Source organism: Streptomyces sp. NPDC057253, from assembly GCF_042669125.1.
GTDB lineage: Bacteria > Actinomycetota > Actinomycetes > Streptomycetales > Streptomycetaceae > Streptomyces.
Window position 1 is genome coordinate 57,506 of sequence record NZ_JBHUXV010000028.1, and the last position, 40,497, is coordinate 98,002.

Genomic DNA, 40,497 nt, shown 5'->3' on the forward strand with positions numbered 1-40,497 from the left:
CGACGCAGCCTGATACGCGGCATCACCGCGGCGACCGCCGTCGCCTCCTTGGCCACCGGGCTCGCCGCCTGCGGTGGCAACAGCGACGCGGCCACCACCACCGACAGCGCCAGATCCGGTGAGGTCGTCATCGGCCGGGTCTCCAACGGCGCCGCCAAGGAGACCACCGTCAAGGTCTCCGAGGTCAAGTCCATCAGCGCCGAACTGCCCGCCGCCCTCAAGAAGAGCGGCAAGCTGGAGATCGGCATCGGTGCCCTGCCCGCCGGGTTCCCGCCGCTGGCGTACGTCGGCGACGACCAGAAGACCCTGACCGGCTCCGAGCCCGACCTCGGCCGCCTGGTCGCCGCGGTGTTCGGGCTCAAGCCCGAGGTGAAGAACTCCACGTGGGAGAACCTCTTCGTCGGCATCGACAGCGGCAAGGTCGAAGTGGCCTTCTCCAACGTCACCGACACCGAGGAGCGCAAGAAGAAGTACGAGTTCGCCTCCTACCGGCAGGACAACCTCGCCTTCATCGTGCCGAAGAAGAGCACCTGGAACTTCGACGGCAACTACGAGAACCTCGCCGGCAAGACGATCGCCGTGGGCTCCGGCACCAACCAGGAGAAGATCCTCCTGGAGTGGAAGCACAAGCTGGCCAAGGAGGGCAAGAAGCTCACCGTCAAGTACTTCCAGGACAGCCCGAGCACCTATCTCGCCCTCAACAGCGGCAAGATCGACGCCTCCTTCGGCCCCAACCCCGGCTTCGCCTACCACAACCGTCAGGTGGCCAACACGCCCAACGCCACCCGCACCGCGGGCACTTACTCGGGCGCGGGCGCGAGCCTGCAGGGCCTGATCGCGGCCACGGCGAAGAAGGACAGCGGCCTCGCCAAGCCGCTGGCCGACGCGATCAACTACCTGATCAAGAACGGCCAGTACGCCGAGTGGCTCAAGGCGTACAACCTCAACAACGAGGCCGTCGCCAAGTCCGAGGTCAACCCGCCCGGGCTGCCGCTCGACAACTCCTGACCACCGCGCACCGGGGACTCCGCCGCCGCCCCGCGACGGAGTCCCCGCCGGCCGGACCCACCGAGCCGCACCCCGGAGACCGCAACGCCATGTCCGTCACCACCCTCGACACCAACTCCGCGCACATCCTGGACAACCCCGCCTGGGCCGCGCTCACCGGCCCGCACGCCCACTTCGCCGAACGCGTCGGCCACGCCGCCCGCTATCAGCAGGACGTGGCTCCCTTCCACGCCGTCTCCGACGGGGACGACCCGCGCGCCTGGGCCGACCTCGCCGCTCTCGTCGGCCCCAACGGCACCGCCGCGGTGGGGGGAGTCACCGAGGCTCCGGACGGGTGGGAGATCGTCGGCGAGGGAGAGGGCGTCCAACTCGTGGACACCGCGCTGCGGGCCGAACCCGCCCCCGAGGCGGTACGGCTCGGACCCGACGACGTGCCCGAGATCCTGGACCTGATCGCCCGCACCAAGCCCGGCCCCTTCCTCGAGCGGACGATAGACCTCGGTACCTATCTGGGCATCCGGGACCGGGGACGCCTGATCGCCCTCGCCGGTGAGCGGCTGCGCCCGCCCGGCTGGACCGAGATCAGCGCGGTCTGCACCGACCCGGCGTATCGCGGCCGGGGTCTGGCCACCCGGCTGGTCCGCGCGGTCGCCGCCGGGATCCGGGAGCGCGGTGACACGCCGTTCCTGCACGCGGCGGCGGACAACACCAACGCCATCCGGCTCTACGAGTCGATCGGCTTCACCCTGCGCCGCCGTACGACCTTCTCCCTTGTACGGCGGACCGAAGCCGCCGTCCTGGAAGAAACGGCATAGCCGTGCCGTTGTCCTTGTCGAAGGCGATGACTTGGGGGTGGGTCGAGTGACACGTGTACTGCGCTCCGCCCACCTCTACTCCCGGCCGCACATCGATCTCCAGCGCGTGTCCGCCGCGCTGTGTTGTTCCTGACCCGTCTGCTGCCCCCCGCCGCCGCGCCCCCACCCTTGCGGGCCGGCCTTCTCGTACGGATCTCCAGGAAGGCACCTGCTCGTGTCCCCTTCTTCTTTGCATCTTGCTGTCGCCTTGGACGGCACCGGCTGGCACCCGGCTTCCTGGCGTGAGCCGGTGGCCCGGCCCGGTGAGCTGTTCACCGCCGGTTACTGGGCCGATCTGGTCGCCGAGGCCGAGCGCGGCCTGCTGGACTTCGTGACCATCGAGGACGGCCTGGGCCCGCAGTCCTCGCACCTGTTCGCTGCGGACGAGCGCACCGACCAGGTCCGCGGCCGCCTCGACGCGGTGCTGATCGCCTCGCGGATCGCGCCGCTGACCCGGCATATCGGCCTGGTGCCGACCGCGGTGGTCACCCACACCGAGCCGTTCCACCTGTCCAAGGCGATCGCCACCCTGGACTATGTCAGCACCGGGCGTGCGGGGGTGCGGGTGCAGGTCAGTGCCCGGCCCGGTGAGGCGGCGCACTTCGGCCGGCGCAGCATCCCGCGGATCGAGGCCTACGACAGCCCCCCGGCCCAGGAGCTGATCACCGACTTGTTCGAGGAGGCGGCGGACTGGGTGGAGGTGGTGCGCCGGCTGTGGGACAGCTGGGAAGACGACGCCGAGATCCGGGATGCGGCCAGCGGGCGGTTCATCGACCGGGACAAGCTGCACTACATCGACTTCGAGGGCCAACATTTCAGTGTCAAGGGCCCCTCCATCACGCCGCGTCCGCCGCAGGGACAGCCGCTGGTCACTGCCCTCGGCCACCAGAGCGTGCCCTATCGGCTGATCGCCCGGCAGGCCGACGTCGGCTACATCACCCCGCACGATGCCAGCCAGGCGCGGGCGATCGTGGCCGAGATCCGCGCAGAACAGTCGGTTGCCGGACGTGAGAGCGAACTCCTGCATGTCTTCGGCGACTTGGTGGTCTTCCTCGACGAGGACCCGGCCGAGGCGGCTGCCCGCCGGGACCGTCTGGACGCGCTGGCGGGGGAGCCGTACACCAGTGACGCCCGGATCTTCACCGGCACCGTGGCCCAACTCGCCGACCTCCTCGCCGAGTTCCAGGCGGCAGGGCTCACCGGCTTCCGGCTGCGGCCCGCCGTTTTGGGCCATGACCTGCCGGCGATCACGCGCGGGCTGGTGCCCGAGCTCCAGCGCCGGGGCCTCTTCCGTACCGCCTACGAGGCGGACACCCTGCGCGGCCTGCTGGGTCTGGCCCGCCCCGCCAACCGCTACGCCGCGTCCGTCTGAGCCGGAGGGATCCCGCCACCATGTCCAAGCCCTTGAAGCAGATTCACCTAGCCGCGCATTTCCCGGGCGTCAACAACACCACCGTGTGGAGCGACCCGGAGGCCGGCAGTCACATCGAGTTCGACTCCTTCGCGCACTTCGCGCGCACCGCCGAACGCGCCAAGTTCGACTTCCTCTTCCTCGCCGAGGGACTCAGGCTCCGCGAACAGGGCGGAAAAATATACGACTTGGACGTGGTGGGCCGCCCGGACACGTTCACGATCCTGGCCGCGCTGGCCGCCGTCACCGAGCACCTCGGGCTGACCGGCACCATCAACTCCACCTTCAACGAGCCCTACGAGGTGGCCCGCCAGTTCGCCAGCCTGGATCACCTGTCCGGGGGCCGCTCGGCGTGGAACGTGGTCACCTCCTGGGACGCCTTCACCGGCGAGAACTTCCGCCGCGGCGGCTTCCTCCCGCAAAGCGAGCGCTACTCCCGGGCCCGGGAGTTCCTGGCCACCACCCAGGAACTCTTCGACTCCTGGACGGGGCAGGAGATCCTTGCCGACCAGGCTGCGGGGGTGTTCCTGCGGGACGCGAAGGCGGGCTCCTTCGTCCACACCGGGCAGCATTTCGACATCCACGGCCAGTTCAACGTGCCGCGCTCCCCGCAGGGCCGCCCGGTCATCTTCCAGGCCGGTGACTCCGAGGAGGGCCGCGAGTTCGCCGCCTCCTCCGCCGACGCCATCTTCAGCCGCTACGCCACCCTGACCGAGGGCCAGGCCTTCTACACCGACGTCAAGGGCCGTCTCGCCAAGTACGGGCGCCGCCCGCAGGAGTTGCTGATTCTGCCCGCAGCGTCCTTCGCGCTGGCCGACACCGACGCCGAGGCCGAGGAACTGGCCCGGACCGTGCGCCGCCAGCAGGTCAGCGGCGCCACCGCGCTCAAGCACCTGGAGTTCGTGTGGAACCGGGACCTCTCGTCGTACGACCCGGAAGGGCCGCTGCCCGACATCGATCCGGACGTCAGCGACAACCACATCTCCAAGGGCCGGGCCCAGGTGCGGATGTACCGGGACCCGCTGGCCACCGCCCGCGAGTGGCGTGAGCTGGCCGAGGCCAACAAGTGGTCCATCCGCGACCTGGTCATCAACACCGGCAACCGGCAGAACTTCATCGGCTCACCCGCCACCATCGCCCGCACCATCAACGACTACGTCCAGGCCGACGCCAGCGACGGCTTCATCCTGGTCCCCCACATCACCCCCACCGGCCTGGACGCCTTCGCCGACAAGGTCGTCCCCCTCCTCCAGGAACAGGGCGTCTTCCGCACCGACTACGACGGCCCCACCCTGCGCCACCACCTCGGCCTCGCCCACCCCGACGACACCCGCACCGCACACCGGGCGGCCTCATGAAGTTCCTCGCGATCACCCTCATCGTCCATCGTCCGGACCCCGTCACCGGGGTGCAGAAGTCGACCCACGACCGCTTCCGTGAGGTGCTCGACAACGCGTTGCTCGCGGAGGAACTGGGCTTCGACGGCTTCGGTGTGGGGGAGCGGCACGAGCGGCCGTTCATCTCCTCCTCACCGACCGTCGTCCTCAGCCATGTGGCCGCCCTCACGAAGAGGATCCGCCTGTTCACGGCCGTCACGACGCTGAGCCTGCTGGACCCGGTCCGCGCCTACGAGGACTACGCCACCCTCGACCACCTGTCCGAGGGGCGCCTGGACCTGATCATCGGCAAGGGCAACGGCGCCGCGCAGCGCGACCTGTTCCAGGTCACGCCCGAGGACCAGTGGGACCGCAACGCCGAGAGCTATGAGGTCTTCCGCAAGATCTGGCGGCAGGACAAGGTCAGTGCCGACACCCGCTTCCGTCCTCCGCTGACGGACGCCGAGGTGTGGCCGCGGCCGTACCAGCACCCGGTCCGCGTGTGGCACGGCAGCGCCACCAGCAAGGAGTCGGTCGACCTGGCCGCCCGCTACGGCGACCCGCTGTTCTCGGCGAACGTCACCAACCCCATTGAGCCGTATGCCGAGTTGATCCGGTACTACCGTGAGCGCTGGGCACACTACGGCCACGATCCGGCGAAGATCGCCGTCGGTGCGGGCACGGCGGGCATCTACGTGGCGCCCACCTCTCAGGAGGCGCTGGCGGCGTACCGCCCGATCTTCGAGTCCAATCTGGCGTTCTTCAAGAAGGCCGGTCTCCCGATCGTCTTCGAGACCCTGGAGGACTTCGTCGAACGCAGCTCGGCTCTCATCGGCAGCCCGCAGCAGGTCATCGACAAGGTGCACCGCTACCACGAACAGTTCGGCCACACGGTGGTCCACCTGCACGCGGACGCGAGCGGGCTGACCGAGTCCCGGCACCGGGCCTCCCTCGAGCTGTTCCAGGCCAAGGTCGCCCCCGTGCTGCGCCGTGACATCCCGGACCCGCCGTTCGTGTGGGGACCCGTGGCGGCGGCGCCACCGCTCACCCAGGAGTCCGTCCATGTCTGACATTGCTCTCGGCGTTCTCGACCTGGTCCCGATTCCCTCCGGCTCGACGGCGGCCGATGCCCTGCGCAACTCCATCGACCTCGCACAGCGGGCCGAGCGCTTCGGATACGCCCGCTACTGGTTCGCCGAGCACCACCTCAATCCGGGCGTGGCCGGCACGTCACCGGCCGTCGTCCTGGCCCTGACCGCATCCGCCACCTCCACCATCCGGCTCGGTTCCGGGGCAGTACAGCTCGGGCACCGCACGGCGCTGTCCACGGTGGAGGAGTTCGGACTGCTCGACGCGCTGCACCCGGGCCGCTTCGACCTGGGCCTGGGCCGCTCGGGCGGCCGCCCACCGGGACAGCCGGTCGCGCCGCTGCCGACGGCGACCCCGGTCGTCGACGGCCGCACCCCGAACGGCCTGTTGATCCCGCCCCGCTTCTCCTTCGAGCATCTGCTCGGCTCGCCCCGTATCGCGTTGCAGCGCAGGCTGCTTCTGCTGCCGGGCGCCGAGTCCCAGGACTACGCCGAGCAGATCGACGACATCCTCGCCCTGCTCGCCGGCACCTACCGCTCCCCGGAGGGCGTCGAGGCGCACGTCGTGCCGGGGGAGGGCGCTGACCTGGAGGTGTGGATCCTGGGCAGCAGCGGTGGTGAGAGCGCCGCTGTCGCGGGCCGAAACGGTCTGCGGTTCGCGGCGAACTACCACGTCAGCCCGGCCACGGTCCTGGAGGCGGTGGAAGGTTACCGGTCCTTCTTCCAGCCTTCCGAGTTCCTCGACAAGCCGTACGTCAGCGTCTCGGCGGATGTCGTGGTCGCCGAGAACGACGCCACTGCCCGCGAACTCGCCTCCGGCTACGGCCCGTGGGTCCGCAGCATCCGCACCGCCGAGGGCGCCATCGAGTACCCGACGCCGCAGGAAGCGCGCGCCCACTCATGGACCGACGAGGACCGGGCCCTCGTCCAGGACCGCCTCGACACCCAGTTCGTCGGTTCACCGGGCCGGGTGGCCGACCAGTTGGAGCAACTCCAAGAGGCCACGGGCGCGGACGAGTTGCTCATCACCACGATCACCCACGACCACACCGACCGGGTCCGTTCGTACGAACTGCTCGCGGAGGAATGGCGCCGACGGGGGCACTCCTTCCCGTCGAGTTGACGCTCGGGACGACCCCACAGATCGCCTGCAAGAACGACGAACCGAAAGGTCCCTCCCATGGCCACTGTCCTGTCCGTCTCCGGAAGCCCCTCCGCCACCTCCCGCACCGCTCGGCTGCTGCGCCACCTGGACGAGCGGCTCATCGCACAGGGGCACGAGGTGGTGCCGCTGGACGTGCGCACCCTGCCTGCCGAGGCGTTGCTAGGGGCCGACTTCGGTCACCCGGAGATCGTCCGGGCCACCGCCCTCTTCGAACACGCGGACGGAGTGGTGATCGGTACTCCCGTCTACAAGGCCGCCTACTCCGGACTCCTGAAGTCCCTGCTGGATCTGCTGCCGCAGTACGCCCTGGCAGGCAAGACGGTCCTCCCGCTGGCCACCGGCGGAACCACCGCCCACGTCCTCGCCATCGACTACGCCCTGCGCCCGGTGCTGGCCTCCATGGGCCCTGCGCACATCACGCCGGGCTGGTTCACGCTCGACAAGGACATCACGGTGGGTGAGGACGGCACGCTGACCGTCGCGCCGGGATCGGCCGAGGCCCTGGCACAGGTCACGGACCAGTTCTCGGCCGCGCTGGGCGGACGTACGACGCTGCTGGCTGCCGCGGGATGACGCCGAGGCCCTTGCAGGTCGCCGGGTGGTGTGGCCGATCTAGGCCTTGATCGATGCGGCCGACCTGGCGGCCTGCTCGATCTTCGCGCAGGCCGCCGCACGGGCTTCCTCGTCGATCCGCTGCTCGTGTTCGGGGCGCATCCCGGTCCGGCCGTCGAGGCCCTCGCGCACGATGTCGGCGTGTCCGGCGTGCCGGTTGGTCTCGCCGATGACATGCACCATGACGGCGAACAGGTTCGTGTGGGGATGCGGCTCCGGCCACCACGGCACGTGGCCGGGGGCGTCGAGAGGAAGGTCGTCGATCGTGGCGTCCGAGTGTTCCCACGTGCGCCGGTAGAACGCGATGATCTGATCGCGGGTCTCGTCCGCGGTCGCCCACAGATCGCTGCCGCTGGAGTGGTCCTGCCACCGGGGCAGCGGTTCCGGGGAAGGGCGGTCGAAGACCTCGCCGAAGTACCGGGCCTCGATGTGGGCCATGTGTTTGACCAGGCCGAGGAGGTTGGTCCCGGTAGCCGTCACAGGTCTGCGGGCGTCGTACTCGGACAAGCCGTCGAGTTTCCAGAGCAATGCCTCGCGATCCCGCCGCAGTCGCCCGTGCAGGTTGTCCTTCGCGAACTCATCGATCATGCGGCATGTACCTTCCATGGGGTGTTCGTGGACTGTCATCAAGACGTCGGGGCGGGGACCGGCGAGGTGGGCGGGTGCCAGGTGAGGATCCAGCCGGCGGCCAGCGCTGTCGCAACGCCGGCCAGGGCGATGGCGCCGCCCGTTCCGATGCCTGCGGCCACCGAGCCGAAGCAGGCCGGCCCCACGCCCTGAAGTGTCATGCTGCCGGAGCCGAGCAGACCGAAGGCCTGGCCCTGGCCGTCCTGCGGCAGGGCGTCCAGGAACGGCCGTTGCAGGCCGAGGCCGAAGGCGAATCCGAAGCCGCAGAGCAGCAGCAGGAGGGACGAGACACCCACTCCGGGCTCGGCCGCGAAGCCGACCAGCGGCAGTCCCATCAGCGCGATCAACGGGACCACCAGTCGCTCCCGGGCAGGCGGCCGCAGCAGTCGGCCCACCAGCAGATCACCGACGAGCATGCCGACCGGCAGACAGCCCATCAGCACCGCGTACCAGGCGGGCGCGAAGCGGTGTCCTCCCGCGTAGGCGACGATCAGACTCTCCGCTCCCGTCACGCACGCGGGCGGTAGCCACTGGGCCAGCATCAGTCGTCGTACCGTGTGTCCGCGCAGCAGCAGGCCGGCCCCGTGCAGGCTGGCTCGGACGGGTCCGCCACGGCCCCGAGAGCCGGGTGTGCCGCCGAACTCGCCCGGCCGCGGTCGGGGCAGCCCGACGCGCACTGCGAGCGCGCAGCCGAGGTAGAGGGCGGCGCTGACCGCGAGCGCCCGGCGCGGGCCGAGTACCGCGACGGCCGCACCTCCCAGCGCCAGACCGAGCAACTGCGCGCCGGAGGCAGCGATGTTGTTCAGCGAACGCCCCAGTACGTAGGCGTCGCCCTCCAGGGACAGTGCGACCAGCCGACTCGACGCGCCGTGGAACACCGGTGTGGTGAGGGCGACCAGCGCCACGACACCGAGGCTTGCCGCGACCGGCATCCGCACCAGGGCGAGCAGCAGGGCGGCGGCGCCCGTCAAGACGTATCCGCCGGTGATGAGCGCGCGGGGAGGGAGCCGGTCGGCGAGTGAGCCCAGCAGCAGCGAGCCGAACAGTTGCGGGGTGAAGCCGATGCCGAAGGCCAGTGCGCTCAGCAGCGCGGAGCCTGTGGCGGAGAAGACCAGCACCGAAAAGGTGGTGATCCGCAGTGCGTCCGCAGTGATCGCGACGGTGCGGGTTGCGAAGAGCAGCCGGAATCGCGGCTCGGCCAGCACCTCCCGGTAGGTGGCACGGCGGTTGCCCTGTGCGGGCTCGGCGGTCGGGGTCATGACGCGCAGCCTCGCGGTGTGGCCATGCCTGTCACCAATGATTCGTCGCTGGACGAATCGAAGCAGATGTCCCGCGCTAGCATGGCTGGGTGCTGCGCTTCGAAGTCTCCGTCGAGGACCTGCTGCGCAGCCGCTTCGCACTGTCGCCCGCGATGGACCTCTGCTTCCTGCTGCGCTCGCTCGCCGGCCAGAACAGGCCCCTGCCGCGAGCCTGGACCACCCGACTCCTGCCGGCCTTCGAACGGCTTCGCCGTGAGACCGAACTGGACGCCGTCCTCGCCCTGCACACCCCGCAGTCCGGACCGGACTTCGTCGCGCCGCCCCCGCGCGGCCTCAACCAGACCTGGGCGGACGACCTGGCCATGATCCGGGCCGCCCCGCTGGAAGCCGCCCGCCGTGAAATCGCCACTCACGCGACCGGCCCGTCCGCCCGTGATCCCCGCGTCCGCGCGGTCCTTGACTCCACGGACGCCGTCTCCAGGATCGCCGAGGCGATGGACCGGGCCTGGCACGAACTGCTCGCCACGGACTGGCCGCACCTGCGCGCGATCTGTGAGCGCGATGTCGTGCACCGGGTGGGTGTGATCGGCGAACACGGATGGGTCGCGACCATCGAGAGCCTGCATTCGAGCATCGCCTGGCAGGCCGGCGGTATCGAGATCGGTCACTTCTCCGACGTCGGAACAGTGCCCCTCGCCGGCGACGGGCTCCTGCTGATCCCTTCGGTCTTCGTCGCGAACATCGCCGCGCACCTGGAAGACCCCTGGCCCCGGACCCTGATCTACCGTGCCCGCGGCACCGCCGCCCTGTGGGGCGAACAGGAGTCAGTCTCCCGACCGGACGCGCTGACCGCCCTGGTCGGCCGGTCCCGAGCCCGGTTGCTGTTGGCGCTGGACGCCCCGGCCAGTACCAGTCACCTCGCCCGAAGTCTCGCCATGGCACCAGGTGCGGTAGGGGACCATCTCGCCATCCTGCGAGACGCGGGGCTGCTCGTCCGCGCCCGGTCCGGACGGTCGGTGCTCTACCGGCGCACTCCGCTCGGCGAGGCGCTGGTCGCCGGTTCGGGCTGAGGGCTCACCGCAGTCAGGTGTCAGGTTGCTTGTTCGGGGCTCGGGCTGTTGTCCGCGGAAGACTCTGTCGAGTCGGGAGCGGTGTAGAACACCGATGAGCCCTGCTTGTTGCGCTGGGCGTGGTTCTTGGCCACGAGTCCTTCGAGCGTGGTGCGTACGACGGTTGTCTTGATGTCGCGGTCGGGGTGCTGTTTGGCCAGCGCCTCGGCGACCTCGGCGGCGGAGCGGGGTTCGGCCTGACCGTTCAGGAAGGTGCGGGCCAGGGAGACCAGGGAGGGCTGCCGCGGTTCGGCGGACTTCGCGGGTGCCTTCTCTCGCTTGCCCGCTGTCCTGCGCGGCGCCGCGGCGGGCTTCTTGGCTCGCGCCTTCTTGGCCTTGGCGGGTGCCGCGGATTCCTTTTCGTCGGCGTCGGTGGCAGTCGGCGCGGGTTCGGCAGCCGGCGATGCGGGGGTGGGGGCTGCACCGAGTGTTTCCTGAAGGCTCAGCAGCACCGCACGGTCCGCTTCGATTTCCGCCAACTGGCTTTGCAGGGCGGCGATTTCGGCGCCGAGACGCTCCTGCTCCTTGAGGTTCTGTTCCAGGTCGTCAGCCACCCGTGCCAGGTACTGGGAGGTCACCCCGTTTTTTGCGGTCACAGTGTCAGACATGATCGTCATGCTCCTTCACGGTCTCCTACGCATCAAGACTGCATCCCACGCCAGGAATCAGGTTGCCCCCATTCGACTGCCGACAACATGCGTCACTGTGCAGTGATACTACGGATGCGAAGGGGAGTGTGTCTCACCGGAAGGAGCACTGACTGACCTGAGGTGACCGGGCAGCTCACTTCCCGCCCGTACGCAGCCGCTGCGCTGCCGTGTCACCGCGCCGGCCCACCGGAACGACACCGGTCGCGGCGCCGAGGCCGTACGCGGGCATGTCGACGTACACCGATTCATAGGAACCGGCCGGAACGATGAACGTCTCGTGCCAGATGCCGACATGACCCTTGGCGGCACGTGCACGTCGGTTGAACGCCGTCCACGCGGGTCGGTGTTCCTTGTCCTGCTGGTGGGCGTAGGCCAGGAGCCGTTCCTTGTCGGACCAGTACTGGACGACATAGAAGTCGCGCAGGCTGCCGTAGAGCACCTTGTACCCGAGCAGGCCGCTGGATTTCTCCTTCGACAGTTCACGCAGCATGCGCGGCATCGACATGAACGCCGGCAGCCAACTGGAGAACGCTCGCAGCCGGTTGATCCGCAGCCCGATGTGGAAGACGACGATGTCGCCTTCGGCGGCGGCGGTGTTGCGCCCCGGAACCACTTTCTCGGACATGACTCGCCCTCCGGTCGTCGTAGAGATGGTTCACGTCATGAACGGGCAACTGATCGGGTCTTCGCGCGGACCGCCCAGAAATGGGACACCATGCCGATGCCCCAGCCCACGATCGACCACAAGGGCCAGAAGAATTGGTCGGGGGTGAGAATCGCCCACAGCACCACCTGAACGACGTTGGCGAGGACGTACCAGAAGAAGTGGATGCGCAGGCCCCGCCGCATGGCCTTTTCGCTCTTGTGCACTTTCCCTCCCGTGACTCATCGGGTCACCGCACGTGCGCTGTCCGGCGGTGCTACCGCGCGGGTGCCTGCTCCTGCGCGGCGGTCTCGATGAGCGCCACCGTCGCTCCCGGCCGGGAGACGAACACCATGTGGGAAGCACCCTCGACCACCTGCGTCTTCGCCCCCGAGCGCAGCGCCATGAACTCCTGCGTCGCCGGCGGGATGATCCTGTCGGCGCCGCTGATCAGGTTGTAGGTGGGGATCGTGTGCCAGGCCTGCGGACCGGTGGCCGGCTCGCCCAGCGCGGCGCCGGTGGCAGGGCGCTGTGTGATCGAGTAGAGCGTGGCCTCCTCCAACGACACGTCGGCCGCGAAGTGGGGATGGAAGACCTTCGGTTCGATGTAGAGATCCACCTGTCCGTCGGGCAGCGGGACCGGCTTCAGGGATTCGCCCACGGTGCTGCCCGGGAACCGTTCGACCAGCGCCTGTGCGCTCTCACCCGTCTCCGGGACGAACGCCGCCAGGTACACCAGGGCCTTGACGTTGGCGTTCCCTTCGGCGGCGGCGGAGATGACCGCTCCGCCGTACGAGTGCCCGACCAGCACGATCGGTCCCTCGATGCTGTCGAGCAGCGCCTTGACGTGACCCGCGTCAAAGGCGAGCCCCCGAAGGGGATTCGGCGCGGCGATCACTGGATAGCCGTCGGCGACAAGCCGCTTGGCGACGGCGTTGAAGCCGCTGCTGTCGGCAAAAGCCCCGTGGACGAGCACGATCGTCGGATTCCCGTTCACCATGAACCACCCTCTCTTTCGGACGACGGACGACGGACGACGGACGAAGGACGACGGCCGACGAGGACCGCAGCGGTGCTCGGGCTCTCCAGCACCTCCGGCCGACGACCACTTCCGCGCACCGCGACAGCAGGCAACGTCCGCTCACGCGACCTCGGCCGCCGGACATGTGCGGGCCCGTCGGAACACAGCACACAACGACACGGCTCCACACCCTCACGTTCGACGCCAAGCTAGGGCCTCGCACTGGACGGAGAGGGAATGGGGCGAGGACCCGGTCCCCGGCGGACTTCAGAGTTCATTCAGTCGACGTCAAGGGCATTCGGCCACCGTGGGCCCCGGCGGTCGGATGACTGGGGGGTGGGGATGATGTCGGACGAGGATGCCGATGTCGTGGTGATCGGGTCGGGCATGGGTGGTCTCGCGGCGGCGCGGGCGATCGCGCAGTTCGGCGGGAAGCGTGTTCTCGTCCTCGAACAGCACTACACGCTCGGCGGGATGACACACGAGTTCTCCCGCGCCGGGCGCTACCGGTTCGGCACCGGGCTGCATTACATGAGCGCGAACTCCGGCCCGTTCCTCGGATTCATGACGGACGGACGGGCCCAGCTGTCGCCCCTGCCGGACGAGTACGACGCCCTGCACTTCCCGGAATTCGATTTCGCCGTCCCCGCCACCGAGGAAGCGTTCCGCGCACGTCTGAAGGAACGGTTCCCCGGCGAGACCGAGGCCATCGACGACTTCTTCCGGACCATTCGCCGGGCCATGGCCGGACTGACGGCGCGCAATGTCCTCGCATCGTTCCCGGCCGGCGTGCGCAAGGCGACCGTGCCGCTCGTGGAACGGTTCTTCCCCTCGGCCTTCCGATCGGTGCGGGACCAGGTCCTGCGGAGCTTTCGCGATCCGGGTCTGCGAGCCGTCGTGGCCGCACGCTGGGGGCTGTACGGCACCCCGCCCGCGTCGAGCGCGTTCGGCTATCACGCGGCGGTCCCGCTGACCTTCTTCATGGACGGCACCGCACACCCCGTGGGCGGCCCGCAGGAGCTCAACCGGGTCGTCCTTGAGATCCTGCGGCGGTACGGCGTCGTGCTGCGTCCCCGACAGCGGGTCCACGAGGTGGTCGTCGAGGGCGGCAGAGCGACCGGGGTGGATGTCGAGGACACCGCCACCGGCCGCCGTTACCGGGTGCGGGCGGACACGGTGGTCTCGGCGGCCGGAGTGCGCAACACGTACGCCCTGATCGGGCGCAGCCATGAACTGGCGGAGCTGCCCGCGGAGCGGTCGGCGGTCATGCTGTTCCTGGGCCTGGACCGGTCGCCGGCCGTGTTCGGGCTGCGCGGCGAGAACCACTGGTTCATGCCCAATCTCCAGGAGCACGACAGCGGGCCGCGCCCTCCTGGGGAGGGCACGTTGTACGTGTCGTTCGCGTCGCTCAACAACCCGGCCGCCCGCCATCACACCGTGGAGCTGCTGGAACTGGTCGATCCCCAGCTGGTCGGCCAGTGGCGCGGGACACCCGAGAGCGAGCGGCCGGACAGCTATCGGAAGTTCAAGGACGAGTTGACCGAACGGCTGCTGGCCCGCCTGGAGGAGCGCTGGCCCGGCTTCCGGGAGACGGTCGCCTTCGCCGAACTGGCGACGCCGCTGTCGTTCGAGACGTATCAGCACAGCGTGCTGGGTTCCTTCTACGGCCTCGCGGCGACTCCGCAACGGCTGCGCTCGGCGCGGGCGGGATGCCGTACTCCAGTCAAGGGCCTGTTCGTCGCCGGGCAGGACGCCTGGGGTTCCGGGGTGGTGGGGGCCCTGGCAGGCGGGCTGATGGCGGCGAACGCGGTCCTGAGGCCGCGGCAGCTCGGAGCGATGTGGGGGGCCATCCGCTCCGGCGCACCGGCCCAGGACCCGGCCGTGCCCTGGGAGGGCTATCTGCGCGTGGCCGGCATCGAGGTGCTGACCCCGACGGTCCGCAGGATCCGCCTCGCGCCTCTAGACGGGGACACGATGCCGTTCTCCTTCACAGCCGGGCAGTACCTGAAAGTCGAGCTGCCCGTCGCCGTCGAGCCGATCGAACGGTCGTACTCGATCTGCAGCAGTCCCGGGGAGAGCGGCTTCGTCGAGATCGCCGTCAAGCACGAGCCGGACGGGCTGGGCTCGGGGTTCCTCCATGAGGAACTGGAGGCCGGACTGGCGTTGCGGGTGAGCGGCCCGCACGGCGCGTTCACCTGGCAGCCGGACTCCTCGCACGGCACCGCGGAGACTCTTCTGCTCATCGCCGGAGGGGTCGGGATCACCCCGCTGATGAGCGTGCTGCTGGCCGCCGCCGACGCCGGCCACACCGGGCGGATCGTCCTGCTGGCGAGCTACCGGACCGCGGACGAGGTGGTGTTCGGGCCGGAGCTGGCGGCGCTGCGCTCCCGGCTGCCCGGGCTGGAGATGTCGGTCTTCGAAACCGACCGGCACGGGCGGATCGGCCCCGACGCGTTGCTGCCCCACGCCGCCGCGACGACCCGCGTGCACCTGTGCGGGCCGGCGGCCATGATGCAGGACCTGATCGGGAGCCTGACGGATCTGGGGGTCCCGCGGGAGGCCATCCACACCGAGGCGTTCGTGTCGGGCCGCAGCAGCGAGACACGGCGGGAGAAGGCGCACGCCATCGCCGTCGCCGCGGCGGCTGCCGGTGTCACCGAGTTCATGATCGGCAGGGAGGGCGGCGCCCCGGCGTTCCCCTGCAGCCCCGGGCAGTCCGTTCTCGACGCCGCCAACGCCGTCGGTGTCGCGCTGCCCCAGTCGTGCGGCGAAGGCGCCTGCGGCACCTGCCGGGTGCGGGTGCTCTCCGGCGCCCACGAGAGCGACGACCGGGGGATGTTCTCCGCGGACGAGCTGGCGAGGGGCTGGCGACTGGCCTGCCAGACGCTGCCGACCGAGGACCTGGTGATCGGGCAGTAGGCCGGACGGTCGGCAGGGCGGACGGCGGCGGTCACTCACGGGCGTGGTCCCGGACGCGGACCAGGCGGCACCTCACAACTCGCCTGCCCGAAAGACCTGTTCCGGCCACCGCGCCCCTCCTGCCGGCACTGAGAATGGACAAGGGAATGACTACCTCCGGCGCATCCCTGCGTCTGCAGGTTCTCGGTCCGCTGCGCGTCTGGCGAGACGGCGTGGAACTGGACGTCGGGCCGCCGCAGCAGGCGCATCTGCTGGCGGTTCTTCTCGCCCGCGCGGGCGAACCGGTCACCATCAGCGAGTTGATCGACCTGATCTGGGCCGAGGACGCCCCGGCCTCGGCGGTCAACATTCTCCAGAAGTACGTCGGCGCGCTCCGACGGCTGCTGGAGCCGGAGTTGCCCGCGCGTGAGCCCGGCGCGTTCCTGAAGCGTCGCGGCAGCGCGTACCTGTTCGTGGCCGCCTCCGGGACACTGGACGTCGCCAGGTTCCGTGACCTGGTCGTCGCGGCCGCAGGCAGCGTCGCGGAGCGGCGGCTCGGTGCGGCACTCGACGCGTACCTGGAGGCGACGGGCCTCTGGCAGGGCGCGGCCGGCGACGGGGTCGCCCACGGTCCCACCGGCATGGCGATCTTCGCGGGGCTGGACGACGAGTTCCGTCGCGCATGTGTCGCGGCAGCCGAGTTGGCGACCACCCTCGGCCGGCCCGAGCGGGTCCTGCCGTCCCTGCACATGGCCGCCCGCATGGCGCCCTTGCACGAGACGGTGCAGGCGAGTCTCATCGCCGTGCTTGCTGCCGCCGGCCAGCCGGCCGAAGCTCTGGCGCTGTTCCGCGCCGTCCGCGCACGGCTGGCCGAGGAACTCGGCATCGGCCCCGGCCCGGCTCTGGTGGCCGCTCACCTGTCCGTCCTGGAACGGGAACCGGCCGAGGACGGGCCGGTCGAACGGCAGTTGACACCCGCTCCCGACCGACTGGTGGGCCGGGTCGAGGAGTTGGCGGTGTTGCGGCAGGCCGTGGAGTCGGCTCTCGGCGGTGGTACGGGTCTGGTGGTGGTCGAGGGCGAACCGGGCGTGGGCAAGACGCGACTGCTGGAGGAGGCGGGTGCCGAGGCGGACCGGCGTGGCGCCCTGGTGGTCTGGGGCCGGTGTCTGGAAGGGGACGGCACGCCCTCGATGTGGCCGTGGACGCAGGTCGTCAGCGGGCTCCTGGACCCTGTGCCGGCCGCTGAGCGCGAGGACTGGCAGCTGGGCGAGCTCGACCGCCTGGTGACACCGCAGGGCAGCGGCACCGCACCCTCGGACCTGCCCGACAGCAGCGTCCAGTTCCGCTTCTTCGAGCAGGCCGTCGCTGTCGTCCGTCAGATGGCGGCGCGGCGACCCGTGGTCCTCGTCCTCGACGACCTCCAGTGGGCCGACACCGCCTCCCTCGATCTGCTCGGCCATCTGATGGCCAGGCTGCCGGGCGGCACCGCCGTGATCGCGGCGCTCCGCGACCGCGCGCCCGCGCCGAGCACGGAACTGGGCCGGATACTGGCCGCGGCGAGTCGGCTGACCGGTCACCGCAGGATCCCGCTCGCCGCGTTCGCCTTTGCCGAGGTGGCCGAACTCGTGCGCCGGGAGACCGGGCAGGACCCGGGGCCGGCCGTCACCCGCCTCATCCACACCCGCACCGCCGGAAACCCCTTCTTCGTCCGCGAGTTGTCCCGGTTCCTCGCCGACGGCGGTGTCCTCACGGAGACCACCGCGGCCCGGATCGGAGTGCCGGCCACGGTCCGGGACGTCGTGCGCGACCGGATGGCCGGACTGGGCAGTGCCGCCAGAGGCCTGGTGCAGATCGCCGCGCTGATCGGCCGGGACGTCGACCTCGCGCTCCTTGCCCGAACCGCGGGTCTTGACCACCAGACGTGTCTGGACCGCCTTGAGTCGTGCGAGGGGTTGGGCCTGCTCGAACCCTCGCCCGGGGACCCCTACTCGTTCGCCTTTCCGCACGACCTGGTCCGGGAATCGGTCGCCGAGACGATATCGCCACCGCGTGCGGCGCGGCTGCACCTCCTGGTCGCCGATGCCCTGGAGCACAGGGCCGCGGACACCGAGCTGGTGGCCGAGCGCCTCGCCCATCACCTGTGGTCCGCCGGACCGCTCGCGGATCCGGCCCGCACCGCGACCGCGCTCGTCGGTGCCGGCCGCTGCGCGGCGGCCAAACTGGCGCTGGAGGCAGCAGCGCGCCAGCTTCACGAGGCCGCACGCGTGGCACGCACCGCGGGCCTGGCCGAGCTGGAACTGACCGCCCTGTCGCTGTTCACCGCGGTGGACGGGATGCGGGCCGGGTACGTGGGCTCGGCGGTCGACCAGCTGGAGCGGGCCGAACTCCTCTCCCGTGGACTCGGCCGGGAGCGGGAGGCCGCCGACTTCCTGTTCTCCCGCTGGGCCGCCTACGCCCAGGGCATACAGCTGAAACCCGCGGGCCGCTTGGCCGAGCAGTTGCTGGAGCAGGGCGAGGCGTCCGACGACCCGGTGGTGCGCGCCTACGGCCGCTACGCCTGGGGCATTCACCAGTGGGGTGTCGGCGCCGTCGGAGAGGCGTTCCGGTATCTGAGCCGAACCGACTGGGCCGTTCTGGACGACCTGGCCCACCAGGAGGAAGACCCGCTCCGGCGCGATCTGCGACGGGTGGCGGCCGGGATGCTCGCCATGATGACCGCCCTGCACGGTGACAGCGACGCGGCACAGGCCCAGCTCGACACCATGGAGGAGGCCGCTGGGGACGACCCTTACGCGATCACGGTCTGGGCGGCCTACTCGGCACGGGTCGCCGCGCTGATCGGCGACCCGGTACGGGCGCTGCGCGCGGCCGCCCGCGGGATCGCCGTGGACCCCGCGCTCTCGTTCGGCTTCCTCGGCGGCTACCAGCGGCTGGCCCGCTGCTGGGCACGCGCCGTGACCGGCGAGGCCCCCGCCGACGCCGCCGCCGAGGCACAGCGACTGATCGAGGTGTCGCTCTGTCACCCGCCCCGATCGGGCCTGGCCACCTGGTACGGGTTCCTCGGCGAGATGTGGCTGGCGGCGGGGAAGCTGGACGAGGCGGACGCGGCGCTCGACCGCGCGGACTCGGCCATCGCCACCTACGGCCAGCGGTACCCCGAAAGCCTGCTGCTGCTGATCCGCGCGCGGGTGCTGCGGGCACGCGGTGAACCGGTCGCCGTCGTGCGGGCCGTCGCCGAGCGGGCGCACGCGCTGTCCGTCGAGCGCGAGGCCCTACTGTTCGCCCGACGCGCAGAGGAGCTGATGGCCGAACTTGCGCACAGCACGCCCCGCTGACACCCGGGCGCACGCCGAGGGCCGACGGCCCACGCGGGGGAGTGGCCGGTCGGGCACCCCGTTTCCCCACGAGGGCACCGCTCAGCGGCCGTTCCCGGCTGATGGCCCCAGGTCGCGGACCGACAGTAAAGTGGCTGCGCCGCAGCCGACGATGGTCGGCCTGTGAGCGGGGGTGGGGGTGGGGATGGGCATGGCGTCCTTCGGGGGACAGCTGCGTCTCCAGATTCTCGGTCCGCTACGGATCTGGCGGGACGGCGTCGAACTGGACGCCGGGCCCCGGCAGCAGGCGTATCTCCTCGCGGTGCTGCTGGCCCGTGCGGGCGAGCCGGTCAGCACGAGTGAGTTGGTCGACCTGATCTGGGACCAGGACGTCCCGGCATCGGCCCTGAACATCCTCCAGAAGTACGTCGGCACCCTGCGGCGGCTGCTGGAACCCGCTCTGCCCGCGCGGGGCACCGGCTCCTACCTCCAGCGCCGAGGCAACGGGTACCTCTTCGCAGCCGGTCCCGGCACGCTGGACGTCCTCACGTTCCGGGACCTCGTCGAGGCCGGCGGTGCGGAGCAACGGCCCGACGTGGCGCTCGACTTCTATGCCCGGGCGCTGGATCTGTGGCACGCCTCCGCCGGCGACGGACTGCTCCATGGGCCGACATCGGTGCCGGTCTTCGCGGCACTGGACGCCGAGTTGTACGTCGCGTGCGTGGCGGCGACCAAGCTGGCGATATCGCTCGGGCAGCCTGAACGCGTGCTCCGGCCGCTGAGGTTGGCCGCCCGGATGGCGCCGCTGCACGAGACCGTGCAGGCGAGTCTCGTCTCCGCGCTGGCCGCCGCGGGGCGGCAGGCGGAAGCACTGGCGGTCTTCCAGGCCGTTCGGGCCCGGCTCGTCGAGGAGTTGGGCCTCGATCCCGGCCCGGAACTGCTGGCCGCGCAGCGCCGCGTGCTGGATCCGGCGCCGGCCGAGAAGACGCCCTCCGAGCGGCCGTCAGCCCTTGGTGGTGCACTGCCGCCGGACGGTCGACTGGTGGGCCGGGTCGAGGAGTTGGCGGTGTTGCGGCAGGCCGTGGAGTCGGCTCTCGGCGGTGGCACTGGTCTGGTGGTGGTCGAGGGCGAACCCGGGGTGGGCAAGACGCGGCTGCTGGAGGAGGCGGGTGCCGAGGCGGACCGGCGTGGCGCCCTGGTGGTCTGGGGCCGGTGTCTGGAGGGGGACGGCACGCCCTCGATGTGGCCGTGGGTGCAGGCGGTCGACGCGCTGCTCGCCGGCCTGCCCGTCGCGGCACGCAAGGAGTGGCAGGCCGGTGAACTCGGCCGCCTCCTGGGCCCGGACGGGAGTGTTCCCGCCGCGCCGGTACTGCCGGACAGCGGTGCCCGGTTCCGCCTCTTCGAGCAGACCGTCGCGCTCGTCCGGCAGGCATCGGCACGGCGACCTGTGGTGCTCGTCGTCGACGACCTCCAGTGGGCCGACGCCGCCTCACTCGAACTCTTCAGCCACCTGGCGGCTCACCTGCCGCAGGGCACCGGCCTGACCGGTGTCCTGCGCGACCGCGCGCCGACACCCGGTTCGCAACTGGAGCGGATGCTCGCCGCGACCAGCCGGCTGCCCCGCCACCGCCGCATCCGGCTGGGCCCGCTCGGCCCGGCCGAGGTGGCCGAACTGGTCCGTCAGGAGACCGGCCAGGATCCCGGCCCCGGAGCGACCCGCACGATCCACGCGCGAACCGCCGGCAACCCCTTCTTCGTCCGGGAACTGTCCCGCTTCCTCGCCGACGGCAGCGACCTCACCGAGGCGGCCACGACACCAGCCGGAGTACCCGCGACCGTCCGCGATGTCGTGCGCGACCGGATGGCGAAGCTGGACGAGTCGGCCGTACGACTGCTGCAGACCGCGGCGTTGATCGGCCGGGACATCGACCTCGCCCTGCTCGCGCGCTGCGCCGACCTGCCGGTGCAGACCTGCCTCGACCGCCTGGAACCCCTCCAGGAACTCGGCCTGCTGGAGCCGTCGTTGCGGGACCCCTATGCCTTCCGCTTCGCTCATGACCTGGTCCGGGAGTCCGTCGTCGGGGCCACCCCGCCACCCCGGGCGACCCGGCTGCATGTGCTCGTCGCGGATGCCCTGGAGCAGCAGACGACGACGGACGACGAGCGCCTCGCCCATCATCTGTGGGCTGCCGGCCCGCTCGCGGACCCGGCCCGGACCGCCGCCGCACTGATCCGCGCGGGCCGTTGCGCGGCGGGAAAGTCGGCGTTCGAGGCGGCAGCGCACCAGCTGGAATCGGCCGCGCACGTGGCGCGGAGAGCAGGACTCGCGGAGCTGGAGCTGTCCGCTCTGTCGCTCTTCATCGCGGTCGACGGGATGCGGGCGGGATACGTCGGTGCGGCTCTCGAACTGCTGGAGCGGGCCGAGCATCTGGCTCGCGCCCTCGGCCGGGAGCGGGAGACCACGGACTTCCTCTTCTCCCGCTGGGCCGCCCACTCCCAGGGCATCCAACTCGACCGCGCCGCACGACTGGCACAGCGACTCCTGGAACAGGGCGAGGCCTCCGCCGACCCGGTCGTGCGCACCTACGGCTGGCACGCCTGGGGCATCCACCAGTGGGACGTCGGCAACATCGGCGAGGCCTTCCGGTATCTGAGTCGAAGCCGCTCCACCATGCTCGACGACCTGGCCGACGTCGGGCAGGACACGCTCCGGCGTGATCTGCGCCTGCTCGGCCCCGCCATGCTCGCGCTGATGACAGCGCTGCACGGCGACACCGACACGGCACGGGCGCTGTTCGACACGATCGAGGCCACCGCCGACGGCGACGCCTATGTGCTCACCGTCTGGGCCGCCTTCGCCTGTACGGCCGCGGCGCTGGCCGGCGACCCGGTACGGGCGCTGCACACGGCCGAGCGGGGCAGCGCCCTGGACCCGGAGTTCTCCTTCGTCTTCCTGGGCAGTTACCAGCGGCTGGCGCAGTGCTGGGCGCATGCCGTGACCGGCGAGGACCCGGCCGGAGCGGCAGCGGAGGCACAACGCCTGATCACCACGGCACTGGCCGACCCACCACGCTCCGGCCTGGCGACCTGGTACGGCCTCCTCGGCGAGATGTGGCTCGCCGCGGGCCGACTCGACGAAGCCACGGCAGCCCTCGACCAGGCCGACTCGGCCCTCGACACCCACGGCCAGCGCTACGCCGAGGGCTTCCTGCTCCTGCTGCGCGCGCGGCTCATGGCGGCCCGCGGTGCGCCGGTCACCGCCGTCCGGGCGGCCGCCGAGCGGGCCCGGGCGCTCTCCGCCGAGCGCGAGGCCCACCTGTTCGCCCACCGCGCCGAGGAGTTGCTGGCCCGGCCGGCCGACGCGTAAGGGCGCGTATCCGCAGGCTGGTCCCACCGGCTTGACGACAACGGAACCGATGGTGAACCGGACCCCGGCGCACGCCAGGAAGTCCGTTCAGTGCGCGTCAAGTGACCCGCCCTACGCTGACCGGCCATCACCACCGAGAACGCCGGAGCGAAGGGCATACACCGATGACGACAACTCGCCGGGGCCTGTTGGCCGGATCCGCCGCGATCGTTGCGGGCGCCGCACTCGACACGCCCACCGCACAGGCACACACAGGGGGCGGCAAGGCCCCGAAGCCGACCGTGGTCCTCGTGCACGGGGCCTTCGCCGACGCCTCCGGCTGGAACGGGGTCGCCGCGCGGCTCACCCGCGACGGCTATCCGGTCATCGCGCCGCCCAACCCCCTGCGGGGCGTGGCCTCCGACTCGGCCTACCTGGCCAGCATCCTTGCCACGCTCAGCGGCCCACTCGTCCTCGTCGCGCACTCCTACGGCGGGATCGTCGTCACGAACGCCGCGACCGGCAACCCGAACGTGAAGGCACTGGTCTACGTGGACGCGTTCGTGCCCGATCAGGGCGAGACGTTGCAGGGCCTGCAGACGAAGTACCCGGGAAGCAGAATCAACGAGGCGGCGCTGGACTTCCGTCCCTACGGCGGGGGTTTCCTCGACGCCTACATCAAGAAGGAGTTCTTCCACGACGTGTTCGCCGCGGACCTGCCCAGGTCGGTCACCGACCTGATGTGGGCCGGCCAGCGGCCGGCCGACACACGCGCCCTCGGAGAGCCGTCCGGCCCTCCGGCCTGGAAGACCGTTCCGTCCTGGTACTTCGTCGGCCGCGACGACGAGGTGCTGCCCCCGGCGGCCCAGCGGTTCATGGCACGCCGGGCCGGGGCCCACATCTTCGAGGCCGACGCCTCGCATGTCGCGATGATCTCGCAGCCCGCGGCGACGGCCGCGCTGATCAAACGCGCGGCACGCTGACCAGCTGGAGCCCGTGGAAAGGACCAGCCGATGCATCGGCATGCGTACGACAGCCAGTGCGTCGCCGAGGAGCGCCGGCACACCCTCGCGACCTCGGCCATCCGCAATCCGAAGCTCACCTTGGCAGCGCTGGCACTGGGTACCTTCGCCATCGGCACCGGCGAGTTCGGCAGCAACGGCATCATCCAGCTGATCGCATCCGACCTGGACGTGTCCGTCCCGGTCGCGACCTACCCCATCACCGCCTACGCCTTCGGGGTGATGCTCGGCTCCCCGGCCATCACCCTGCTCGCGGCCAGGGTCAACCGGCGCACCCTGCTGCTCGGCCTGATCGCACTGTTCCTCATCGGCAACACCCTCTCCGCCCTGGCACCGAACATCACGCTGCTCGTCGCCTTCCGGTTCGTCACCGGCAGCGTGCAAGGGGCGTTCTTCGGTGCCGGGGCCGTCGTCGCCGCGTACACGTACGGGCCGGGCAAGGGCGGCAAGGCGTTCGCCACCGTGATGGGAGGCCTCACCGTGGCCACCATCGCCGGGTCACCGCTCGGCACCTTCGTCGGCCAACACGCCGGCTGGCGCGTCATGTACGCGACCGTGGTCGCCGTCGGCGTGCTCGCCGGAGCGGCCCTGGTCGCCTGGCTGCCGCGCACCGACGACCTGCGCGGCAGCTCCCTCACGGGCGAACTGGGCGCCCTGCGCAGGCGGGGAGTCTGGCTCATGGTCACCGTCGCGGCGCTCGGCATCTCCAGCATCTTCGCCGTCTACACGTTCATCGGCCCGTTCATCACCGACGCGGCCCGGCGCAGCGCTTCCCTCATCCCGGTCGCACTCGCCGTCTTCGGCCTCGGCATGGCGGTCGGCAACCAGGTGGGCGGACGGATCGCCGACGAGTACGAGAACCGCGGTCTTCTCTGGGGCTACGGCGGTGCGCTCGCGTTCCTGGTACTGATCGGCGCGGCGGGCGACAACCTGCTGGTTCTGCTGCCCTGTCTGTTCGCTGTCGGCGCGACCATGATGCTCGCCATCCCCACCATCCAGGTCCGCCTGACCAGCTTCGCACCGGACGCCCCGACCCTGATGGGCACCCTGAACCTGGCCGCCCTGAACCTGGCCAACTGCCTCGGTGCGATCGGCGGCGCGATCGCGCTGGACGCCGGCTGGGGAACCCTATCCACCGTGTGGCCGGGCTTCCTCCTCACCACCGTGGGTCTGCTCCTGTACGTCATGACCGTGGCCCGGGCGAAGCCGGCACCCGTGCCCGCCCGCGCGTGACCATCGCGATGACCTCGAACGCTCACTTCGGCTGAAAGGGCAAGGACTCACCATGAGCTCACTGCAACCGTTCCGGAGGATAGTGACCGGCCATGACGCGGCCGACCGTGCGGTGATCACGCAGGACGCGCCGCCGGCGCGCGTGCTGGAGATCGGTGGCCCCGGCGGCCCGACCTTCTACGAGGTCTGGAACACGCGTGAGACGCCCGCCGTCATCGACCGGCGGTCCGGTGAGCCGGCGGAGGACCGTCTGGTGCTCGGACCGCCCGAGCACGGCACGCGCCTGCGGGTGATCGACTTTCCTCCGGAGGACGACCGCATCCGCAACCTGACGGGGGCCGAGGCGGCCGAGAAGTTCGGCGAGATGGGAGATGCGGACGCGGCGCGGTCCGCTGCCGGCGCCCCGCATCCCCTGATGCACCGCACGCAGACGATCGACTACGGGATCGTCATCGAGGGCGAGCTCACGCTGGTTCTCGACGACAGTGAGACCACCCTCCGTGCCGGCGACATCGTGATTCAGCGCGGCACCAACCACGCGTGGGCAAACCGGTCGGCCGCCGACTGCCGGGTCGCCTTCGTGCTCATCGACGGCAAGTACACCGACGGACTCTGAGGCGGAGCAACGCATGCGTATTCGACCGATCCCACCCGATGAGCTCAGCCCGCAACTCCGCGAGGTGCATGACGGCATCGCCGGACTCGTCACCGAGGAGCAGGGCCGTGTCGTCATCCTCGACGACGACGGCGCGCTCGTCGGCCCGTTCGCGGCGATGCTGCACTTTCCCACCTTCGGGGTCCCGGCCCTGTTCCTGCAGAGGGCGGTCGCGGCCGAGGCCCGCCTGGATCCCGTCGTCCGCGAGGTGGCGATCCTCACCGTCGGCGGCTCATACGGCGCCCGGTACCTGTTGTACGCGCACGAGCAGACGGCGGACGAGGTCGGTCTTCCGGCCGCACAGATCGCGACCTTGGCGGCGGGCGGGCGTCCCACCGGGCTGACCGACGAGCAGGCCGTGGCCCATGACGTCGCCAAGGCCCTGACCTCCGGGCGCATACTGCCGGACTCGACATACGACCGGGCCACGCACCTGCTGGGCGAGGAGGGGGTCGGTGAGCTGGTGTTCCTCATCGGCAGCTACTGCCTCCTCGCGATGGTGCTGAACTGCTTCGATGTACCGGTCCCCGGCCAGGGCTCGGCAACCGGGGGGACGTGAGGGTCCGCGGAGTGGAATACAACGGGGGTGCCTGCGGTTGTAGCCCACGTCTGACATGCGCGAGTCAATATCGCGTGATGCGGACGGAAGGAGAACCTCATGGCACGCAACCGTGCACGTACCGTCGTGACACTGAAGTCGACAGCCGGCACCGGCGCCACCTATGTGACGCGCCGGAACCGCGCGAACGATCCCGACCGGCTCGTCCTGCGCAAGTACGACCCGGTGGCCGGGCGTCACGTCACGTTCCGAGAGGAACGCTGAACCAGCTCCGGCGTGCCGTCGACGCCGCCGGTGGCAGTCCGCTCTACGGAAGGAACCAGAGCCATGAAGGTGCGCAACTCCCTGCGCTCACTCAAGTCCAAGCCGGGTGCCCAGGTGGTGCGCCGCCGGGGCGTGACTTTCGTGATCAACAAGAAGGACCCGCGCTTCAAGGCCCGCCAGGGCTGACCGGGCTCCAGTGACCGGCTCACCTGGGCGGTAGCCCAGAAGAGGTACCGGCACAAGAGCCGTCGCATGGCTCGCCCCCTCGTGCAAAGCGCCCCGCCGGCCGTCGGTGTGTGCCGTCTCGATGGACGACACCAAGGCGCACAACCGGCGGAAGCCGACGAGGGGGACGAGTCATGCTGTTCAAGTCCGAGGGGCAGAAGGTGCTGGAAGGGTGACTTAGATCGGGCCGATGGCGGAAACTAGAGTGCGGGCATGGACTACGGCGAGGTTGAGGCGGAGATACGCCGGCTGGTGAGTGCGGCCTCCGAGAAGGACGTGCGTGCCTTCGGGGAGCAGACGGTGACCCGTCTGGTGCGCGAGGAACGGTTCCAGGACGCCGATGAGGGTGAACTCACCGCGCAGGCCTGGGCGGCGCTCACCACCGCCTGCGCGAACGTGCTGACACTCAGCGCCGCCGAGTTGCGCACCGAGCTCGCGACGATCGACGACGGCATCCTGGCCGACGGCGATCTGGACACCGAAGTCCTCTCCGCCCTCCAGGCGTTGGAGCACTGGCAGGGCTACCTGGAGCACCAAGGGCGCGAGGAGATGTACGAGCTCGCCCTTCGTTCGATCGAGGACGTCGATCACCAGGTCTCCGCCGCTCTCGACGACTTCCTCGCCACACCGGAGATGGCCGCCGAGTACGAGCGCATCCGCCGACTGCTGGGGTCCGCCTCGGAGCAACGACAGCAGGCGTAGGGCACGTGGACGCCGCGCTCGCTCGTCGGCGGCTCCGTTTCCCACGAAGTCAGGCGGGTACTCGGCGGCCTCGGCACGCGCGCCGAGCCGTCACGGGCACAGCCGTGCGACACGGCCCGCGAGCGCCGGGAAGGAGGACCGTGTCAGCAGGACGCATCGGTCCACTCCTGGTGGCCGCCGCGGGCTCGTCCAGTCTGAGGCTGACCGTGTTCGGCGACGACGGGCAGGTCCTGGCTGACGACCACAGCGCCTCCGCCCCGGGCGAGGACGTGTCCGGCCCGCTGCGGCGACTGCTGGCCCGGACGCCCTCGCCCACGGCCGTCGGGCACCGCATCGTCCATGGCGGCCCCGGACTGCGCCGCCACGTCCTGGTCGACGACAAGGTCCGGGCCGCCCTCGAGGACGTGGCCGACCTTGCACCGCTGCATGTCCCGCCGGCCCTCACCGTCCTGGACACCGCCCGGAACCTGCTCCCCGACCTCCCGCACGCAGCGTGCTTCGACACCGTCTTCCACGCCGGCCTGCCCGCCGCCGCCCGCGAGTACGCCGTGCCCGCCACCTGGCGCGAGGAGTACGGGATGCGCCGCTACGGCTTCCACGGCCTGTCCTACGCCTGGGCACTCGCCCGGGCGGCCGAGCTGCTCGGTCAGCGCCCCCAGGAGCTCCACCTGGTGATCACTCACCTCGGCGGCGGCTGCTCCGCCTGCGCGGTGCGCGACGGGGCCGGCGTCGACACCACCATGGGCTTCACACCGCTGGACGGACTGGTGATGTGCCGCCGCAGCGGAAGCGTGGACCCCGGCGCCCTGACCTGGCTGCAGACACGGCACGGTCTGACCGCCGACGCCATCGACGACGTACTGAATCACCGGTCCGGTCTGCTCGGCCTCTCCGGCACCTCCGACGACACCCGCGACCTCGTCCGCAGCCGGGCAGCGGGCGACGACCGTGCCGCACTCGCCCTGGACGTCTTCACTCACCACTGTCGCCGCGGCATCGCGGCGATGGCCGCGTCCCTGGACCGTCTCGACGCCCTGGTCTTCACCGGGGAGATCGGCGAGGACCAGCCCGAGGTTCGCGAAGAGGTCTGCGCCCGGCTCACCGCCCTCGGTCTGACCGGCGGCCTGCGCACACCCGTGGACGCGAGCCGTCCGGCAATCGTCAGCGGGCCGGAGGCGCGCGTACCGGTCGTGGTCGTGCCCACCGGAGAGGCCCAGCAGATCGACCGCGAGACCCGAGCCCTTCTCCGCGGCCGGTGAGAGCGCAGGCACCGCACCGCCGCGGTCAGCGCCCCCGCCCGCCCAGGATGATCTTCCAGACGCGTGTCGCCACCTGGAGATTGAGCCGGGTGTCCACATCGGCCAGGTCGCGGTCGCTGATCTCACGGATGCGCTGGAGCCGGTAGCGCAGGGTGCTGCGATGCACGGTCAGCGCGGTGGCCGTGTCGTCGTAGTTGCCTCCGCAGTCGAAGTAGCGCGAGAGCGTCTCCACCAACTCCGTGTCGTGGTCGGCGTCGTAGTCGATCAGGGGGCCGAGCCACTCGCGCACGAAGCCTTCGAGCTCGCGCACATCGTTTCCGGGTCCCAGGATCCGGTACAGCCCGAGGTCGTCGAAGTAGGTGGTGCCGCTGCGCTGGCGGGAGTTCTGCCGCACCTTCAGGGCGCGCAGCGCCTCCCGGTAGCAACGCGGAACCGCGTCCGGGGAGTCGCAGGGAGTGCTCACTCCGATCGCCCCGTCGGACGTCCCCAGCTCACGGGCCAGCGCCGCGTGCACGAGATCGGAGTCGGGCCTCGTCTCGGTCAGCAGGACCACCCGGTCGCCTCGACGGGTGATCAGCGGATGGGACGCCGTGGTGGCCGTCGCCTGCTCGACGGCACGGGTGAAGGAGTCGTCGGCGCCGTTGCCCGGCCAGTGCACCACGACCACGTAGTGGGTGCGGCGCAGGTCGTGGCCGACGGCTTCGGCCCGGGCGTAGGCGCTCGGCCCGTCCGTGCCCTCCAGCAGGTCGTCGATCAGCTGGCGGTGCAAGCGCAGTTCGACCTCGGAGAGTTCACGCAGGTGCAGGAGCTCCTGGGCGAGCGACCGCTGGGCGTGGTCCAAGGCGAACATCGTGTGCTCGTCGGCCGTCGCACCGGGGTCCTCGAGGGCGAGCACGCCGAGGAGGTCGCCCCGCGGCTGGGCCAGGGCGATCAGCCGTTCCTTGAACCTGACCGGGCCCGCTTCGCGCGCGACCTGCCGCAGCATCTCCTCCTGGTGGGTCGAGGACCGCACCGGATAGGGGTCAGGCCGCCCGGGTCCGGCCCAGGACCTCAGGTTGCCGAACCGGTCCTCGACGAGCGCCGACAGCCCGGTGAGCTCGTACAGCGCCTGGGTGATGGCGTGCTCGCCGCCGCCCCGGGCAGCGACACGGGCGAGGGCCTCGTGCACGGTCCTCTGCAGGCGCAGCGTGGAGCGCATGGTGTTCACGTGCTGCACGGCGGTGTCCCGTTCGGCGCGCAGTCGGCCCAGTTCGTCGGCGTCGTCGCGCAGCGGAGTGCGTGCGGCCGCCAGTGACAGGGCCGCCGAGGTGAGTCCCACGAGGGTCGTGAGGAGGAAGTTCCCTTGCTCATCGGGCCCGGAGTCGGAGGAGACCACGAGGTAGCCCAGCAGACCGTCGCCGCCACGCAGGCCGAACGCCCGGTTCCACGACAGTGCGGGAAGGGACAGGGGGCCGTCGGCCTCGCCCAGCTCCGTCAGCTGCGCGTCGTCGACCGCCGGTGCTCCCACGTCGTGGCCCGGAACACGTGTCAGGCCGTCGCTCGCCGCGAGGTATCCGGCTACGGAACGGTAGGGACCGAGGGCACTGACCTGCCGCAGCGCCAACCGCACGATCTCCCTCTGTTCCGCGCAGGTGAACAGGGCGTGGGACAGCTCGAGCAGCCCGTGGGGGTCCAGGGACGCGAGCGAACGAGGGGCGCGCCCGGGGGCGCCCAAATGGGAGGTCGCTTCCTGGTCGGGAACGTGCGTCCCCAGCCTCTGCGACGGATGGCCGGCCATAGGTCACTCCATTCTCCGTCATCGGAGGCGATCGAGCGAATCGTGAGATCCACGCCTGGGCGAGCCCTGAGTACCCCCCGTGGACCGGGCCATCCCAATGTCCGGATTTTGCCTTGTCCTCACGGACCGACCGACGGAGTCGGTTTCTGACCTGCCGGGTGCAGGCGGAGGGCGCCGCCGAGTTGCCACGCTGGGGTCGTCCGGAACCGTCGGTAGCTGTGACCGTGACAGGAAGGACCGGCCGATGAGCGAGCAGGCCCGCAGGACCATCGCTTCGTACACGACCTACCAGGAGGCGGAACGCGCCGTCGATCATCTGTCCGATCGGGGTTTCCCCGTCGAGAGGGTGGCCATTGTCGGGCAGGACGTGCGTCTGGTCGAGCAGGTGACCGGCCGCATGGGTCTCGGCGGGGCCGCCCTGCACGGCGCGGCGAGCGGTGCCCTGCCCGGCGCACTGATCGGATGGATATTCGGGCTGTTCAACTGGGTGGACCCGGTGGTGTCGGGGCTGCTCCTCGCCCTGTACGGGCTGATTTTCGGAGCAGTCGTCGGCGCCCTGTTCGGCCTGCTGGTGCACGCGGCCCAGGGTGGCCGCCGCGACTTCGCCTCGGTGAGCTTCATGCAGCCCAGCCGGTACGACGTCGTAGCCGATGAGGCGGTCGCCGACGAGGCGGTACGGCTGCTGGCCGAGCTGCCCGGCGTGACCAGTGCCGACACGAGCAGCGGGGCATGGAAGGGCAGCAGCCGCCCGCGGAGCGGTCCCGCCGTCACCTGAGCCGTTACGGAAGACCGGCGCGGCTCCGCGGGAGAACGGGGCCGCCCGTCGCGGAAAGGAGTTCCTCATGGCCAAGGCAGTAGGCATCGACCTGGGCACCACGAACTCGGTGATCGCCGTCTGGGAGGGCGGCGAGCCGACCGTCGTACCCAACAGCGAGGGCAACCGCACGACACCGTCCGTGGTGGCCTTCACCGACACCGGAGAGCGCCTGGTGGGCCAGCTGGCCCGGCGGCAGGCGATCCTCAATCCCAAGGGCACCATCTACTCGGCCAAGCGGTTCATCGGCCGGCACTTCGACGAGATCTCCGAAGAGGCCAAGGCCGTCGCGTACGACGTGGTCGAGGGAGACGGCGGCGCGGCCCGCTTCAAGGTGCGCGACAAGCTCTACGCGCCGGAGGAGATCAGCGCGCAGGTGCTGCGCAAGCTCGCCGACGACGCCTCCAAGCAGCTGGGGGAGCGGGTCACGGAGGCGGTCATCACGGTGCCCGCCTACTTCAACGACGCCCAGCGCACCGCCACCAAGGACGCCGGACGGATCGCCGGCCTGGAGGTGCTGCGGATCATCAACGAGCCGACCGCGGCCGCCCTCGCCTACGGCATGGACAAGAAGGAGCACGAGACGGTCCTCGTGTTCGACCTGGGCGGCGGCACCTTCGACGTCAGCATCCTCGACGTCGGCGACGGCGTGGTGGAGGTACGGTCCACGGCGGGCGACAGCCATCTGGGCGGCGACGACTTCGACCGCCGGCTCGTCGACCAGCTCGCCGACGGCTTCCAGAAGGAGAACGGCATCGACCTGCGCAAGGACCCGCAGGCCCTGCAACGCCTCTTCGAGGCCGCCGAGAAGGCCAAGACCGAGCTCAGCTCGGTGACCCAGACACAGGTCAGCCTGCCGTTCATCACCGCCGACGCCTCCGGGCCCAAGCACCTGACCACGACGATCATGCGGTCCACGTTCGAGCAGATCACCGCCGACCTGGTGGAGCGCTGCCTGACCCCGGTGCGCCAGGCCATGGACGACGCCAAGGTCAGCGACAAGGACATCGACGAGGTCATCCTCGTCGGCGGCTCCACCCGCATCCCCGCCGTCCAGGCCCTGGTGCGCCGCCTGACCGGCGGCAAGGACCCCAACATGAGCGTCAACCCCGACGAGGTCGTGGCGATGGGCGCCGCGATCCAGGCCGGGGTCCTCAAGGGCGAGGTCAAGGACGTCCTGCTGCTCGACGTCACTCCGCTGTCGCTGGGCGTGGAGACGCGCGGCGGCGTGATGACGAAGATCATCGAGCGGAACACCACCATCCCGGTGCGCCGCTCCGAGACCTTCTCCACCGCCGAGGACAACCAGCCCGCGGTCGACGTCGTCGTCCTTCAGGGCGAGCGGGAGCGGGCCGCCGACAACCGGGTCCTGGGGCGCTTCCAGCTCACCGACATCCGCCCCGCGCCGCGCGGAGAGCCGCAGATCGAGGTCATCTTCGACATCGACGCCAACGGCATCCTCAACGTCACCGCACGGGACAAGGACACCGGCAAGGAGCAGGGCATCACCATCAGCGAGAGCTCCAACCTCGACCGCACCGAGGTCGAGCGGATGGTCCAGGAGGCCGAGCGCAACCAGGGCGAGGACAAGGCCCTGCGCGAGGCGGTCGACGCCCGCAACGAACTGGACGCCATCGCCTACCAGGTCGAGAAGCGCCTCGGCGAGCTCGGCGACGCCGCGCCCGCCCACGAGAAGGCGCGCGCCGAGATGCTGGTGTCCGAGGCCCGCGAGGCCGTCAAGAACGAGGTCGGCGCGGACCAGGCCCGGCCCCTGACGTCCGAGCTCCAGCAGGTCCTCGCGGCACTCGCGTCCCACCAGGCGGGAACCGCCGCGGGCGGCCAGGCCGGCACCGGATCACCGGACGGGTCCGGTCCTGGCGGAGCCGCGCCGGGCGGCGCCGGGGGCGACGACGACGTGATCGACGCCGAGTTCGACAAGAGCTGAGGCGCCATGCCCATCCCACACCGGAGCACAGAGCCCGACCCGGCACCGGAGGGCGCCGTACAGCCGCCGCGCGGGGACCTCGAGCAGCCCGGACCGCCGACCGACCAGGCCGAACCGGGGCCCGACGCCGCAACGGGGACCGCCGCCGACCCCGGCGACGCGTACGCGGCCGCGCTGCGCGAGGCCGAGGACGGCTGGCGCCGTGCCCTGGCCGACCTCGACAACCTGCGCAAACGCCATACCAGGGAGCTGACGGGACAGGCCGCGGCCGAACGTGCCCGTACGGCGGCGGCCTTCCTGCCCGTCATCGACAACCTGGAACTCGCCCTGAGCCACGCGGGCGCTAACCCCGGTGCGATCGTCGAGGGCGTCCGGGCCGTGCGGGACCAGGCCGTGAACGTCCTGGAGCGGCTGGGCTACCCGCGCCACGCGGAGACCGGCGTGCCGTTCGACCCGGCCAAGCACGAAGTGGTCGGCGTCGTCCAGGAACCCGACGCCGATCCCAACACCGTGGTCCAGGTCCTGCGACCCGGTTACGGGGACGCCGAGCGGCAGCTGCGGCCCGCCGCCGTGACCGTCGCCAAGCGGGAGTGAGCGGCCATGGCACGCGACTTCTACGAGGTGCTCGGTGTTCCGCGCACCGCCGACCGGGACGAGATCCAGCGGGCCTACCGCTCCCTGGCCCGCAAGTACCACCCCGACGTCAACAAGGACCCCCAGGCGGAGGAGCGGTTCAAGGAGATCAACGAGGCCTTCAGCGTGCTGTCCGATCCCGAGCAGCGAAAGCGCTACGACCGCTTCGGCGAGGACTTCCGGCAGGTCCCGGAGGACTGGGAGGAACGGGTCGGTGCCGGCGCGGGAGCCGGCAGCGGCTTCAGGTGGTCCACCGGGGGCGGTCCCCGGGTCCGGTACGCCACCAGCGGCTTCGGCGGCGAGGGCGTCGACGTCGACGACCTGTTCGGCTCGTTCTTCGGGGGCGCCGGACGGATGCGGGTCCCCGGAGCCGACCAGGAGGCCGAACTCCCGCTCACCGTCGAGGAGGCCTACCGCGGAGGCCGCCGCACCGTCACCCTCGCCGGGCCCGACGGGCAGCGGCGCTACGAGGTGGACGTACCGCCCGGCGTCACCGACGGCCAGCGCATCCGGCTGGCCGGCGAGGGCGGCCGCGGCAGCGGCGACGGTGCCGCGGGGGATCTGTACCTGCGCGTACGGATCCAGCCGCACCCCCAGTTCCGCCTGGAGGGCCGGGACGTGTACGTGCAGCTTCCGGTCACCCCCTGGGAGGCCGCGCTGGGCGCGACGGTTCCGGTATCCACGCCGAGCGGTGACAAGGCGAAGGTGACCGTGCCCGCCGGATCCTCCAGCGGACGGCGCCTGCGGCTGCGCGGCGAGGGCATGCCGGGCCCGCGCGGTGCGAACGGCGACCTGTACGCGGAGCTGCGGATCATGGTGCCGCCCCGGCCGAGCGACCGGGAGCGCGAGCTGCTGGAGGAACTTGCCGCCGTCTCCTCGTTCGACCCCAGGAGGACGTGATGAGCGACCGACCGGCCCAGACCCGCCCGACCCACGCACGTACGACCGAGGCGGGCACGCGGTACGCGATCGTGCCCGTGCCCGGGCTCTCCCTGCACACCGTTGCCCGCCGCTCGGGCCTGCACCCCGACCTGATCCGCCGGTTCGTGGCCCTCGGACTGGTGGACGCCGGCTCCGACGCCTCAGGACGGCTGGTGTTCGACCCCACGGCCCCGGCCGCCCTGGCCCGCGTCCAGCGGCTGCGCACGGGGCTGTGCCTGAACTACGCGTCCCTCGGTCTGGTGCTCGACCTGCTCGACCGCATCAGCCTGCTCGAAGCCGCGCTGCGGCGCGCCGGCATGAGGAGTGATCTACCGCCATGGACATGAACCGCCTGACCCAGAAGTCACAGGAAGCCCTGCAGGAGGCGCAGAGCGCGGCCGGCCGCCTGGGCCACACCGAGGTCGACGGCGAGCATCTGCTGCTCGCCCTCCTTGAGCAGGAGGAGGGCCTGATCCCACGGCTGCTGCAGCAGGCGGGCACCGATCCCGAGCAGCTGCGCGCGGCCGTACGCGAGGATCTCTCGCGTCGGCCCAAAGTGACCGGCCCGGGCGCGGCGCCTGGGCAGGTCTACGTCACCCAGCGCCTGGCCCGGCTGCTGGACACGGCCGAGCGGGAGGCCAAACGCCTCAAGGACGAGTACGTGTCCGTGGAGCACCTGCTGCTGGCGCTGGCCGAGGAGGGCTCGGCGACCGCCGCGGGGCGGCTGCTGAAGGAGCACGGCGTGACCCGGGACTCCTTCCTCGGCACGCTCACCCAGGTCCGCGGCAACCAGCGCGTGACCTCCGCCAACCCGGAGGTGGCCTACGAGGCCCTGGAGAAGTACGGCCGCGACCTCGTCGTCGAGGCCAGGTCCGGGCGGCTCGACCCCGTCATCGGCCGGGACGCCGAGATCCGCCGCGTCACCCAGATCCTCAGCCGCAAGTCCAAGAACAACCCGGTCCTGATCGGTGACCCCGGTGTCGGCAAGACCGCCATCGTCGAGGGCCTCGCCCAGCGCATCGTCCGCGGCGACGTGCCCGAGGGCCTGCGCGACAAGGTCGTGTTCGCCCTCGACATGGGCTCCCTGGTCGCCGGCGCCAAGTACCGCGGTGAGTTCGAGGAACGCCTCAAGGCCGTGCTGTCCGAGGTGAAGGCCGCCGAGGGTCGCATCCTGCTCTTCGTCGACGAACTGCACACCGTCGTCGGCGCGGGTGCCGCCGAAGGGGCCATGGACGCGGGCAACATGCTCAAGCCCATGCTCGCCCGCGGCGAACTCCACATGATCGGCGCCACCACCCTCGACGAGTACCGCAAGCACATCGAGAAGGACGCCGCCCTCGAACGCCGCTTCCAGCAGGTCCTGGTCGACGAACCCAGCGTGGAGGACACCATCTCCATCCTGCGCGGCCTGCGCGAACGCCTGGAGGTCTTCCACGGAGTCAAGATCCAGGACACCTCGCTGGTCGCGGCGGCGACGCTCTCCCACCGGTACATCACCGACCGTTTCCTGCCCGACAAGGCCATCGACCTCGTCGACGAGGCCTGTGCCCGGCTGCGTACCGAGATCGACTCCATGCCCGCCGAACTCGACGAGATCACCCGTCGGGTGACCCGCCTGGAGATCGAGGAAGCGGCTCTATCCAAGGAGAGCGACCCGGCCAGCAAGGCCCGTCTGGAGGAGCTGCGCAGGGAACTGGCCGACCTGCGCAGCGAGGCCGACGCCAAGCACGCCCAGTGGGAGGCCGAACGCCAGGCGATCCGCCGCGTGCAGGAGCTGCGCCAGGAACTGGAGCAGGTCCGCCACGAGGCGGAGGACGCCGAACGCACCTACGACCTCAACCGCGCCGCCGAACTCCGCTACGGCCGTCTCCGGGAACTGGAGCGCCGGCTCGCCGCGGAGGAGGAGCAACTGGCCGCCAAACAAGGGCAGAACCGGCTGCTGCGGGAGGTCGTCACCGAGGAGGAGATCGCCGAGATCGTCGCCGCCTGGACCGGTATCCCCGTCGCCCGCCTCCAGGAGGGCGAACGCGAGAAGCTGCTGCGCCTCGACGAGATCCTGCGCGAGCGCGTGATCGGTCAGGACGAGGCCGTCAAGCTCGTCGCCGACGCCATCATCCGCGCCCGCTCCGGCATCCGCGACCCGCGCCGCCCCATCGGCTCGTTCATCTTCCTCGGCCCCACCGGCGTCGGGAAGACCGAGCTGGCCAAGACCCTCGCGGCGGCTTTGTTCGACTCCGAGGACAACATGGTCCGCCTCGACATGAGCGAGTACCAGGAGCGGCACACCGTCAGCCGGCTCATGGGGGCCCCGCCCGGATACGTCGGCTACGAGGAAGGCGGCCAGCTCACCGAGGCCGTACGCCGCAAGCCGTACTCGGTCGTGCTGTTCGACGAGATCGAGAAGGCGCACACCGATGTCTTCAACACCCTGCTCCAGGTCCTCGACGACGGCCGCATCACCGACTCCCAGGGCCGCACGGTCGACTTCCGCAACACCGTGATCATCATGACCTCCAACATCGGCTCCGAGCACCTCCTCGACGGCGCCACCGCCGAGGGCGACATCAAGCCGGACGCCCGCGCCCTGGTGATGGGCGAGCTGCGCGGTCACTTCCGCCCGGAGTTCCTCAACCGCGTCGACGACATCGTCCTGTTCAAGCCGCTCGGTGAACAGCAGATCGAGCGGATCGTGGAGCTGCAGTTCGACGAGCTGCGCAGGCGGCTCGCCGAACGCCGCATCACCGTCGAACTCACCGAAGAGGCCCGGAAGTTGATTGCCCACCAGGGCTACGACCCGGTGTACGGGGCCCGGCCGCTGCGGCGCTACATCTCTCACGAGGTCGAGACTCTCGTCGGCCGCGCCCTGCTGCGTGGTGACGTCCAGGACGGCGCGCGGGTCCGCGTCGACGCCGAGGACGGGCAACTGGTGGTCACCTACGACGAGTCGGAGCACGTGAAGGAAGCGAGGGCGGCATGAGTACCGTGCAAGCCACCCAGGTCACCTGCCCGAACTGCGGGCGCGCCAACCGGGTGCCGGCGGTCGCCGAGGGCCGGCCCACATGCGGCAACTGCAAGAAGCCTCTGCCGTGGATGGTCGACGCGGGCGACGACGACTTCACCGAGGTCGTCGAGCAGGCCACCGTGCCCGTCGTCGTCGACCTGTGGGCCACCTGGTGCGGCCCCTGCCGCATGGTCAGCCCCGCGCTGGAGAAGGTCGCCACCGAGCTGGCTGGAACGATCAAGCTGGTCAAGGTCGACATCGACAAGAACCCGCGCCTGGCACAGCGGTTCGAGGTCCAGGCGGTACCGACACTGCTGGTCCTCGACAAGGGACGGACCATCGCCCGGCAGGCGGGTGCCGCACCTGCCCCTGCCCTTCGGCGGTGGGTCGAGCAGTCGATCGCGGCCCGGAAAGAGTGATTCCCATGACCCTGCACGCAGATCCCCACCTCGCGCTGGTCCGGCCGGTCCAGCCGCTGACACCGGAAGGGTGTCAGGAGTGCCTGATGACCGGCTCCCCGTGGGTCCACCTCAGGCTCTGCCTGACCTGCGGCCACGTCGGCTGCTGCGACTCCTCACCGAACAAGCACGCGCGCAGGCACGCGGCTGCCGACGCCCATCCCATCGTGCAGTCGTTCCAGCCCGGCGAGGACTGGCGGTGGTGCTACGCCCACGAGGCGTTCGTGTGATGCCGGGCGACGAGACGCGGCCCGGCGCACCGCAGGTGCCCGACGAGGCGCAGGAGAGCGTCCCCTTCGAGACTCCCGACCTCTACGGCGCCTATCCCCGCCTGAAGGAGGACCAGATCGCCCGCCTGGCGCAGCACGGCCGGCGGCGTGCGGTGAACGCCGGTGACGTGCTGATCCGGGAGGGGGAGCGGTGCGAGACGTTCTATGTCGTCCTCAGTGGCTCTGTCGCGATCGTCGAGGACTACGGCACGCCCGATGAACACCTGCTGCGCGTGCACGGCCCTGGCCGCTTCATCGGCGAACTCGGCCTCCTGAACGGACAGGTGGCGTTCTACACCGCCGTGGTCAGGGACCCCGGCGAGATCCTCGCCCTGTCCATGGACCAGCTCCGTGACCTGGTGACCCGGGACGCCACCCTCGGTGACGTGGTGCTGCGCGCCTGTCTGGGCCGCCGCGCCCTGCTCGTCGGGGAGGGCGCCGGTTTCCGCATCATCGGCTCGCGCTACTCGCCCGACACCCGGCGGCTGCGCGAGTTCGCCGCCCGCAACCGGCTGCCGCACCGCTGGATCGATCTGGAGACGGACAAGGAGGCCGAGGCACTGCTGCGCCGCTTCGGGGTCGGTCCGGAGGAGACGCCGCTGGTGATCTGGCGGGACACGACCCTGCTGCGCAATCCGAGCAACGCCGAACTGGCCCGGTTCATCGGCCTGCCGACCCTGGAACCGGGCAACGGCCGCGGCGATCTCCTCATCGTCGGCTCCGGTCCGGCCGGTCTCGCCGCCGCGGTGAACGCCGCCTCGGAGGGCCTCAGCACGACCGTGGTCGAGGCGCTGGCCACCGGCGGCCAGGCCGGGACGTCGTCCCGCATCGAGAACCTGCTCGGCTTCCCGTCGGGCATCTCCGGCGCCGAACTCACCGAGCGCGCCGTGCTCCAGGCGGAGAAGTTCGGCGCCCGGATCAGCGTCCCGGCGGAGGCGGCCCGGCTCGAACGGCGGGACGACCATTACGCCGTCGGGTTCGCCGACGGCAGCGAGGTCACCGCCCGTACCGTCGTCCTGGCCACCGGCGCCCGCTACCGCCGCCTCCAGGTGCCCGGCATCGAGCCGCTGGAGGGCACGAGCGTGCACTACTCGGCGACGCTCTACGAGGCCCAGCAGTGCCGTACCGACGCGGTGGCGGTGGTCGGCGGGGGCAACTCCGCGGGCCAGGCGGTGCTGTTCCTGGCCGGATACGCAGCGCACGTCTATCTGCTCGTCCGTGGGCCGAGCCTCGACGCGCACATGTCCCGCTACCTCATCGACCAGATCGAGCGCCACCCACGGGTGCGGGTGCTGCTGCGCACCGAGGTGACCGAGGCACTGGGCGACAAGACGCTCGAGGCGGTCACCGTGGTCGACCACCGTACCGGCGAGCACCGCCGGCTCGACGTACGGGCCCTGTTCGTCTTCACCGGTGCCGACCCGCACACCGAGTGGCTGTCCGGCGTGCTCGCACTCGACGCCCGCGGATTCGTGCTCACCGGGGCCGAGGCGCAGGCCTGCTCCGTTCCCGAGCTGTGGAAGAGCCAGGGCCGCGACTGCCTGACGCTGGAGACCAGCCTCCCCGGAGTCTTCGCCGCCGGCGATCTGCGCAGCGGTTCGGTGAAGCGTGTGGCCTCCGCGGTCGGCGAGGGCTCGATGAGCATCCACTTCGTGCACCGCTACCTGGGCAACACCGCCGCGCCCGGCCACACCGACACCTCCCCGCACACCCGCCCGAAGCAGTCCGCTTGGCTCGCGTGACGCCCAGCGGGCGACGACATCACGACAGCAAGTCAGCACGAGAACAAGTCAGCACGAGAACAAGTCAGCACGAGAAGAAGTCATCACGAAAAGAAGAAGGAGGCGATGGCCATGGCCACGCCCGTCCGACGTCACCGCGGTGGCGCCATGCAGGACAGGCCCGTCGGCTGGGCACGCAATCCACTGACGGAGTTCGATCAACTGCTCAGCGAGATGAGCGGGTTGATGGAATCCACGGTGGGCAGCGCGGCGCCCGCGATCGCGTGGACCCCCCTGGCCGACGTCACGGAGTCCGACGACGCCTTCCACGTCGAGATCGAACTCCCCGGCGTCAAGAAGAAGGACATCAACGTCGAAGCGAACGGCCAGGAGGTGGTCGTCACCGGAGAGATCAAGGAAAGGGAACGCAAAGGCGTCCTGCGCCGGAGCACCCGCCGCACCGGGTCCTTCGAGTACCGGCTGCGGCTGCCCGGAGAGATCGACAGCGAAAAGATCAATGCACATATCTCGGACGGGGTGCTCAACATCACCGTGCCCAAGGCCGAGGTCGCAAGGCCCCGGCACATCGAGATCAGCGAGAGGAGCGAAAGCACCGAGAGCAGCGGCTGAGTCACGAACGCCGTGGTGCCGGACACAC

General features: G+C 70.7%; 37 protein-coding genes (1 of these 37 running past the window's edge). 30 read left to right on the forward strand and 7 right to left on the reverse strand.

The window, feature by feature from the left end:
• The 8 genes from ACFULQ_RS17875 to ssuE form a co-directional block, all read left to right on the forward strand.
• A protein-coding gene (locus ACFULQ_RS17875; protein ID WP_383544598.1) for a transporter substrate-binding domain-containing protein crosses the window boundary here: on the forward strand, nt 1–1,008 show its 3' portion. Its footprint begins 18 nt before the window's first position; 1,008 of the gene's 1,026 nt are visible here — the last part of the coding sequence; the start codon falls outside the window, past its left edge; it ends in the stop codon at nt 1,006–1,008.
• Nucleotides 1,009–1,097: 89 nt separating this feature from the next.
• Nucleotides 1,098–1,823 carry a GNAT family N-acetyltransferase gene (locus ACFULQ_RS17880; protein WP_383544601.1) on the forward strand — a complete coding sequence of 242 codons (726 nt, stop codon included), beginning with the start codon at nt 1,098–1,100 and terminating at the stop codon, nt 1,821–1,823.
• A gap of 46 nt (nt 1,824–1,869) precedes the next feature.
• Complete coding sequence (locus tag ACFULQ_RS17885; RefSeq protein WP_383544698.1) at nt 1,870–1,956, forward strand: putative leader peptide; 87 nt, start codon at nt 1,870–1,872, stop codon at nt 1,954–1,956.
• An 81-nt stretch (nt 1,957–2,037) separates the two neighbouring features.
• On the forward strand, nt 2,038–3,234 hold the full coding sequence (locus ACFULQ_RS17890) for an LLM class flavin-dependent oxidoreductase (protein WP_383544603.1): 1,197 nt from the start codon (nt 2,038–2,040) through the stop codon (nt 3,232–3,234).
• A 20-nt stretch (nt 3,235–3,254) separates the two neighbouring features.
• On the forward strand, nt 3,255–4,631 hold the full coding sequence (locus ACFULQ_RS17895; RefSeq protein ID WP_383544606.1) for an NtaA/DmoA family FMN-dependent monooxygenase: 1,377 nt from the start codon (nt 3,255–3,257) through the stop codon (nt 4,629–4,631).
• On the forward strand, nt 4,628–5,719 hold the full coding sequence (locus ACFULQ_RS17900) for an LLM class flavin-dependent oxidoreductase (RefSeq protein ID WP_383544609.1): 1,092 nt from the start codon (nt 4,628–4,630) through the stop codon (nt 5,717–5,719). Before ACFULQ_RS17895 ends, ACFULQ_RS17900 begins: the two co-directional genes overlap by 4 nt.
• On the forward strand, nt 5,712–6,860 hold the full coding sequence (locus ACFULQ_RS17905) for an LLM class flavin-dependent oxidoreductase (RefSeq protein WP_383544612.1): 1,149 nt from the start codon (nt 5,712–5,714) through the stop codon (nt 6,858–6,860). Before ACFULQ_RS17900 ends, ACFULQ_RS17905 begins: the two co-directional genes overlap by 8 nt.
• 57 nt (nt 6,861–6,917) lie before the next feature.
• Nucleotides 6,918–7,475: an NADPH-dependent FMN reductase gene (gene ssuE / locus ACFULQ_RS17910; protein WP_383544615.1), complete on the forward strand. Its 558-nt coding sequence runs from the start codon at nt 6,918–6,920 to the stop codon at nt 7,473–7,475.
• A gap of 39 nt (nt 7,476–7,514) precedes the next feature.
• On the opposite strand, the gene ACFULQ_RS17915 is transcribed toward ssuE, so the two are convergent.
• On the reverse strand, nt 7,515–8,102 hold the full coding sequence (locus ACFULQ_RS17915) for a DinB family protein (protein WP_383544618.1): 588 nt from the start codon (nt 8,100–8,102) through the stop codon (nt 7,515–7,517).
• 38 nt (nt 8,103–8,140) lie between these two features.
• The gene (locus tag ACFULQ_RS17920) at nt 8,141–9,400 is read right to left on the reverse strand and encodes an MFS transporter (RefSeq protein WP_383544621.1); all 1,260 of its coding nucleotides are present in this window, start codon (nt 9,398–9,400) and stop codon (nt 8,141–8,143) included.
• Nucleotides 9,401–9,489: 89 nt separating this feature from the next.
• On the opposite strand from ACFULQ_RS17920, the gene ACFULQ_RS17925 reads away from it, so the two are divergent.
• Nucleotides 9,490–10,470 (forward strand): ArsR/SmtB family transcription factor, encoded by a 981-nt coding sequence (locus ACFULQ_RS17925; protein WP_383544624.1) that lies wholly within the window; start codon nt 9,490–9,492, stop codon nt 10,468–10,470.
• Between the two features lie 20 nt (nt 10,471–10,490).
• Here the strand turns inward: ACFULQ_RS17925 and ACFULQ_RS17930 are convergent, their stop codons facing one another.
• The 4 genes from ACFULQ_RS17930 to ACFULQ_RS17945 form a co-directional block, all read right to left on the reverse strand.
• A complete protein-coding gene (locus tag ACFULQ_RS17930; RefSeq protein ID WP_383544627.1) occupies nt 10,491–11,126 on the reverse strand; it encodes a BlaI/MecI/CopY family transcriptional regulator in 636 nt (211 codons plus the stop codon).
• Between the two features lie 166 nt (nt 11,127–11,292).
• A complete protein-coding gene (locus tag ACFULQ_RS17935; RefSeq protein WP_383544630.1) occupies nt 11,293–11,784 on the reverse strand; it encodes a DUF4188 domain-containing protein in 492 nt (163 codons plus the stop codon).
• Between the two features lie 35 nt (nt 11,785–11,819).
• Nucleotides 11,820–12,029, reverse strand: coding sequence for a 2TM domain-containing protein (locus ACFULQ_RS17940; RefSeq protein ID WP_383544633.1), 210 nt, complete (start codon nt 12,027–12,029; stop codon nt 11,820–11,822).
• A 50-nt stretch (nt 12,030–12,079) separates the two neighbouring features.
• A complete protein-coding gene (locus ACFULQ_RS17945; protein WP_383544636.1) occupies nt 12,080–12,802 on the reverse strand; it encodes an alpha/beta fold hydrolase in 723 nt (240 codons plus the stop codon).
• 366 nt (nt 12,803–13,168) lie between these two features.
• On the opposite strand from ACFULQ_RS17945, the gene ACFULQ_RS17950 reads away from it, so the two are divergent.
• The 11 genes from ACFULQ_RS17950 to ACFULQ_RS18000 all read left to right on the forward strand — a co-directional run bounded on the left by ACFULQ_RS17950 (nt 13,169) and on the right by ACFULQ_RS18000 (nt 28,300).
• Complete coding sequence (locus ACFULQ_RS17950) at nt 13,169–15,742, forward strand: 2Fe-2S iron-sulfur cluster-binding protein (RefSeq protein WP_383544639.1); 2,574 nt, start codon at nt 13,169–13,171, stop codon at nt 15,740–15,742.
• A 146-nt stretch (nt 15,743–15,888) separates the two neighbouring features.
• A complete protein-coding gene (locus tag ACFULQ_RS17955; protein ID WP_383544642.1) occupies nt 15,889–19,056 on the forward strand; it encodes an ATP-binding protein in 3,168 nt (1,055 codons plus the stop codon).
• Nucleotides 19,057–19,246: 190 nt separating this feature from the next.
• On the forward strand, nt 19,247–22,402 hold the full coding sequence (locus ACFULQ_RS17960; RefSeq protein WP_383544645.1) for an ATP-binding protein: 3,156 nt from the start codon (nt 19,247–19,249) through the stop codon (nt 22,400–22,402).
• Between the two features lie 164 nt (nt 22,403–22,566).
• Complete coding sequence (locus tag ACFULQ_RS17965; protein WP_383544648.1) at nt 22,567–23,364, forward strand: alpha/beta fold hydrolase; 798 nt, start codon at nt 22,567–22,569, stop codon at nt 23,362–23,364.
• A 30-nt stretch (nt 23,365–23,394) separates the two neighbouring features.
• Nucleotides 23,395–24,636, forward strand: a complete 1,242-nt coding sequence (locus tag ACFULQ_RS17970) for an MFS transporter (RefSeq protein WP_383544651.1) — start codon at nt 23,395–23,397, stop codon at nt 24,634–24,636.
• Nucleotides 24,637–24,688: 52 nt separating this feature from the next.
• Nucleotides 24,689–25,252 carry a cupin domain-containing protein gene (locus ACFULQ_RS17975; RefSeq protein ID WP_383544654.1) on the forward strand — a complete coding sequence of 188 codons (564 nt, stop codon included), beginning with the start codon at nt 24,689–24,691 and terminating at the stop codon, nt 25,250–25,252.
• A gap of 13 nt (nt 25,253–25,265) precedes the next feature.
• Nucleotides 25,266–25,850, forward strand: a complete 585-nt coding sequence (locus tag ACFULQ_RS17980; protein ID WP_383544657.1) for a carboxymuconolactone decarboxylase family protein — start codon at nt 25,266–25,268, stop codon at nt 25,848–25,850.
• A 99-nt stretch (nt 25,851–25,949) separates the two neighbouring features.
• Nucleotides 25,950–26,114: a 50S ribosomal protein L33 gene (gene rpmG / locus ACFULQ_RS17985; RefSeq protein ID WP_383544659.1), complete on the forward strand. Its 165-nt coding sequence runs from the start codon at nt 25,950–25,952 to the stop codon at nt 26,112–26,114.
• Nucleotides 26,115–26,177: 63 nt separating this feature from the next.
• Nucleotides 26,178–26,300, forward strand: a complete 123-nt coding sequence (ykgO, locus tag ACFULQ_RS17990; RefSeq protein WP_043662604.1) for a type B 50S ribosomal protein L36 — start codon at nt 26,178–26,180, stop codon at nt 26,298–26,300.
• 252 nt (nt 26,301–26,552) lie between these two features.
• Complete coding sequence (locus tag ACFULQ_RS17995; RefSeq protein ID WP_383544662.1) at nt 26,553–27,041, forward strand: hypothetical protein; 489 nt, start codon at nt 26,553–26,555, stop codon at nt 27,039–27,041.
• A gap of 140 nt (nt 27,042–27,181) precedes the next feature.
• On the forward strand, nt 27,182–28,300 hold the full coding sequence (locus tag ACFULQ_RS18000; RefSeq protein ID WP_383544665.1) for an acetate/propionate family kinase: 1,119 nt from the start codon (nt 27,182–27,184) through the stop codon (nt 28,298–28,300).
• Nucleotides 28,301–28,325: 25 nt separating this feature from the next.
• On the opposite strand, the gene ACFULQ_RS18005 is transcribed toward ACFULQ_RS18000, so the two are convergent.
• Nucleotides 28,326–30,077, reverse strand: coding sequence for a PucR family transcriptional regulator (locus tag ACFULQ_RS18005; protein WP_383544667.1), 1,752 nt, complete (start codon nt 30,075–30,077; stop codon nt 28,326–28,328).
• 244 nt (nt 30,078–30,321) lie between these two features.
• Here ACFULQ_RS18005 and ACFULQ_RS18010 point away from each other — a divergent pair, with 244 nt between their 5' ends.
• From ACFULQ_RS18010 to ACFULQ_RS18055, 10 genes are all read left to right on the forward strand, one after another.
• Nucleotides 30,322–30,852: a general stress protein gene (locus ACFULQ_RS18010; protein WP_383544670.1), complete on the forward strand. Its 531-nt coding sequence runs from the start codon at nt 30,322–30,324 to the stop codon at nt 30,850–30,852.
• Nucleotides 30,853–30,919: 67 nt separating this feature from the next.
• On the forward strand, nt 30,920–32,836 hold the full coding sequence (gene dnaK, locus ACFULQ_RS18015; protein WP_383544673.1) for a molecular chaperone DnaK: 1,917 nt from the start codon (nt 30,920–30,922) through the stop codon (nt 32,834–32,836).
• Nucleotides 32,837–32,842: 6 nt separating this feature from the next.
• The gene (locus ACFULQ_RS18020) at nt 32,843–33,430 is read left to right on the forward strand and encodes a nucleotide exchange factor GrpE (RefSeq protein WP_383544676.1); all 588 of its coding nucleotides are present in this window, start codon (nt 32,843–32,845) and stop codon (nt 33,428–33,430) included.
• Between the two features lie 6 nt (nt 33,431–33,436).
• The gene (locus tag ACFULQ_RS18025) at nt 33,437–34,369 is read left to right on the forward strand and encodes a DnaJ C-terminal domain-containing protein (protein WP_383544679.1); all 933 of its coding nucleotides are present in this window, start codon (nt 33,437–33,439) and stop codon (nt 34,367–34,369) included.
• Nucleotides 34,369–34,737, forward strand: a complete 369-nt coding sequence (locus ACFULQ_RS18030) for a chaperone modulator CbpM (RefSeq protein WP_383544682.1) — start codon at nt 34,369–34,371, stop codon at nt 34,735–34,737. The genes ACFULQ_RS18025 and ACFULQ_RS18030 overlap by 1 nt, the downstream gene beginning before the upstream one ends.
• Nucleotides 34,728–37,367 (forward strand): ATP-dependent chaperone ClpB, encoded by a 2,640-nt coding sequence (clpB, locus tag ACFULQ_RS18035; protein WP_383544684.1) that lies wholly within the window; start codon nt 34,728–34,730, stop codon nt 37,365–37,367. The genes ACFULQ_RS18030 and clpB overlap by 10 nt, the downstream gene beginning before the upstream one ends.
• Nucleotides 37,364–37,810, forward strand: coding sequence for a thioredoxin (trxA, locus tag ACFULQ_RS18040; RefSeq protein WP_383544687.1), 447 nt, complete (start codon nt 37,364–37,366; stop codon nt 37,808–37,810). The genes clpB and trxA overlap by 4 nt, the downstream gene beginning before the upstream one ends.
• 5 nt (nt 37,811–37,815) lie before the next feature.
• The gene (locus tag ACFULQ_RS18045; RefSeq protein WP_383544690.1) at nt 37,816–38,079 is read left to right on the forward strand and encodes a UBP-type zinc finger domain-containing protein; all 264 of its coding nucleotides are present in this window, start codon (nt 37,816–37,818) and stop codon (nt 38,077–38,079) included.
• Entirely contained in the window at nt 38,079–39,860 is a 1,782-nt protein-coding gene (locus ACFULQ_RS18050; RefSeq protein ID WP_383544692.1) for an FAD-dependent oxidoreductase, read from the forward strand. Before ACFULQ_RS18045 ends, ACFULQ_RS18050 begins: the two co-directional genes overlap by 1 nt.
• Before the next feature lie 111 nt (nt 39,861–39,971).
• Complete coding sequence (locus tag ACFULQ_RS18055) at nt 39,972–40,469, forward strand: Hsp20/alpha crystallin family protein (RefSeq protein ID WP_383544695.1); 498 nt, start codon at nt 39,972–39,974, stop codon at nt 40,467–40,469.
• Nucleotides 40,470–40,497 lie beyond the last annotated feature (28 nt).

What these genes read in the sequence shown, in the direction of transcription:
- ACFULQ_RS17975 (WP_383544654.1), top strand. Translation starts at nt 24,689, where the DNA reads ATGAGCTCACTGCAACCGTTCCGGAGGATAGTGACCGGCCATGACGCG.
- ACFULQ_RS17950 (WP_383544639.1), top strand. Translation starts at nt 13,169, where the DNA reads ATGTCGGACGAGGATGCCGATGTCGTGGTGATCGGGTCGGGCATGGGT.
- ssuE (WP_383544615.1), top strand. Translation starts at nt 6,918, where the DNA reads ATGGCCACTGTCCTGTCCGTCTCCGGAAGCCCCTCCGCCACCTCCCGC.
- ACFULQ_RS18010 (WP_383544670.1), top strand. Translation starts at nt 30,322, where the DNA reads ATGAGCGAGCAGGCCCGCAGGACCATCGCTTCGTACACGACCTACCAG.
- dnaK (WP_383544673.1), top strand. Translation starts at nt 30,920, where the DNA reads ATGGCCAAGGCAGTAGGCATCGACCTGGGCACCACGAACTCGGTGATC.
- ACFULQ_RS18025 (WP_383544679.1), top strand. Translation starts at nt 33,437, where the DNA reads ATGGCACGCGACTTCTACGAGGTGCTCGGTGTTCCGCGCACCGCCGAC.
- ykgO (WP_043662604.1), top strand. Translation starts at nt 26,178, where the DNA reads ATGAAGGTGCGCAACTCCCTGCGCTCACTCAAGTCCAAGCCGGGTGCC.
- rpmG (WP_383544659.1), top strand. Translation starts at nt 25,950, where the DNA reads ATGGCACGCAACCGTGCACGTACCGTCGTGACACTGAAGTCGACAGCC.
- ACFULQ_RS18030 (WP_383544682.1), top strand. Translation starts at nt 34,369, where the DNA reads ATGAGCGACCGACCGGCCCAGACCCGCCCGACCCACGCACGTACGACC.
- ACFULQ_RS17970 (WP_383544651.1), top strand. Translation starts at nt 23,395, where the DNA reads ATGCATCGGCATGCGTACGACAGCCAGTGCGTCGCCGAGGAGCGCCGG.
- ACFULQ_RS17900 (WP_383544609.1), top strand. Translation starts at nt 4,628, where the DNA reads ATGAAGTTCCTCGCGATCACCCTCATCGTCCATCGTCCGGACCCCGTC.
- ACFULQ_RS17880 (WP_383544601.1), top strand. Translation starts at nt 1,098, where the DNA reads ATGTCCGTCACCACCCTCGACACCAACTCCGCGCACATCCTGGACAAC.
- ACFULQ_RS18050 (WP_383544692.1), top strand. Translation starts at nt 38,079, where the DNA reads ATGCCGGGCGACGAGACGCGGCCCGGCGCACCGCAGGTGCCCGACGAG.
- ACFULQ_RS17965 (WP_383544648.1), top strand. Translation starts at nt 22,567, where the DNA reads ATGACGACAACTCGCCGGGGCCTGTTGGCCGGATCCGCCGCGATCGTT.
- ACFULQ_RS17915 (WP_383544618.1), bottom strand. Translation starts at nt 8,102, where the DNA reads ATGATCGATGAGTTCGCGAAGGACAACCTGCACGGGCGACTGCGGCGG.
- ACFULQ_RS17960 (WP_383544645.1), top strand. Translation starts at nt 19,247, where the DNA reads ATGGCGTCCTTCGGGGGACAGCTGCGTCTCCAGATTCTCGGTCCGCTA.
- ACFULQ_RS17955 (WP_383544642.1), top strand. Translation starts at nt 15,889, where the DNA reads ATGACTACCTCCGGCGCATCCCTGCGTCTGCAGGTTCTCGGTCCGCTG.
- ACFULQ_RS18045 (WP_383544690.1), top strand. Translation starts at nt 37,816, where the DNA reads ATGACCCTGCACGCAGATCCCCACCTCGCGCTGGTCCGGCCGGTCCAG.
- clpB (WP_383544684.1), top strand. Translation starts at nt 34,728, where the DNA reads ATGGACATGAACCGCCTGACCCAGAAGTCACAGGAAGCCCTGCAGGAG.
- ACFULQ_RS17995 (WP_383544662.1), top strand. Translation starts at nt 26,553, where the DNA reads ATGGACTACGGCGAGGTTGAGGCGGAGATACGCCGGCTGGTGAGTGCG.
- ACFULQ_RS17930 (WP_383544627.1), bottom strand. Translation starts at nt 11,126, where the DNA reads ATGACGATCATGTCTGACACTGTGACCGCAAAAAACGGGGTGACCTCC.
- ACFULQ_RS17920 (WP_383544621.1), bottom strand. Translation starts at nt 9,400, where the DNA reads ATGACCCCGACCGCCGAGCCCGCACAGGGCAACCGCCGTGCCACCTAC.
- ACFULQ_RS18020 (WP_383544676.1), top strand. Translation starts at nt 32,843, where the DNA reads ATGCCCATCCCACACCGGAGCACAGAGCCCGACCCGGCACCGGAGGGC.
- ACFULQ_RS17895 (WP_383544606.1), top strand. Translation starts at nt 3,255, where the DNA reads ATGTCCAAGCCCTTGAAGCAGATTCACCTAGCCGCGCATTTCCCGGGC.
- ACFULQ_RS17980 (WP_383544657.1), top strand. Translation starts at nt 25,266, where the DNA reads ATGCGTATTCGACCGATCCCACCCGATGAGCTCAGCCCGCAACTCCGC.
- ACFULQ_RS17905 (WP_383544612.1), top strand. Translation starts at nt 5,712, where the DNA reads ATGTCTGACATTGCTCTCGGCGTTCTCGACCTGGTCCCGATTCCCTCC.
- ACFULQ_RS17935 (WP_383544630.1), bottom strand. Translation starts at nt 11,784, where the DNA reads ATGTCCGAGAAAGTGGTTCCGGGGCGCAACACCGCCGCCGCCGAAGGC.
- ACFULQ_RS18055 (WP_383544695.1), top strand. Translation starts at nt 39,972, where the DNA reads ATGGCCACGCCCGTCCGACGTCACCGCGGTGGCGCCATGCAGGACAGG.
- trxA (WP_383544687.1), top strand. Translation starts at nt 37,364, where the DNA reads ATGAGTACCGTGCAAGCCACCCAGGTCACCTGCCCGAACTGCGGGCGC.
- ACFULQ_RS18005 (WP_383544667.1), bottom strand. Translation starts at nt 30,077, where the DNA reads ATGGCCGGCCATCCGTCGCAGAGGCTGGGGACGCACGTTCCCGACCAG.
- ACFULQ_RS17945 (WP_383544636.1), bottom strand. Translation starts at nt 12,802, where the DNA reads ATGGTGAACGGGAATCCGACGATCGTGCTCGTCCACGGGGCTTTTGCC.